54 protein-coding genes and 1 riboswitch (2 of these 55 cut by a window edge) are annotated in these 57671 nt (G+C 51.2%); of the genes, 37 read left to right on the top strand and 17 right to left on the bottom strand.

What is annotated here, in order from left to right; translation table 11 throughout:
- The 3 genes in view from GOM71_RS14900 to GOM71_RS14890 are tightly spaced (at most 17 nt apart) and all read right to left on the bottom strand, a layout consistent with a single transcriptional unit that may run on beyond the window.
- Positions 1-293, bottom strand: the beginning of a protein-coding gene (locus GOM71_RS14900; protein ID WP_156282434.1) for an AraC family transcriptional regulator. The gene continues 1102 nt to the left of window position 1, outside the view; the window shows 293 of its 1395 coding nt (coding positions 1-293); its start codon is at positions 291-293; the stop codon falls past the left edge of the window.
- A 17-nt stretch (positions 294-310) separates the two neighbouring features.
- Entirely contained in the window at positions 311-1801 is a 1491-nt protein-coding gene (locus GOM71_RS14895) for a sensor histidine kinase (protein WP_156282432.1), read from the bottom strand.
- Positions 1798-2811 (bottom strand): substrate-binding domain-containing protein, encoded by a 1014-nt coding sequence (locus tag GOM71_RS14890; protein ID WP_156282430.1) that lies wholly within the window; start codon positions 2809-2811, stop codon positions 1798-1800. The genes GOM71_RS14895 and GOM71_RS14890 overlap by 4 nt, the downstream gene beginning before the upstream one ends.
- Positions 2812-3040: 229 nt before the next feature.
- Between GOM71_RS14890 and GOM71_RS14885 the strand changes: the two genes are divergently transcribed.
- The 5 genes from GOM71_RS14885 (at position 3041) to GOM71_RS14865 (ending at position 8402) form a co-directional block, all read left to right on the top strand.
- Positions 3041-4045, top strand: a complete 1005-nt coding sequence (locus GOM71_RS14885) for an ABC transporter substrate-binding protein (protein WP_156282428.1) — start codon at positions 3041-3043, stop codon at positions 4043-4045.
- A 99-nt stretch (positions 4046-4144) separates the two neighbouring features.
- The gene (locus GOM71_RS14880) at positions 4145-5170 is read left to right on the top strand and encodes a FecCD family ABC transporter permease (protein ID WP_156282426.1); all 1026 of its coding nucleotides are present in this window, start codon (positions 4145-4147) and stop codon (positions 5168-5170) included.
- Positions 5154-6188: a FecCD family ABC transporter permease gene (locus GOM71_RS14875; RefSeq protein ID WP_367649617.1), complete on the top strand. Its 1035-nt coding sequence runs from the start codon at positions 5154-5156 to the stop codon at positions 6186-6188. Before GOM71_RS14880 ends, GOM71_RS14875 begins: the two co-directional genes overlap by 17 nt.
- Before the next feature lie 16 nt (positions 6189-6204).
- Positions 6205-6771 carry a nitroreductase family protein gene (locus GOM71_RS14870; RefSeq protein ID WP_156282424.1) on the top strand — a complete coding sequence of 189 codons (567 nt, stop codon included), beginning with the start codon at positions 6205-6207 and terminating at the stop codon, positions 6769-6771.
- Entirely contained in the window at positions 6771-8402 is a 1632-nt protein-coding gene (locus GOM71_RS14865; RefSeq protein ID WP_156282422.1) for a helix-turn-helix domain-containing protein, read from the top strand. The genes GOM71_RS14870 and GOM71_RS14865 overlap by 1 nt, the downstream gene beginning before the upstream one ends.
- 189 nt (positions 8403-8591) lie before the next feature.
- On the opposite strand, the gene GOM71_RS14860 is transcribed toward GOM71_RS14865, so the two are convergent.
- Entirely contained in the window at positions 8592-9602 is a 1011-nt protein-coding gene (locus tag GOM71_RS14860) for a LacI family DNA-binding transcriptional regulator (protein ID WP_156282420.1), read from the bottom strand.
- Positions 9603-9777: 175 nt separating this feature from the next.
- Here GOM71_RS14860 and GOM71_RS14855 point away from each other — a divergent pair, with 175 nt between their 5' ends.
- The 20 genes from GOM71_RS14855 (at position 9778) to GOM71_RS14760 (ending at position 29310) form a co-directional block, all read left to right on the top strand.
- Positions 9778-11568 carry an L-fucose isomerase gene (locus GOM71_RS14855; RefSeq protein ID WP_156282418.1) on the top strand — a complete coding sequence of 597 codons (1791 nt, stop codon included), beginning with the start codon at positions 9778-9780 and terminating at the stop codon, positions 11566-11568.
- 30 nt (positions 11569-11598) lie between these two features.
- Positions 11599-12258, top strand: coding sequence for a class II aldolase/adducin family protein (locus tag GOM71_RS14850; RefSeq protein ID WP_156282416.1), 660 nt, complete (start codon positions 11599-11601; stop codon positions 12256-12258).
- A 34-nt stretch (positions 12259-12292) separates the two neighbouring features.
- On the top strand, positions 12293-13825 hold the full coding sequence (locus tag GOM71_RS14845) for a rhamnulokinase (protein WP_156282414.1): 1533 nt from the start codon (positions 12293-12295) through the stop codon (positions 13823-13825).
- Positions 13826-13851: 26 nt separating this feature from the next.
- On the top strand, positions 13852-14280 hold the full coding sequence (gene fucU / locus GOM71_RS14840) for an L-fucose mutarotase (RefSeq protein ID WP_156282412.1): 429 nt from the start codon (positions 13852-13854) through the stop codon (positions 14278-14280).
- 570 nt (positions 14281-14850) lie between these two features.
- Complete coding sequence (locus tag GOM71_RS14835) at positions 14851-15741, top strand: LysR family transcriptional regulator (RefSeq protein ID WP_156282410.1); 891 nt, start codon at positions 14851-14853, stop codon at positions 15739-15741.
- Between the two features lie 166 nt (positions 15742-15907).
- Complete coding sequence (locus GOM71_RS14830) at positions 15908-16762, top strand: transporter substrate-binding domain-containing protein (RefSeq protein ID WP_156282408.1); 855 nt, start codon at positions 15908-15910, stop codon at positions 16760-16762.
- A 43-nt stretch (positions 16763-16805) separates the two neighbouring features.
- Positions 16806-17573 (top strand): amino acid ABC transporter permease, encoded by a 768-nt coding sequence (locus GOM71_RS14825; RefSeq protein WP_156282406.1) that lies wholly within the window; start codon positions 16806-16808, stop codon positions 17571-17573.
- Between the two features lie 3 nt (positions 17574-17576).
- The gene (locus GOM71_RS14820) at positions 17577-18287 is read left to right on the top strand and encodes an amino acid ABC transporter permease (RefSeq protein WP_156282404.1); all 711 of its coding nucleotides are present in this window, start codon (positions 17577-17579) and stop codon (positions 18285-18287) included.
- Positions 18284-19036: an amino acid ABC transporter ATP-binding protein gene (locus GOM71_RS14815; protein WP_156282402.1), complete on the top strand. Its 753-nt coding sequence runs from the start codon at positions 18284-18286 to the stop codon at positions 19034-19036. The genes GOM71_RS14820 and GOM71_RS14815 overlap by 4 nt, the downstream gene beginning before the upstream one ends.
- A gap of 17 nt (positions 19037-19053) precedes the next feature.
- A complete protein-coding gene (locus tag GOM71_RS14810) occupies positions 19054-20067 on the top strand; it encodes an LLM class flavin-dependent oxidoreductase (RefSeq protein ID WP_156282400.1) in 1014 nt (337 codons plus the stop codon).
- A gap of 71 nt (positions 20068-20138) precedes the next feature.
- Positions 20139-21299: a M20 peptidase aminoacylase family protein gene (locus GOM71_RS14805; protein WP_156282398.1), complete on the top strand. Its 1161-nt coding sequence runs from the start codon at positions 20139-20141 to the stop codon at positions 21297-21299.
- Positions 21300-21335: 36 nt separating this feature from the next.
- Positions 21336-22469 (top strand): N-methyl-L-tryptophan oxidase, encoded by a 1134-nt coding sequence (gene solA / locus GOM71_RS14800; protein WP_156282396.1) that lies wholly within the window; start codon positions 21336-21338, stop codon positions 22467-22469.
- A 37-nt stretch (positions 22470-22506) separates the two neighbouring features.
- Positions 22507-22980: a DinB family protein gene (locus tag GOM71_RS14795; RefSeq protein ID WP_156282394.1), complete on the top strand. Its 474-nt coding sequence runs from the start codon at positions 22507-22509 to the stop codon at positions 22978-22980.
- Between the two features lie 141 nt (positions 22981-23121).
- Positions 23122-23655 (top strand): GNAT family N-acetyltransferase, encoded by a 534-nt coding sequence (locus tag GOM71_RS14790; protein WP_156282392.1) that lies wholly within the window; start codon positions 23122-23124, stop codon positions 23653-23655.
- 41 nt (positions 23656-23696) lie between these two features.
- Positions 23697-25025, top strand: coding sequence for an LLM class flavin-dependent oxidoreductase (locus tag GOM71_RS14785; RefSeq protein ID WP_156282390.1), 1329 nt, complete (start codon positions 23697-23699; stop codon positions 25023-25025).
- Positions 25026-25028: 3 nt separating this feature from the next.
- Complete coding sequence (locus tag GOM71_RS14780; protein ID WP_156282388.1) at positions 25029-26261, top strand: M20 metallopeptidase family protein; 1233 nt, start codon at positions 25029-25031, stop codon at positions 26259-26261.
- A 196-nt stretch (positions 26262-26457) separates the two neighbouring features.
- Positions 26458-26539, top strand: a riboswitch (ZMP/ZTP riboswitch).
- Between the two features lie 69 nt (positions 26540-26608).
- Complete coding sequence (locus GOM71_RS14775; RefSeq protein WP_156282386.1) at positions 26609-27190, top strand: DJ-1/PfpI family protein; 582 nt, start codon at positions 26609-26611, stop codon at positions 27188-27190.
- A gap of 247 nt (positions 27191-27437) precedes the next feature.
- Positions 27438-27914, top strand: a complete 477-nt coding sequence (locus GOM71_RS14770) for an Rrf2 family transcriptional regulator (protein WP_156282384.1) — start codon at positions 27438-27440, stop codon at positions 27912-27914.
- Between the two features lie 171 nt (positions 27915-28085).
- Positions 28086-28628 carry an NADPH-dependent FMN reductase gene (locus tag GOM71_RS14765; protein ID WP_156282382.1) on the top strand — a complete coding sequence of 181 codons (543 nt, stop codon included), beginning with the start codon at positions 28086-28088 and terminating at the stop codon, positions 28626-28628.
- 136 nt (positions 28629-28764) lie between these two features.
- Positions 28765-29310, top strand: coding sequence for a GNAT family N-acetyltransferase (locus GOM71_RS14760; protein ID WP_367649616.1), 546 nt, complete (start codon positions 28765-28767; stop codon positions 29308-29310).
- A gap of 11 nt (positions 29311-29321) precedes the next feature.
- Here GOM71_RS14760 and GOM71_RS14755 read toward each other — a convergent pair whose 3' ends face one another.
- Both GOM71_RS14755 and GOM71_RS14750 read right to left on the bottom strand, forming a co-directional pair.
- A complete protein-coding gene (locus tag GOM71_RS14755) occupies positions 29322-29723 on the bottom strand; it encodes an acyl-CoA thioesterase (RefSeq protein ID WP_156282380.1) in 402 nt (133 codons plus the stop codon).
- Positions 29724-29762: 39 nt separating this feature from the next.
- Positions 29763-30617: an AraC family transcriptional regulator gene (locus GOM71_RS14750; protein WP_173275644.1), complete on the bottom strand. Its 855-nt coding sequence runs from the start codon at positions 30615-30617 to the stop codon at positions 29763-29765.
- A 140-nt stretch (positions 30618-30757) separates the two neighbouring features.
- On the opposite strand from GOM71_RS14750, the gene GOM71_RS14745 reads away from it, so the two are divergent.
- On the top strand, positions 30758-32056 hold the full coding sequence (locus GOM71_RS14745) for a Gfo/Idh/MocA family protein (protein ID WP_156282376.1): 1299 nt from the start codon (positions 30758-30760) through the stop codon (positions 32054-32056).
- A 2-nt stretch (positions 32057-32058) separates the two neighbouring features.
- Entirely contained in the window at positions 32059-33465 is a 1407-nt protein-coding gene (gene uxaC / locus GOM71_RS14740) for a glucuronate isomerase (protein WP_367649620.1), read from the top strand.
- 94 nt (positions 33466-33559) lie between these two features.
- Here the strand turns inward: uxaC and GOM71_RS14735 are convergent, their stop codons facing one another.
- The 4 genes from GOM71_RS14735 to GOM71_RS14720 form a co-directional block, all read right to left on the bottom strand.
- Positions 33560-35323 (bottom strand): ABC transporter ATP-binding protein, encoded by a 1764-nt coding sequence (locus GOM71_RS14735; protein WP_156282372.1) that lies wholly within the window; start codon positions 35321-35323, stop codon positions 33560-33562.
- A 182-nt stretch (positions 35324-35505) separates the two neighbouring features.
- Positions 35506-36555, bottom strand: coding sequence for a sugar ABC transporter substrate-binding protein (locus GOM71_RS14730; protein WP_156282370.1), 1050 nt, complete (start codon positions 36553-36555; stop codon positions 35506-35508).
- Positions 36524-38197 (bottom strand): response regulator transcription factor, encoded by a 1674-nt coding sequence (locus GOM71_RS14725; protein WP_156282368.1) that lies wholly within the window; start codon positions 38195-38197, stop codon positions 36524-36526. The genes GOM71_RS14730 and GOM71_RS14725 overlap by 32 nt, the downstream gene beginning before the upstream one ends.
- A complete protein-coding gene (locus GOM71_RS14720) occupies positions 38175-40007 on the bottom strand; it encodes a cache domain-containing sensor histidine kinase (RefSeq protein ID WP_156282366.1) in 1833 nt (610 codons plus the stop codon). Before GOM71_RS14720 ends, GOM71_RS14725 begins: the two co-directional genes overlap by 23 nt.
- A 249-nt stretch (positions 40008-40256) precedes the next feature.
- Between GOM71_RS14720 and GOM71_RS14715 the strand changes: the two genes are divergently transcribed.
- The 5 genes from GOM71_RS14715 to GOM71_RS14695 all read left to right on the top strand — a co-directional run bounded on the left by GOM71_RS14715 (position 40257) and on the right by GOM71_RS14695 (position 46109).
- The gene (locus GOM71_RS14715; protein ID WP_156282364.1) at positions 40257-41306 is read left to right on the top strand and encodes an ABC transporter substrate-binding protein; all 1050 of its coding nucleotides are present in this window, start codon (positions 40257-40259) and stop codon (positions 41304-41306) included.
- A 111-nt stretch (positions 41307-41417) separates the two neighbouring features.
- A complete protein-coding gene (locus GOM71_RS14710) occupies positions 41418-42962 on the top strand; it encodes a sugar ABC transporter ATP-binding protein (RefSeq protein WP_156282362.1) in 1545 nt (514 codons plus the stop codon).
- On the top strand, positions 42959-44032 hold the full coding sequence (locus GOM71_RS14705; RefSeq protein ID WP_156282360.1) for an ABC transporter permease: 1074 nt from the start codon (positions 42959-42961) through the stop codon (positions 44030-44032). Before GOM71_RS14710 ends, GOM71_RS14705 begins: the two co-directional genes overlap by 4 nt.
- On the top strand, positions 44025-44996 hold the full coding sequence (gene yjfF / locus GOM71_RS14700; RefSeq protein ID WP_156282358.1) for a galactofuranose ABC transporter, permease protein YjfF: 972 nt from the start codon (positions 44025-44027) through the stop codon (positions 44994-44996). Before GOM71_RS14705 ends, yjfF begins: the two co-directional genes overlap by 8 nt.
- A gap of 66 nt (positions 44997-45062) precedes the next feature.
- A complete protein-coding gene (locus GOM71_RS14695) occupies positions 45063-46109 on the top strand; it encodes an ABC transporter substrate-binding protein (protein WP_156282356.1) in 1047 nt (348 codons plus the stop codon).
- 76 nt (positions 46110-46185) lie between these two features.
- On the opposite strand, the gene GOM71_RS14690 is transcribed toward GOM71_RS14695, so the two are convergent.
- Complete coding sequence (locus GOM71_RS14690) at positions 46186-47439, bottom strand: aspartate aminotransferase family protein (protein WP_156282354.1); 1254 nt, start codon at positions 47437-47439, stop codon at positions 46186-46188.
- 132 nt (positions 47440-47571) lie between these two features.
- Between GOM71_RS14690 and GOM71_RS14685 the strand changes: the two genes are divergently transcribed.
- Positions 47572-47712 (top strand): hypothetical protein, encoded by a 141-nt coding sequence (locus GOM71_RS14685; RefSeq protein WP_156282352.1) that lies wholly within the window; start codon positions 47572-47574, stop codon positions 47710-47712.
- A gap of 357 nt (positions 47713-48069) precedes the next feature.
- Positions 48070-48456 carry an iron chaperone gene (locus GOM71_RS14680; protein WP_156282350.1) on the top strand — a complete coding sequence of 129 codons (387 nt, stop codon included), beginning with the start codon at positions 48070-48072 and terminating at the stop codon, positions 48454-48456.
- A 33-nt stretch (positions 48457-48489) separates the two neighbouring features.
- On the opposite strand, the gene GOM71_RS14675 is transcribed toward GOM71_RS14680, so the two are convergent.
- From GOM71_RS14675 to GOM71_RS14660, 5 genes are all read right to left on the bottom strand, one after another.
- The gene (locus tag GOM71_RS14675; protein WP_156282348.1) at positions 48490-49626 is read right to left on the bottom strand and encodes a stalk domain-containing protein; all 1137 of its coding nucleotides are present in this window, start codon (positions 49624-49626) and stop codon (positions 48490-48492) included.
- Positions 49627-50016: 390 nt separating this feature from the next.
- Positions 50017-51312: a glycoside hydrolase family 27 protein gene (locus GOM71_RS14670; protein ID WP_156282346.1), complete on the bottom strand. Its 1296-nt coding sequence runs from the start codon at positions 51310-51312 to the stop codon at positions 50017-50019.
- Positions 51312-51434 carry a hypothetical protein gene (locus tag GOM71_RS24730; RefSeq protein ID WP_301539635.1) on the bottom strand — a complete coding sequence of 41 codons (123 nt, stop codon included), beginning with the start codon at positions 51432-51434 and terminating at the stop codon, positions 51312-51314. The genes GOM71_RS14670 and GOM71_RS24730 overlap by 1 nt, the downstream gene beginning before the upstream one ends.
- The gene (locus tag GOM71_RS14665; RefSeq protein ID WP_156282344.1) at positions 51427-52314 is read right to left on the bottom strand and encodes a helix-turn-helix transcriptional regulator; all 888 of its coding nucleotides are present in this window, start codon (positions 52312-52314) and stop codon (positions 51427-51429) included. The genes GOM71_RS24730 and GOM71_RS14665 overlap by 8 nt, the downstream gene beginning before the upstream one ends.
- 16 nt (positions 52315-52330) lie before the next feature.
- Positions 52331-53206 (bottom strand): helix-turn-helix transcriptional regulator, encoded by an 876-nt coding sequence (locus GOM71_RS14660; protein WP_156282342.1) that lies wholly within the window; start codon positions 53204-53206, stop codon positions 52331-52333.
- Positions 53207-53339: 133 nt separating this feature from the next.
- Here GOM71_RS14660 and GOM71_RS14655 point away from each other — a divergent pair, with 133 nt between their 5' ends.
- Together GOM71_RS14655 and GOM71_RS14650 are read left to right on the top strand one after the other, a co-directional pair.
- Positions 53340-55319, top strand: coding sequence for a glycoside hydrolase family 127 protein (locus tag GOM71_RS14655; RefSeq protein ID WP_156282340.1), 1980 nt, complete (start codon positions 53340-53342; stop codon positions 55317-55319).
- A gap of 141 nt (positions 55320-55460) precedes the next feature.
- Positions 55461-56132 (top strand): DNA-binding response regulator, encoded by a 672-nt coding sequence (locus GOM71_RS14650; RefSeq protein ID WP_156282338.1) that lies wholly within the window; start codon positions 55461-55463, stop codon positions 56130-56132.
- A 442-nt stretch (positions 56133-56574) separates the two neighbouring features.
- On the opposite strand, the gene GOM71_RS14645 is transcribed toward GOM71_RS14650, so the two are convergent.
- Positions 56575-57066 (bottom strand): DUF2975 domain-containing protein, encoded by a 492-nt coding sequence (locus GOM71_RS14645; RefSeq protein WP_156282336.1) that lies wholly within the window; start codon positions 57064-57066, stop codon positions 56575-56577.
- A 279-nt stretch (positions 57067-57345) separates the two neighbouring features.
- Here GOM71_RS14645 and kduI point away from each other — a divergent pair, with 279 nt between their 5' ends.
- Positions 57346-57671: the beginning of a 5-dehydro-4-deoxy-D-glucuronate isomerase gene (gene kduI / locus GOM71_RS14640; protein ID WP_156282334.1), read on the top strand. The gene runs 508 nt beyond the window's last position; 326 of the gene's 834 nt are visible here — the first part of the coding sequence; its start codon is at positions 57346-57348; its stop codon lies beyond the right edge, outside the window.

The following is a 57671-nucleotide window of genomic DNA, read 5'->3' as shown; positions in this document are numbered from 1 at the left end:
CCAAGCGAGACCGCTTCTTTGGCGTAGGCGAAAAAATCATATGCGGTTACGAGGACGAATTTCGAATCCGGAAGGAGCGTCTTCATTTCCCGAATCGCTTGCAGTCCTTGGATACCGGGCATATTGATGTCCATCATGACGATATGAGGGCGGAATTCATCTGCCAGTTCGATGGCTCTCCGTCCGTTTTCCGCATGCGCGAATTGAAATACGCCGGGCAGCATGCGTTCAATGATTAGTTCAAGCCCTTCCCGTTCCAGCGCTTCGTCATCCGCGATTAACAGCCGATACATTGTGCGTCACACCTTATTCATAAGGATTTTTTGATCTCAAAGTTTAATTCAAGCCGATCTTGCCCGATGACTTTCCTCGGTACATGCAAGGTGATGACCGTACCTTGTCCGAGACTGCTCTCAATCTCTATTATATCGTCACGATTATAAAACAACCGCAGCCGTTTAAACACATTGCGAGTGCCGATGCCCGTTCCTGCTGAAGCGGATTTGGCCGGCATTGGAGCCTCCTCCACGCTGAGCAATGCTTCTCGCGTTTCTGCGCTCATGCCGCAGCCATTGTCTATAATCGTGATGGCTGCGCCGCCTTGCAGCGCTAGAATACTGATCTGAATTTCTCCTCCGCGCTCCATGCCTTCAACGCCGTGCATGTAGGCGTTCTCGACAAGCGGCTGCAGCGTCAGCGCCGGGATAAGCAGGTCCAATGCGCCTTCCTCCGCATTTAGCTCCACATGAACCCGATCGCGAAACCGCGCTTGTTGAATGGCAATATATTTGCGGACATGCTCGAGCTCCTCGCGAATCGTTACGGGCTGCTCAAGCCGCTGCAAATTGTACCGAATTAAGCCGGACAATGTGACGATCAAGTCGCTCGTCCGGTCAGCTCCTTCGATGACCGCAAGCCTGGAAAGCACGTTCAGCGTATTAAACAGAAAATGAGGATTGATCTGGCTTTGCAGCGCTTGAAGTTCAAGCTCCTTGATCAGCTTCTCGGATTCCATCCGCTGCTTGTCTTTCCCGATCAATTCATTCAAGTCAGCGAGCATATGCCGGAACGTTTCGGACAAAATGCCAAGCTCGTCGTTTGCTTTCCCGTCTGCTGCAGCGTTGGCGTGAGCGCCATTCCAATCTCCTTTGGCAATCCGCTTGGCCGTCTCGACCAGCTTTGCGACAGGCGCCGTAATACTTCTTGAAATCCATAGCGCAAGCGCGATACTCAGCATCGTATTGACGATAAAAGCGGTAGGGCCAAGCCAGTCCAGCTTTGCCAAGTGAAGCTGGATGCTCCGGTACAGCGGCTCGTAAGCGGTGAGCTCCGCGTCGAGCAGACGCCGTTCCTCATCGCGAATGAACGACGCCGTTTGCTCGGCTTTCTCGTAATGCCGCAGCGCCTCGCCCGGCTGCGGCGGCGTTGCCGCGGCAGCTTGCCGGGCGGCAAGCTGCTGCTCCGCAAGCGTGTCCAGCATATGAATATAGCCTTCCAATTCCGCGCCGCGAATCAGGGTCCCGCGCTGCTTCGACAGCTTCAAGCCAAGCTCGCGAAGCTTCTTATCCTGCTCAAGCAGCTGGCTTTCGCTGCTGCTGCCGGGATTGAGCAAATAGGTGTAGAGCACGCGAAGCAGAGCATCCGAGCTTTGCGCGGATTGCGTGTACAGCAGCATGCGGTCCATCGTTTGACCGTAGTTTTTTTGTACGGATTTGGAGCTTTCAAACAAAAAGAAGGTGACTCCGTTTGTCAGCAGCACGAGCAGCGGAATAAAGAGCAGCAGCTTGGTGCGAATCGTCATCGGCTGCCTCCGCTGCTCTGACCGGATACAGAGGAACTCGTTGTTTTCTTCTGATCTATCAATTGAATAGGCGTCAATATCTGCTCATGCACTTTACGGCCTTTGAAATGCCGATCGAGCTGGGCTATCGCCTCATAGCCCATGCGGAACGGCTGCTGAACCATCGTTGCATGTATGCTGCCTTGCTGTATGCCCGTTAAGGTTTCCTCCAGATCGTCAAATGCATATATCGTTACAGCGCCAGGTTTGAGGCGTTTGACGGCTTGCGCAATGCCAATGCCGTCGAGCGAGCTGAATCCGACCATATAATTCATCTCAGGGTGCATGCGAAGCATTTCTTCCGCTTGCTGCTCGGCTTGCAGCCTTGAAATGTCGGAAGCGCGCACCTCCGCGACAGTCAGCTGCGGGTGCTCCTTAATGACGGATCGCAACCCTTCCAGACGGAGCTGCTGGCTGGCCGCGAGGTCGCTGCCCAGCAGTACGCCTATGACGCCGGGTTCGCCGTCCGAATGCCGGATGATCAGCTTGCCGGTTTCTTGTCCTGCGGCGATGTTGTCCGTTCCGATAAAGGACAAGCGGCTGCTTGAAGGCTCGTCCGTGTCTACGGCGATGATCGGAATGCCCAGTAAATCAGCTTCAGCGATTGCTTGCTGCTGACCCGCATCGCCAATCCCTTGCACAATGATCGCGTCGGCTCTTGCCGCGATCGCTTTTTGCAGCAGTTTAACCTGCTCTTCGGGGTTGATGCGGTAAGGTCCGGTATATTGAAGCTCCATGCCGAACTGAGAAGCGGCTTCACGCGCGCCTTGCTCGACGGAGCGCCAGAATGGGTTGTCGATTTCCTGGGAAATCAGAACGATTTGCCGCTTCGTTTCCTCTTTTCCTGAACCGGTTTCCGAAGGTAAAACCAGCTTGCGGATGTTTTGCGAAGCGACAAAAAACTGAAGCAGCACGGCCAGAAAGATTGCGAGCAACAGCAAAATACCGATATTCCAGCGCCGATTAGCCATATTCATCCATCCTTCCGCCGTACGTTCGAATAATGACATCATTATACATGATTGAGTGCGCAGGCCCAAAAACGGATTTGTTGTTACGGTCATACTTAATCGGCAGGATGATAAATTAAGTGCTTAAAAAAGATAAAATCCATCATGTACAAATAATGGTCGACGTATTATGATTATCAATGATAATAATTATCAATATCACTAGTTGGACGGGGAGGAAGACAGAAAGATGAAAGGTTTAAAAGGGCTGGTTATTCTGCTGCTCGCAATTGTTGTTATTAGCGGGTGTGGAGCAAACGGAGCAAATAAGGAAGGCAGCAACAACGGAGGCAAAGAGCAGGCGGCAGCCGAAACGGCATCGCCGGAGACGAATGCGGCGACAGGCGGTGCGAAGACGATTACTCACTCCATGGGTACGGCAACGCTGGAAAAAACGCCGGAGCGGGTCGTCGTTCTTTTTAACGGTATGGTCGATATTTCGGTCGCGCTTGGCATTAAGCCGGTAGGCGCCGTGGAATCATGGGACGAAAAGCCTTTTTACGTCTACCTGCGCGATAAAATGGAAGGCGTAGAAACGCTCGGCGAAGAGAATCAGCCGAACGTAGAGGCGATTGTCGCTTTGAAACCGGATGTCATTATCGGCTCCAAGCTGCGCCATGAGAAAATTTATCCGCAATTGAACGCGATTGCGCCGACGATCATGATGGAGGATGTCTTCAGCTGGAAAGATAACTTGACGATGGCCGGCGAAATTTTGGATAAACAAGACGAAGCAGCCGCGATTTTGGCCGATTGGGATAAACGCGCGGAAGAGTTTAGGACGAAGATGGGCGATAAGCTCGGTTCGACGGAAGTGTCGATTATCCGATTTGAAGAGGATGGAACGTCGCGCTTCTATGTTACCGGATTTGCCGGAACGATCTTCAAGGAGCTCGGCTTGGGACGTCCGGAAGCGCAGCAGGTACCGGATAAGACGGTCGTGAACGTTACGACGAAAGAGCAAATTCCGCTGCTTGGCGGCGACTACATTTTCGACCTCACGATGGAGCGCGACGGAGAGGAAGGGAAGAAAACCCAGAAGGATTGGACTTCCAATCCGCTCTGGACCAATCTTGACGGGGTTAAGAACGGTCAATACCACCATGTCAACGCGATAACGTGGAATTTGGGCGGCGGTCCGCTTGCAGCGAAAATGATGATGGACGATTTGTTTACGTACATGAAGCTCAACTGATAGTGCGTGTTCAAAAAGTCTGGTTTTCAGCACATAAGCCATGCCAGAAGAATGAGCCCAGCTCATTCTTTTGGTCGTGCATGGAGAAAGGACAGGAGTATGAACGGCATATTCACAGCGCAGCGAATCAAGCTCGCAGGCGCGGCAGGCGGCTTCGTTCTGCTGCTCATTTGTTTCGCTTCCAGCGTGTTGCTTGGCAGCACGACGATCGATTGGAGGACCGCAAAGTCTGCAATCGTTCAATATGATAAAACCGACAGCAATCAAGTCATCGTCCGCACCGCCCGTCTGCCGAGAGCGGTTACTGCAGTCGGCGTCGGGGCGAGCCTGGCGATCGCCGGCGCGCTGATGCAGGCGTTGACCCGCAATCCGCTAGCCTCGCCGAGCGTGCTTGGCGTAAATGCGGGCGCCACTTTTTTTATCGTACTTTCGATCACTTTTTTTTCATTTAAAAATATGCAGAGCTTAATGTGGGTGGCATTCGTAGGCGCAGCGGTCGGCTCGGTCGTCGTCTATATGCTTGGCTCGCTCGGCAGAGGCGGATTGACGCCGCTCAAAATTATTTTGGCCGGATCGGCGATGACCGCTTTGTTCTCCTCGTTTACGCAGGGGATGCTCGTCCTGAACCAGACGGGCTTTCAGAGCGTTATTTTTTGGCTGACGGGGTCGATTTCGAGGCAGGAGATGAATGCTGTTGCGCTAGTTTTGCCTTACATGGCGGCGGGCTGGGTTGCCGCGCTGCTCGTAGCGAGACAAATCAACTTGTTCATGCTCGGTGAAGACAGTGCGGCAGGCCTCGGCCAGCGCACAGGGCTAATTAAAATTGCGGCCGGCGCCATCATCGTTGTGCTTGCAGGCGCGTCCGTGTCGATTGCGGGACCGATCGCGCTGATTGGTGTCATGATCCCTCATATCGGACGTTATCTGGTCGGCAACGATTACCGCTGGCTCGTGCCGTATTGCGGTCTGCTTGGCGCTGTCCTGCTGCTTATCGCAGATATTGCAGCCCGGTTTATCGTCATTCCGGAGGAAATGCCGGTTGGCGTCATGACGGCAGCGATAGGCGCTCCTTTCTTCATTTACTTAGCGAGAAGGGAGCTGTCGCAACGTGAAGCCGCACGCTGAAACGATTAACTCGCCAAGAACGACTCGCGGCAGAAGACCCGCTGTTGTTACTGCATGTTTAGCGATTGCCTGCCTAGTTGCCGTGATCGTCAGCATCGGGCTGGGCGATATCCGGATTTCGCCTATTGAAGTTGTAAAAAGCATCTTCGGACAGGGCTCTCCCGCGGATATGCTCGTTGTTCAGCAGCTGCGCTTGCCGCGTATAACGGTAGCGATGCTGGTCGGTGCGTCATTGGCCGCATCGGGAGCCATGCTGCAAGGGATGACGAGAAATCCGCTTGCTTCCCCAGAAATGATGGGCATTACTGGAGGCGCAACGGTTGCCGCTGTCGCTTTCTTGACTTTTAGCGCAGGTACGATCAGCATCCGCTACTTGCCGTTTGCCGCATTGGCCGGCGCGGCAGCTGTCTCGCTTCTAGTCTATTTATTGGCTTGGAAAAAAGGCATTTCGCCGATTCGCCTGATTACGGTCGGCGTCGGTATCGCCTCGCTGACGTCCGCGATGACGACGGCAATGATCGTGTTCAGTCCGATCAACGATCCGTCGCAAGCTTTTTTATGGATTACAGGTTCGGTTTACGGCTCTAATTGGGAAAATGTCGCGACGCTGCTGCCGTGGACCGCGATTTTGCTGCCTGCGTCGTACTTATTTCATCGGACGATCAACGTCCAGCAGCTAGGCGACGAAATATCGATTGCGCTGGGCAGCTCGCTTCAATGGAGCAGGCTTCTTATTTTGCTTAGCAGCGTCGCGCTGGCCGGTTCAGCTGTATCTGTAGCGGGCGGCATCGGCTTCGTCGGCTTAATCGCTCCGCATATGGCGCGCAAGCTGGTCGGTTCGCGATTCGAGCATATGTTTCCCGTCTCGGCGCTGCTCGGCGCGATTCTAGTTGTGCTGGCCGATCTAGTCGGCAGAACTGTGTTCTTGCCGCGAGACGTTCCGGCTGGTGTATTTACGGCAGCGATAGGCGCTCCGTTTTTTATTTATTTGCTGTACGCTTCGAGAAAAGTGAAATAAGGGGAGAAAAACGCAGATGGAAAAACAAAAGAACGGATCCATTGAACATATTATTCGCTCCAGAAGGAGCGTCCGGCTGTTCCGTAATGAGCCGATCGAAACTTCGGAAATATTGGAGCTGCTGAACATCGCGGTATGGGCGCCGAATCACGGCATGAGAGAGCCTTGGCGCTTTATTTTGTACCGGGACGGCGGCCGTCAGGCTTTCGCGGATGCGGTGCTTAAAACCTATACGAGCGAAGAGCATAAGAAGATGGGCGCTGGCAAGCTCGAGTATTACACGAACATACCGGCTCATTTGGTTATCATTTTGAAAGAGGACCCGCGGCAAAAGGAATGGGATGAAGATTACGCGGCTGTCTGCTGTCTCATCCAAAACTTCCAGCTGGCGGCATGGGAGCGCGGCATCGGCGTCGTTTGGAAAACGAACTGGTACAGCTATGATCCGAAGTTCCGGGAAGCGGCGGGACTTAAGCCGGGAGAAAAGATTGTCGGCGTGCTGCACATCGGCTATCCGGAGCAAGTGCCGCCTGAACGTCCTCGGACATCGGCAGAAGAGCTGCTTACGATTATTGACCGGTAATGCTGACCAATCGCCGCAAAGAACAGTCGATGCTTGTATTGTCCTCGATTCGAAGGCGAGTGCTAAAGGGAACAAACGGACGGCTGACGATCCCGTGCGATATGATCTGCTTCGTTGCGGAAGGAGCCGGGGATTGCCGTATCGGGGAGGTCCCTTTTGAACTGAGGCCCGGTTTCTCTTTTTATTTGAAGAAAGGAATGCCTGCACAATGGAAGCTCGATTCCGGCGGTGCAGATTGCTACCTCCTGCTGCTCGAGAGGGTAATGCTCACGAAACGAAGAGGATCTTGGAGCGTGACCACCGCACTGGCAGAGGCAGAGTCAGAGTCGGAGGAAGCGGCTTGGCTGCCTTTCGCGCCGGGACGCCTGTCGATCGGCAATGCCGATGCTGTGCTGGAATCAGTCGTGCAGCTATGTGAAAGCGGGGCTTCCAACGGATCGCTGCAAGAGCTGCTGCATCGCATCATCGGCAGCAAGCGGGAGGTTGCGGCGGAGGCGGCGTTTGGGGAGATGCCAGGGGAAAGCGGAATCGAAGCGAGCATTCGCTTCATGCAAAGCCATTTCCGGGATAAAATCAAGCTCGAGACGTTGGCCGATGTCGCAGGACTAACGCCCACTTCTTATTCCAGGAGTTTTAAGAAGCAGAAGGGCGTAACGCCGATCGAATATTTGACGCAGCTCCGAATAGACGCGTCAAAGCCGTTGTTGTCGAAAGATAATTGCTCGGTCAAAGAGATTTCCTCCATCGTCGGGTTCGGAAACGAGTTCCATTTCAGCCGCACGTTTAAACGATCCGTCGGTATAGCGCCAACGATGTTCGTGAAGCGAAAAACGTTGAAAGTAGCGATCGCTACCGGATTCGGGCATGATGATAACTTGCGTTCGCTCGGGATCGAACCGGTAGCCGTCATCAATATGTACATTGACGAAAAGGTCGAAAACGAGTGCAACAGAGGCTGGCTGCTTGAACATAAGCGGACGATCGAGGAGGCCAAGCCGGATCTGATTATTGCAGACTGCAGGCACAAGCCCTATTATGATCTTTTGAAAGATGCCGCTCAGACGGCTGTATTGGCGTGCAGCATGGATTGGCGCATGCTGCATTTGAGAATCGCCGAGCTGGTCGGAAGAGAGCGGGAGGCGCAGCATAATATCGGCGAGCTGGAACGGCTTGCCGCATTTGCCCGCGCCATTCTGGGCGACAGGTTAAGAAACGAGACGGTGTGTCTCATGCGCATGATCAATAAAGCAATCCGGCTGCAAGGGATGGCAAATCACCCGATAAACGAGCTGCTGTACAAGGAGCTCGGTTTAAAACCGGGCAGCTTTGTGCCATTGACGGAGATGAATCGCGAGTTTCCGGCTGCCGATCTGCCGCCGCTCGACACGGACCATTTATTTGTACTGCAAAATGCGCTATACCGGCATGATGAAGCTGATTTGCAGCATTTGCTTCATTCGCCTCGCTGGAGTGCGATGAAAGCCGTGCGAAACAATCAGACGCGCATGGTGTCCAATTGGGTTGCCCAAAGCTGGGCGCCGATCGGCCGAAAGCACATCATCGAAGAGCTGTTGCGATTTGCGATTCCGTCGGAGGCGACGCCAATCGAAATTATGGCGGGCATGCGATAGCTGAAAGGCGGAAAGGGCCGTCCATCGCCATTTTTAATGACTTTGGACGGCCCTTTTTGTTAGTTATGAAATAGCGATGTCCCACAGCGTTATTTGAGCTCAATTGCTTTATAGGGGGACGTTGCAACGTCGATTTACGAAAACTAGCGCTGCCCTCTTACGGGCCAGTCGGGGCGGCACAGGTGTCAATCACAGCTGTTTAACAGAGCTGCGTACGACGAGCTCTGCCGGCAACACAACCTTTTTCCATGGCCCTGCATCCTCGCGATTTTGAATCCGATCAATGAGCATTTGCATGCCTAAATAACCGAATTGATAGGCCTGCTGGGCAACGACTGTTACGAACGGTTCGACTTCCGAAAAAGGACCGAAGTCGTCGAAGCAGACGACCGACACGTCTTCCGGTATCCGAATGCCGCGCTGGCGGAGGAGGCGAATGACCCCGACGGCCAGCACGTTGTTGCCGGCAACGATTGCTGTCGGCAGCGGTTTCATCGACCCGAGCCAAGCTTCCATCTCGGACAAATCGCTGCGAGGGCCGAAGCTCGTTTCGAAAATATAGTTATCATGCAGCGTCAAGCCGTTCAGCTTGAGCGCTTCCTCGTAGCCTTGCCGCCTCGTTCTCGCGCTGGAGACGGAGCTTGAACCGTTGACGAGCGCGATCTGTTTATGCCCGCGCTGCGCTAAATGCTCCACGAGCTGGCGAGCGCCCTCTTTGCCGTCGCCGAGGACGATATCGCATTCAATGCCGGGCACTTCGCGGTCGAGCAGCACAAACGGCGTGTTGTGCTTTCGCAGCTGCTCAAGATGCGGAAGCGACAGATCGCCGGCAGGCGCGATCATAACGCCATCGACGCGCGTCGTCAGAATCGTATTCATGTACCCTTGCTCTTTCTCCAAATTTTCATCGCTATTGCCGAACAACAGGCGGTAGCCGTTCTTCATCGCCGCATCCTCGGCCCCTCGCGAAATCGTCGTATAGAATGGGTTCGTGATATCAGTAATAAGCAGAAAAAGCAGGTTCGTCTGCTGAAGGACGAGACTGCGAGCCATTTGATTCGGCACATAGTTCATTTCCTCCATCACTTTTTTCACTTTTGCCCGCGTTTTCTCACTGATTCTGCCGGTGTTATTGATAACTCTAGAAACCGTCATTGCCGACACTTGCGCACGTTCCGCAATATCATAAATGGTAACCATTGCGATCGTTCTCCTTGTTGAAAATCATGACTATATCGTACAAGAAAAAACATTTGACAGCAAGATAGCCTCCTTGCTAAATTAGAGTTATCGGTAACACAATAAGCGCTTACATTACGTTATAACTCGCGAAGTTGATCATTGCATTGCCAACAATTTTTAGGAGGGTTTCAACATGGCGGATACAGCTTATCGCTTTCAGAACGGATTTCCAAAGATCGGCATTCGTCCGACGATAGACGGGCGGCGCAAAGGGGTCCGCGAATCGCTGGAAGTGCAAACGATGAAAATGGCGCGTTCAGTCGCCGCTTTGCTGTCGGAGCATCTTCGTTATCCGAACGGCGAACGGGTGGAATGCATTATCGCGGACAGCACGATCGGCGGCGTAGCGGAGGCGGCTGCTTGCGCGGACAAATTTGCCCGCGAAAACGTTGGGGTATCGATAACGGTAACGCCTTGCTGGTGCTACGGCACGGAGACGATGGATATGAACGCATCGATTCCGAACGCGGTATGGGGCTTTAACGGTACGGAACGTCCTGGAGCCGTTTATCTGGCAGCCGTATTGTCCGGCTACGCGCAAAAGGGCATTCCCGCTTTCGGCATCTACGGTCATGAGGTGCAGGAGGCGTCCGACACGTCGATCCCTGATGATGTTAAAGGGAAGCTGCTTTCGTTTGCCAATGCCGGTCTTGCTGTAGCTTACATGCGCGGCAAATCGTACTTGTCGATGGGCTCCGTCTCGATGGGCATTGCCGGATCGATCGTGAATGACGCATTCTTCCAAGAGTATCTTGGCATGCGCACGGAGTATATGGATATGTCCGAATTCGTGCGCCGTTTTGAAGAACAAATTTATGACACTGCCGAATACGAGAAAGCGCTCGCTTGGACGAAGGAAAACTGCATCGAAGGACCTGACAACAATCCTGCAAGCATTCAGACGACGCGCGAACAGAAGGATAAAGACTGGGAAACTGTCGTGAAAATGACGATTATCGCACGCGACCTGATGATCGGCAATCCTCGTCTTGCCGAGCTTGGCTTCGGCGAAGAAGCGATGGGCCATAACGCGATCGTTTCCGGTTTCCAAGGCCAGCGCCAATGGACCGACCATTTTCCAAACGGCGACTTTATGGAAGCGATTTTGAACTCGTCATTCGACTGGAACGGCATTCGCCCTCCATTTATCGTATCGACGGAGAATGACAGCCTGAACGGCGTCGTCATGCTGTTTGGTTACCTGCTGACGAATACGGCGCAAATTTTCGCCGATGTGCGCACGTACTGGAGCCCGGAATCGGTCGAACGAGTAACCGGTCACAAGCTGAGCGGACATGCGGCGGGCGGCATTCTTCATTTGATCAATTCAGGCTCGGCGACGCTGGACGGCACGGGCGAGCAGCAGCGAGACGGCGCACCGGCAATGAAGCCTTACTGGGAAATATCTGAACAGGAAGCGTCCGATTGCTTGGCGGCAACGTCTTGGCGGCCTGCCGGCGTTGAATATTTCCGCGGGGGCGGCTTCTCCTCGGATTTCCTTACACGCGGCGGAATGCCAATGACGATGTCGCGCATCAATATGGTCAAAGGCGTTGGTCCTGTGCTGCAAATCGCCGAGGGCTATTCCGTTGATTTGCCTTCGGATGTGCATGACACGCTCGATAAACGGACCGACTCGACTTGGCCGACTACATGGTTCGCGCCGATTTTGACCGGCAAGGGCGCTTTTACAAGCGTTTATGACGTAATGGACAACTGGGGAGCGAATCACGGCTCGATCAGCTATGGACATATCGGAGCGGATTTGATTACGCTGGCGTCGATGCTGCGCATTCCGGTTAATATGCACAACGTGCCGGACGAGAGCATTTTCCGTCCACGCGTCTGGGGACTGCTGGGCACGGAGAACAAAGAGAGCGCCGATTTCCGCGCCTGCCAAAACTTCGGTCCTTTATACAAATAAGAAACGTCTAATCGAGCGGAGGTTATCTATATGAGCAGCGTGAACATTCGGCAAGAGCTGTGCAAATATGCGAAGAAAACCGTTGTAAACAAGCTGGTAGTCGGTCCCGGGGGCAACATCAGCGCCAAGCATGACGGCAAAATGTATTTGTCGCCAAGCGGCTTTGCGCTGGATGAAGTCGAACCGGAGCAATGGGTAGAGGTTGATATTGAGACAGGCGTGATTACGGATATCGGATTGCGTCCATCGTCTGAGGTGCTGATGCATTTATGGGCTTATCGCGCGAACCCGTCCATTGGGGCAATTGTCCATACACACCCTCCGTATTGCATCGCTTTTACGCTCGTCGAGACGGAGCTTCCAATTATGTTCCCGGACCAGGCGGCGTTGGTCGGCAAAACGGTATATGTCCCTTACGTGCTTCCAACGACCGACAAGCTCGCGGAAGCGCTCGTTGCGAAAGTCAATGATGCGAGCTCGATACTGCTCGGCAATCACGGGCTTGTTACAACGGGACGCAATTTGCGTGAAGCCTATTACCGAACTGAGGTTGTCGAGGAAAGCTCGAAAATTTATTTGATTGCGCAAGCGATCAAGCAGCCGAAGGTGCTGACGAAAGAGGAATTTGAGGAGATTGCGTCGCTGGAGAGCGAAGCGTACCGGATTCAGCTGCTGCAAAAAATGCAATGATCTCTTATTACCGATGGAAGGAGGCGGCGAACGAATGTTGCTTTCAACCGTACTTGCTTTTGATCTGGGGGCGAGCAGCGGACGGGCTTTGATCGGCAAGCTGCTGAAACGCGAAGACGGCCGCCGGGCGTTGCAGGTCGAAGAAATTCATCGCTTTTCGAATCATGCGATAGCGGCAGGCGGTCATTTGCACTGGGATATTTTGCGTCTGCTGTATGAGATGAAGAAGGCGATCCGTAAAGCATTCCAGGAGGGCTGCTCGCCGGAGACGTTTGGCGTCGATACTTGGGGCGTCGATTTTGGACTTCTTGATGCGAACGGCGAGCTGCTCGGCAATCCGTACCATTACCGCGATCCGCAGACGGAAGGGCTGATCGAGGAGGTTTGCGCCTTGATCGGCAAAGAGGCTTTGTTCCAGCAGGGCGGCCTGCAATTTATGCCGTTCAATACGGTATATCAGCTTTATGCAATGCGCAAAGCTTCTTCGCCGAAGCTGGATGCGGCGCGGACGCTGCTGCTTACGCCTGACCTGCTCGTATATTTTCTGACCGGACGCAAGGTGTGCGAATTTACGATGGCGACGACGACGCAGCTGTTCCATCCGGAGAAGCAGGCTTGGAATACGGAGCTGCTGGAGCGGCTTGGCATCCCTTCAACGATGCTGCTGGAGCCGATTCATCCCGGTACTCGCATCGGACCGCTTCTGCCGGAGGTGTGCGAGGAGCTGGACATTCCGCCAATCGAAGCGGTAGCCGTTGCTACGCATGATACGGAGTCGGCAATTGCGGCGGTTCCGGCGGCTGCGGATAAGGGCGCTTTTGCCTATCTCGTATGCGGCACTTGGTCGCTGCTCGGCACGGAGCTTGACCGCCCGCTGCTGTCGCCGGAGGCGATGGCGCTTGATTTTTCCAATGAGGGCGGCGCCTTCGGGAAATATCAGCTGTTGAAAAATATTATGGGCTTATGGATTCTCCAGGAATGCAAACGCGAATGGGATGAACAGGGGGAAGCGGAGGGAAGCTCCGTGTCGTTCGTCGAACTGGCCGCTATGGCGGAGGATGCTGCTCCTTTCCGAAGCTTCATCAACCCGGATGATTTGCGTTTCTACGGGCCCTCCGATATGGTGCAAAAAGTGCGTGCTTATTGTTTGGAAACCGGCCAGCCTGTGCCGGAGACAAAGGGCGAGATTGCAAGATGCATCTTGGAGAGTTTGGCGCTCACCTACCGGCGTGTGCTTGAGCAGATTGAATCGCTGACCGGCGCTGCCTTTGGCGGCTTGCATATGGTCGGCGGCGGCATCCAGAACCGGCTGCTTTGCCGATTGACTGCCGGCGCGCTTGGACGGCCGGTATGGGCAGGCCCCGTCGAGGCGAGCGCAATCGGCAACATGCTGATGCAGCTTGTGGCGCAAGGGCATTGCGCCGATCTTGCGGAAGCGCGGGAGCTGTCGGCCGCTGCTTTTCCGGTTGTTGCTTATGAGCCGGATTGTTCGGAAGCTGACGGCTGGAATGAAGCCTATGCAGCGTATAAACGGCTGATTGGAGGCCAGTCCGAGGTTAGCGCATAATGGATAAGAAAAAGGAGTGAGCAAGGTTGCTGATCGGTATTTCTAAGTTGATTTCACCTGAGCTGTTAAAAATAGTAATGGAGATGGGCCATAGCGACGAAATCGTAATCGCAGATGGCAACTTCCCCGCCGCCAGTCATGCGCAGCGGCTCGTCCGCGCAGACGGACACAACATACCGGAGCTGCTTGATGCGATTTTGCAGCTGTTTCCGCTCGACCAATATGTCGAAAGGCCGGCGGCGTTAATGGCCGTCGTGCCCGGCGATTCAGTGGAAACGCCGATTTGGGCCGAGTATAGCGCAATCGTTGAAGCGCGATGCGGCTTGAAGGAGCCATTTGAGGAAGTCGAGCGGTTCGCCTTCTACGAGCGCGCGAAAAAAGCGTACGCGATCATCGCCACTGGCGAAAGCGCGCTGTATGCGAACGTGATTTTGAAGAAGGGCGTAATTAAGTAATAGGAAGAAGGGAAGGGTGACTGCCTATAAGGGCAGTTGCCCTTTTTTGTTGGGCTGCTGTCGTCGGTATTGAATTCTACTGCTGCACAGCTTATTAAATAGTACATTCGGTAAATGGAGGGATCAACATTGGTGATTTAAACTATTAGATAATAGGAGATAGACTATTGGATTAGGGAAATCTTGCTTGGTTGAAAGATTTGAACAGGATTTAGGAATCTCTTGCGTTCACTGCTCGGAAGCTATACACACGCAGAACGCAGCAGTCAGACATGCTGTAAGTCCAAAACTGGCCAAACAGCGGCCTTTTATCTTAATTCGCCTCCCGAATCGCATCTGTTAGTTCAGAAATGGACTTACACGCGCAGAACGCAGCAGTCAGACATGCTGTAAGTCCAAAACTGGCCAAACAGCGCGCCACGCCTCCCGTCGGCAACTATCCGAAATTCCAGCCATTGACACTTTAGAGAAGCTGAACTAATATTAACCCTAACTTATAATTCCTAGTTATCTCATTGGAAAAGTAAAAAATCATTAGTGCTATACGCAATTGGGGGGGGAGCTGCGTCTATGAATATTGATAATATCGAAGCGTTTGTCTATGTCATCCATTACGGGAGCTTCAATAAGGCGGCGGAAATATTGTTTCTTTCACAGCCTTCGGTGACGGCGCGCATCCAGTCGCTCGAGCGGGAGCTGGACTGCAAGCTGTTCGATCGGCTGGGCAAGCAAATTCAATTGACGGAGGAGGGGAAACGGTTTCTGCCGTATGCGCAGTCGATTCTCCAAACCTTGCAAAAAGGCAAGCTGCATCTGCATCAGAAAAAAGCGCTGCCGAACGAGCTGCGCATCGGCTGCACCGTCTCGGTTGCCAACTACGTGCTGCCGCAGCTATTGCCGGCTTTCAAGCGCAGCTATCCAGACATTCATTTCAAATTAACGACGAGCACGACGGACGATATCATAAACAAGGTGCTGAATAAGGATGTCGATATTGGCTTTGTCCGCCATACGAACCATCCGAATTTGCAGTCAGTGAAGCTGTTTGACGACCCGATCCGCCTTCATGTCTATGAGGGTCATCCGTTTATCGGTAATCAAGACGTATCAATTGAACAAATAGGCGATTACCCGTTCGTCTTCTTCGAATGCGGAGCGCTCGACTGGGTTCGTGTACATCGTGTATTCGAGGGGCTAACTAAACCGCCGGCTATCGAATATCAGAGCGACAATCTGGAAATGGCGAAAAAGCTCGTTTTGCAGCGGGGGGGCATCTGCTTCCTGCCAAGCTTATGCGCTTTTGACGAGGTCAAGGAGGGGCGGCTTTACCCGATTGATTTTCCGGAAGTGGCGGGGATCTCGCTTCAAACGAACATTATTGCGCTAAACGGAGAGCATACTTTATTTTTTAACACGCTGCAAAAGCTTGCCAAAGAACACCCTTACAGCGTCGAAAGCTAGTCTATTATTTTCGTATTGAATTCTTATATGGACTTATAGAAAAACTCTATTATCCAGCTTATTGACGGCGAATAGGACGGATGATAAATTAATGTCATCCCAATCCTTACAAAAACAGTAGGAATTATTGGTTTAATAAAAATTTGATTTTTATGGGGGAATTAAAATGAAAAAGTTTACAATTGCAGCGGCATTACTCGCACTAACTCTGGTGGTTTCCGCTTGCGGCGCAAACAGCAGCAGCGGTTCAAATTCGCAAACGGCAAGCGGCAATAAAGAAGCAAGCCAGAAGGTAACTAAGATTATTGTAGGCACAGGCACGCAGTTCCCGAACGTGTGCTTCATCGACGAGAACGGCAAGCTGACCGGCTTTGACGTTGAGCTTGTGAAAGAATTGGATAATCGGCTTCCGGAATATGAGTTCGAATTCCAAACGCTCGATTTCTCCAACCTGCTGCTTAGCCTTGAAACGAAAAAAATCGATTTTGTCGCGCATCAAATGGAGAAAAATCCGGAGCGCGAAGAGAAGTTTTTGTTCAATAAAGAACCGTACAGCATTTTCTTGACGAAGGTGGCCGTGGACAAAAACGATACGGCGATCCATTCGATCGACGACCTGAAGGGCAAAAAAGTGTTCACTTCGCCAACGAGCAACCAGGCCTACTTCCTGGAGCAATACAACAAGCAAAATGACAATGCGCTCAACATCGTTTACTCGAGCGGAGCAGCAAATGACCTTGTCAATTTGATTCAAACGAAGCGCGTAGACGCGTCGCTTTCAACGGATTTCGCCCTCGCCTTCTATCCGGGAGCAGACGGCAAGCCGGCGCTGAAAACTGTTGGCGAGCCGCTTATCCAATCCGATGTTCTGTTCGTGCTTCGCAAAGACAGCCAAGAGCTCGCCGATAAGCTGGACGAAGCGATCAAATCGGTCAAAGAGGACGGAACGCTGGCGAAGCTGAGCGTACAGTGGCTGGGTGAAGACTTTACGAAGACGCTGGACGAAGCAAAAGCGAAATAACAAAGTTGTCGAACTCATTTGGGTATAAGGAAGAGGTGTGAAAATGGGCAAAAAATTCGATATCAGCTACGTGCTCGACTTTATACCCAAATTGCTGTCGTATCTGCACATTACGTTGTTTATCGTAGCGGCGTCGATCATCGTCGGCATTGCCATCGGCTTACTGGTGGCGCTGCCCCGCTTGTATAACATCCCCGTGCTGAAGCGGATCTCGCAAGTGTATGTCAGCTTCTTCCGCGGAACGCCGATTCTGATCCAGCTGTTCCTCGTCTATTACGGCGTGCCCGAGCTGTTCAAGCTGATTGGGGTTGATCTGTCGCGAACCGATGTGCTTGTGTTTGTCATACTGACGTATTCGCTCCATAGCGGCGCGTTCATCTCGGAAGGCATTCGGGCGGCGGTTAATGCCGTTGACCGGGGGCAGGTTGAGGCTGCATACGCCATAGGCATGAGCGGCTATCAAGCTTTTACCCGAATCGTACTGCCGCAGGCGCTGGCGATTTCCGTGCCGATATTTGCGAACCTGGTCATTGCCAATTTGAAGGACACCTCTCTTGCATTCTCGCTCGGAGCGATGGAGATGACTGGAAAGTCACAGACGCTTGGCGGCGTGACCCAGCATTTTATCGAGACTTATATTGCGCTTTCACTTATTTATTTCGTTATCAGCACAGCGCTTGAACGCACCTTCCTGTATGTGGAGCGGAGACTGCTAAGGCACGAGAAGCAGGTCGGTGCGCAGGAGCCGAGGCGCCGCGGATTCGGTGTGTGGAAAAAACAGCTCTTGCCGAGCATCAAGGAAGGGGGCTAGCCGATGCGGCTCGATTTCAGTTTTATCGGGACGGCGTTTCTCAGCTTGATTCAGGCGATCCCGAATACGCTGTACATTACGGTCGTTTCCGTAGCGGTCGGGTTTCTGATCGGAACGGCTGTTGCGCTTATTCGCACCTATCGCGTACCGGTTCTTCATCCGATCGCTGCCGGCTATGTGATGTTTATTCGCGGAACGCCGATGCTGATGCATTTGCTTCTTATCTATTTCGGATTGCCGCTGCTTATTGACGGTGCGGCAGACGCACTAGGTTTCGGATTCAGCTCCGCAAACATTCCATTAATCGGCTTCGCATATATTTCGTTTTCCATAACGGCAGGGGCCTATATGTCAGAGGTGGTGCGTGCAGGCATTACGGCCGTCAATCGCGGTCAGATCGAAGCGGCCTATTCGATCGGCATGACGACGGTGCAAGCGTTGCGGCGCATCGTAATGCCGCAAGCGTTAGCTGTCAGCCTGCCGAATTTGTCCAACAATTTGATCGGCATGCTGCATGGATCGACGCTCGCTTTTACCGTATCGGTCGTAGAGATCAATGCGCAGGCGCAAATCGTTGCAGCGACCAATTGGAAATTTCTCGAGGCTTACATTGCCGCTGCCATTTTGTTCTGGGGAATGACGGTATTGATTGAACGGGGAACCGGGCTGCTGGAGCGTCGAATCAACAATTACAATCGAGGTGGCGTAGCATGATTAAGCTGAAGCGGGTATCGAAGTCTTTCGGCAAAAACAATGTATTGCAAGACATTAGCCTGACAGTGGAAAAAGGCGAGGTCGTCGCGATTCTCGGGCCGAGCGGCTCGGGCAAAACGACGCTGCTGCGCTGCATTAACTATTTGGAGAAGCCGAACGACGGCAGCATCGTAATCGGCGATTTTTCAGTCGATTTTAAGCATCCCGTCAAAAAGGACATTCATAAGCTCCGGCAAAAATCGGCGATGGTGTTCCAGCATTACAATTTGTTCAAGCATAAAACGGCGCTTGAGAATGTGATGGAGGGACTCGTCATCGTTCAAAAGCTGTCTAAGGAAGAAGCGCGCAAACGCAGCGTCGAGGTGCTGGAGAAGGTCGGTCTTGCAAGCAAGCTCGATGCCTACCCGAGCCAGCTGTCGGGCGGACAGCAGCAGCGGGTCGGAATCGCCCGTGCGCTGGCGCTGAATCCCGAGGTCATTCTGTTCGACGAGCCGACATCCGCTCTTGATCCCGAGCTTGTAGGCGAGGTGCTCGACGTCATTCGAAAAATCGCCAATGAAGGCATTACGATGATCGTGGTCACGCATGAAATGAGCTTCGCCCGCGATGTAGCGGGGAGAGTGGTTTTTATGGACGGCGGCGTCATCGTCGAGGAGGGTAAGCCGAACGAGGTGTTCGGCGCGCCGAAAGAGGAAAGAACGAAGCAGTTTCTGAAGCGGATTACTTCGGAATGGGTATATAACATTTAAATTGCGAGGTGTAATTTATGACGATCAAGCTTAGCATTTTGGATCAAAGCCCTGTTTTCGAAGGGGAAACGCCGGCAGACGCATTCAATCATACGGTCGAGCTTGTACAGCAAGCTGAACGGCTCGGCTACCATCGTTTTTGGGTATCGGAGCATCATGACGGTTTTCTGGCAGGATCTTCGCCGGAGGTGCTGCTCGCTTATTTGGTAGGAAAGACGGAACGGATCCGGCTGGGATCCGGCGGCGTCATGCTGCAGCATTACAGTCCTTATAAAGTGGCGGAAAACTTTAATATTCTCGCAACGCTCGCCCCTGGAAGAATCGATCTTGGCATTGGCCGCGCGCCGGGCGGTCTGCCCCGCTCGACGCAGGCTCTTCAGAAAGGCATTACCGAGCCGCTGTCGCTGGGCGAAAAGCTGGAGGAGCTTGGCCATCACGTAAACAATACGCTTCCGGATACGCATCCGCTTGCCGGCATTCAAGCTTCCCCGATTCCAGAGCAGCCGGCGGGAATTTTCCTGCTCGGCACAAGCGTCAGCAGCGCGGAGCTGGCGGCGGAGCAAGGACTTTCCTATGTTTTCGCCCAGTTCATCAACAGCGATCCCGCTGTTGCCCATGAAGCGCTGACTGTATATCGCGAACGGTTCAATAGAAGCAATGGGGCGGCGTCTAAGGCAATTGTTGCATTGTCTGTAATTGTGTCGGATACTGATGAGGAAGCTTCTACGCTGGCATCGGGCATGAAAAACGTACGCATTACGCTGGCTGACGGAAAGACGCTGAATCTCGGAACGGTTGCGCAAGCCGAAGAATATGGAAAGCAGTCAGGGCAGTCGTATACGATTGTCGAAAGAGACGCTGAGGTGACGCACGGATCGAAGGAAACGGTGCGCCGAAGGCTGCAAGAAATTGGGCAGCAATATGAAGTGGATGAGTTTATCGTCACAACGCCGGTCAAAGATTTCAGTCAAAGGCTCCGTTCCTACGAGCTGTTGAGCGAAGCGTTCTCCGAGCTGTCCGTAGGCAGCTAGCTGCGCAAAACTTAGGCATATGCTTACGAAGTAAGTTTTGCATCCGCAAAACTTTTTAGGAGGATCTTCAAATGACTACTGAATGGAATTATAGTGAAACGCCGGAGTTTGATCAGCATTTGATCGAAATTCGGCGTCATTTACATCAATATCCGGAACTGTCGAACGAGGAGTTCGAGACGACGGCTTCGATCAAAAAATGGCTCGCGGAAGCGGACATACGCGTTATCGACTACGGGCTGAAGACCGGCGTCATTGCCGAAGTCGGCAAGCCGGCAGGAGAAGGGCCGATCATTGCGATCCGCGCCGACATTGACGCATTGCCGATCAAGGAGGAGACGGGACTGCCGTTTGCTTCTCTTATCGAAGGCAAAATGCATGCCTGCGGGCATGATTTCCATACATCCGCCATTATCGGTACAGCGCTGCTGCTGAAGCAGCGGGAGCATGAGATTAACGGAACGGTTCGTTTTCTGTTCCAGCCTGCGGAAGAGAAGGCGCTGGGCGCGCTCAAGGTGATCGAGAGCGGAGCGCTGGAAGGCGTGCAAGCGGTATTCGGCATGCACAACAAGCCGGATTTGCCTGTCGGCACGGTCGGCGTGAAGGAAGGACCGCTCATGGCAGCGGCGGACGGATTTGTCGTCGAAGTCGACGGCGTAGGAACGCATGCCGCGGTGCCGGAAGCAGGCGTCGATCCAATCGTAACGGCGGCGCATATCGTAACGGCGCTCCAATCGATTGTGAGCCGCAATGTCGGCACGCTGCAAAGCGCGGTTATTAGCGTAACGAAGCTGCACAGCGGAACGGCGTGGAACATCATTCCCGAGAAGGCGGTTTTGGACGGGACGATCCGTACATTTGAGGAGGAAGTGCGGCAAAAAGTGCTTGCACGTTTCGAACAGGTCGTAGCTGGCGTAGCCGAAGCTTTTGGAACGAAGGCGCGTGTCCGTTGGATTCAAGGACCTCCTCCGGTTTCGAACGATAAACGGCTTGCTGCCGTTGCCGAGGCTGCGGCGGAGCGGGCAGGGTTGAAAGCGATCGTTCCGGTGCCTTCGGCAGCGGGCGAAGATTTTTCCTTTTACCAGAAGCAAGTGCCTGGCGTATTCGTTTTTATGGGAACGGCGGGGCCGCAGGAGTGGCATCATCCGGCGTTCGATTTGAATGAGAAAGCATTACCGTTAAGCGCTCGCTATTTCGCGGAATTGGCGCTGCTGGCATTGGATGAATATTAAGGGAGGCAGCGCCTCTTAGAGAGTAGGATGGTCGCAATGTGTACTTCATATGACGTAATTGTAATTGGCGCAGGATCAATGGGAATGAGCGCTGGCTATTATTTGGCCAAGCGAGGCGCAAAGACGCTGCTCATTGACGCATTTGACCCGCCCCATAATAATGGCAGCCATAATGGAGACACACGGCTCATTCGGCATGCGTATCCGGGCGGAGCAATTTATACGGAGCTGGCGCTGCGATCCCACGAGCTATGGAATGAGCTGGAGGCGGAGTCAGGCGAAAAGCTTCTTGTCGCTTCCGGCGTACTCAATTTGGCTGCGCCTGACATCATTTCGTTTGCAGAGAAGCTCGGCAGCGCCGCCGCCTTTGGCGTCGAAACCGAGTATTTGAAAGCGGATGAGATCCGTAAACGATGGCCTGGCGTGCAATTGCCCGAATTTTATGAAGGATTGTACGAGCCGAATGCCGGTTATTTGCTGAGCGAACGTTGCGTAGCCGCTTACCGGAATCAGGCCATTGCTGCAGGCGCGGAGCTGCTCATAAATACAAGAACGACAAAGCTGGAAAAGGACGGTGAAGGCGTAGCCGTATACACGGATAAAGGCGACGTTTACCGCGCCGGTAAAGTCATCGTAAGCGCAGGGGCATGGTTCAAAACGGTTGAACCGTTCCTGACGCTGCCCATTCAACCGATTCGCAAGACGGTCGGCTGGTTCCAAGCAGAGGAGTCGTTATTCGATGAATCGGTGTTTCCAGGTTTTACGCTGAGCACATCCAACGGGGGCTATTACGGCTTTCCAAGCAGCGGCGGCAGCGGCTTAAAGATTGGCAGGCATGATACGGGAGTGTTGTGGCAGCCTGGGGAAGAGTTTCAACCCTTTGGCAGTTATACGGAGGATGAAGCGGATATTCGCCAAGCGTTGGAATCATTTATGCCGAAGGCGGCAGGAAAGCTGCTGCGCGGAGCAGTATGCAAATATGAATTTTCGCCGGATGAGGATTTCATTATTGATTTCCATCCCGAATTATCGAATGTAGTTATTGCTGGAGGCTTCTCCGGCCACGGCTTTAAGTTTGCAAGCTCGGTTGGCGAGCTATTGGCCGATTTGGCGCTTAAAGGCAGTACAACACGGGACATTGGCATTTTTTCGCTTTCACGTTTTAGATGATGGAAACCATGATAAAACCATATTGGAGGTAATGAGAATGAGCAACCAGCCGATTGATGTTCAGAGCTATCTGAACACTCGCAAATTATTGGATGATGCCATAGCCGGTTTGAGCGAGGAGCAGCTGAAGTGGAAGGAAACGCCGGAGAAATGGAGCGTGACAGAGGTGCTCACGCATCTTGCCGATCATAATATCGTCGTTTCATTCCGGATTCGGGATATATTGGCCGATACGAATGCGACGCTCCCGGCTTTCAATCAGGATCGCTGGGTTAGCGGACAGTATGGAAACGAAGGAGCAGCGGCGGAAATACTTGATGCTTTTCAGTCGTTTCTTCTTTATAACAGCCAGTTGTTCAGCCGATTAAACGAAGCGGACTGGGCCAAAACAGGCATTAATTTCAAAGGCGATACCGTCAGCATAGCGGCTGCAATCCAAGGCTTTATTAATCATGTTGAGCGGCATATCGGCCAAATTAACCGGATAAAAGACGCTTATTCAAAAAATTAATCGTTCGATTGAAAACGTTGATTGTACACGGCTCCTATTTTTATGCTATTTTATACTTATAATTCATACTTATTTCATTGGAATTATAAGAATTATCCGTTGGAGAAAAGATTTTACGAGTTTGGGAGAGGTGATCAACCGATGGCGGAGATTAGCCAAGTTCATATTCGGGATGCAACAGATACGGATCGTGAAGCCGTTCTTGCCCTTATGCTGGAAGCCTACGGCCAGTACGCGAAGGTGATGCCGGAGGAAGGCTGGAAGCAATATGCGGAAAATATTAAGGAGTCGGTTGACCGCGAGGGTCCGATCGCTCGCATATTAGCGGAGCTGGACGGGGAAATCGTCGGCAGCGTGCAGCTGTTCGCTTCCTCCGAGACAGCCTACGGCGCGCCGGAGCTGGGCATAACGTCGCCAATTATTCGGCTGCTTGCAACTTCTCCAAGAGCTAGAGGAAAAGGCGTCGCTACGGCCCTGATCAAAGAAAGCGCTCGGCGCTCCGTCGAGTTAGGCGCGGATACGCTTCATTTGCACACTTCCGACATGATGGCCTCTGCCGTAAAGCTGTATGAGCGGCTTGGCTTTGAACGGGCGCGCGATAAAGAAATGCAGAAGGGCGAAACGCTTGTGAAATGCTATCGGCTGCAGTTGAAAGAGACAGCGTTGCTGGGCTAATTGGTCTGAAATCATATCATTCAATTTATGGAGGGATTACGATGGCGAAACGTAAAAAATTGAAGCTTGGCGCGATCATTCACGGTGTCGGAGGCAACATAGGCGCATGGCGGCATCCGGATGCGCTGACCGACGCAAGCGTAAATATTGATTACTACAAGCAGCAGGCGCTGAAGGCGGAAGAAGGCAAGTTCGACCTTGTTTTCATCGCAGACGGCTTATATATTACGGAACAGTCAATCCCTCATTTTCTAAATCGGTTCGAACCGATCACGATTCTGTCAGCATTAGGAGCCGTTACGAAAAATATCGGCCTCGTCGGAACGCTGTCGACGTCATACAGCGATCCGTTTACAGTGGCGAGACAGTTCGCATCGATCGACCAAATCAGCGGAGGGCGCGCAGGCTGGAATGTCGTTACTTCACCGCTCGAAGGCTCCGCCAAAAACTTCAGCAAAAAAGACCATCCGACGCATCCGCAGCGGTATAAAATTGCCGAGGAGCATCTGGAGGTCGTTAGAGGGCTTTGGGACTCCTGGGAGGATGATGCGTTTGTCCGGAATAAAGAAACAGGCGTCTTCTTCGATCCTTCCAAGCTGCATCGATTGAACCATGTGGGCGAACATTTCCAAGTCGAGGGGCCGCTTAACATCCAGCGCTCCAAACAGGGCCAGCCGGTCGTGTTCCAAGCGGGCTCGTCGGAATCGGGCAAAAATCTTGCGGCGAAAAGCGCGGATGCGGTATTTACCGGACATGAAACGCTCGAGGAAGCGAAGCAGTTTTATGCCGATGTTAAATTCAGAGCTGCCGCTTACGGCCGTTCGGCGGATGAAATCGCGATTTTGCCGGGCATCGGCCCGATTGTCGGACGCACGCAGGAGGAAGCGGAGGCGAAATATGAGCAGATCGCGAGTCTCGTAACGATAGATAAAGCGCTCGATTATTTGGGACGCTTCTTCGAGCATCACGACTTCTCGCAATACCCGCTTGACGAGCCGTTCCCTGAATTGGGCGATCTCGGCAGCAACAGCTTCCGCAGCGGCACGGATAAAATAAAACGGGTTGCGAAGGAGCAAAACTTGACGCTTCGTCAGGTTGCGCTTCGTTCGGCAACGCCTCGCACTCCGTTTATCGGCACGCCGGAGCACATCGCCAATCTGATTCAGCAATGGTTCGAGGAGGAAGCGGCGGACGGATTTATTTTTGCTTCGTCGGCTCCGAACAGCCTTGATGAATTCGTAGAGTTAGTTGTGCCGATATTGCAAGAGCGCGGCATTTACCGCGAGGAGTATGAGTCTGACACGCTTCGCGGCAACCTGGAGCTGCCGGTTCCGGCTAACCGTTATACGAAAGTGGAAGTGAAGAGCTAATCGATGGAATTGAATAATTTATTTGAGCATATCGAAGGAAACGAGGCGGAGCTTATCGAGCTCCGCCGTTCTTTTCATCGCGATCCGGAATTGTTGTTTGACGTAGACCGCACTGCGGCAAAGGTGGCCGAGCTGCTTGAGGGCTGGGGACTTGAAGTGAAGCGAGGCGCAGGCAACCATTTCGGAAAAGGCGTAGTCGCAACATTGCAGGGAATCGGAGGAGGTATTGGCCGTACTGTGCTGCTGCGGGCGGACATGGATGCGTTGCCGATTGCCGAGCAGACGGAGGCGGAATATCGGTCCCGGCGTGAAGGCGTTATGCATGCTTGCGGACATGATGCGCATATGGCGATGCTTTTAGGCGCTGCAAAGGCGTTTGCCCGGCATCGCGACAAGCTGCGCGGCACGATTAAGTTTGTGTTCCAACCAGCGGAAGAAGGAGCGGTTCCGAGTCCGCTCGACGGGCGGCTTGTTAGCGGCGGCCGCGATCTAGTGGAAAGCGGAGTGCTGGACGGCGTTGACGCCTGCTTTGCGCTCCATGTATGGCCGGAACTGCCAGTCGGCACGATTGGGGTGCATCCTGCCTATGCGATGGCGGCATCGTCGCATTTTACGGTAACCTTTCAAGGTGTCGCCGGACATCACAGCTCGCCGCATTTGGCGGTCGACGCGATTATGATGGCTTCGCAGTTCATTCAAGAAATGAAGGCGGCTATGGCGACCGTTGTAAATCCGCTTGAGCCTGCCGTGCTTGCTTTCGGCACGCTTAAGGCGGGAGCCGTCATTAATGCGATCGCGGCAGATGCGGAAATAAGAGGCACCTACCGGGCTTACAATCCGGAAGTGGTCGAGCAAGTGCGAAGCTTAATCGTGAAACGTTCGCAAGCGATTGCCGAGTCCTTTGGCGGATCAAGCGAGACGCTCTTCAGAATCGGCACGGCGCTCCGAAATGACGAGCATTATGGCGCTCTCGCGCGCAGAGCGGGAGCTGTCGTTGCTGGGGAGGACAACGCGATCTCGCTGCAGTCGCCGAGCTTGGCAGGAGAAGATTTTGCGCTGTATACGGAACGCGTGCCGGGTGCTTTTGCGTTTCTTGGCGTGGGCAATACCGAGCGCGGCATCGTCCACTCCGTGCACCACCCGCAGTTCGAGCTCGATGAGCGAGCTCTTGTGATTGGCGCTAAGCTCCATGCTGCGTGGGCTGCGGGAGCGCTCGAAGGAACAGAGAAGAAATAACGCTGCTTTGCAACGCTGCTTTGCGGCGTTGTTTCTTTTTTTTTGGCTATGTTAGACCTCATCGAATAAGAAAAATATGTTGGTCAAATCATGCCTGTTCACTGTCACCGAAAATTCTTGTTAAGCTAAACGGACAATTTAACTTAATAAATATCTTGCCGAAGTTATAATATTCAGACTATAATTACAGTAAATATTTAGTGTATGTGACTGGCGTAAATGTGGAACAAACCACAAGGGAGCATACATTCATAACGCCGTACGCCTGGGCAGAGGTAAGAAGGAACATTCCTTCTTGCCTCTTTTTGTTTATCAGGATAAAGAAAAACTTATCAGGAGGATGGTATATGAAAATTGCATTTGTTTTGTTTAACGGTGTAACCTTTCTGGATTTCGTAGGATTTTACGATGTAATAACACGATTAAAATATTTTGAAAGCACAAAAGATGTTACGTGGGATATTTGCGGTATGCAGGAAGAAGTCACGGACGAATTAGGCATGACAATTAAAATGAACAAAATAAAGCCTGACTTATCACTATACGATATCGTATTTGTTCCTGGAGGTCTGGGTACAAGACAATTACGGTTCAATCAAGAATTTGTTATCTGGTTACATGGAGCTTCAAATGCTCGATACATCGTCTCCGTATGCACAGGATCTTTGTTACTCGGAGCGGCGGGTTTTTTGCAAAATGTGAAAGCGACAACGCATCCGTTCACATACGAACTATTAGAGCCATATACAAGAGAAGTTGTCCATTCAAGGATTGTCCATGATGGTAAAATCATCACAGCTGGAGGTGTAGCAACGTCAATAGATTTGGGTTTATACCTAATTGGCATATTCATAAATGAAAACGAAGTAGAAAACATTAAGAAGCAAATGGATTACCCATACCATCCTGCTGAAATATTAGTTGTATAAAGTATAAATATTAAGCTATCGGAGAACGATAGCTCAATTAACCGCCTTTTCACAAAGGCGGTTTTCTTATGGTCATAAATCAACATTAGAATTTAACTTAGCCCTTTTTTTTGAGCGGTGGAGTTTGGATTTAACTATTAATTGCTTTTATATGCCATTGCAGTCCAACCCCTTCGCGCTTGCGCATAACTTGTCTATTACGCTAAACTTAGATGGTAAAGGCATTTGGCAAGGAGAGGAATTAGCTATGAATTCGCGAAGCATACAAGTCGGTCCGGCGAAGTTCGGGATAGCTGTTCATGCCCTTATCTGGTTAGCGCAAAGCGGCGGCTTCCTTACAAGCGCGTCGATCGCCGGTCAGGTCAATTCTCATGCCACGTTTCTTCGCAGAGTGCTGGCGCTGCTTTCGCAATCCGGCATCGTTGAAGCGCGTGAGGGGCGCGATGGAGGCTATTGTTTGAAAAAGGCAGCAGACAAGCTTACGCTTGCTGATATATATGTCGCGGTCAAGTCGGATGAGTGCAGCGGAGAGTCAGCTGACGGAGGCAATTGCGGCGGCGAGGCGATTATGCTGCTGGATCAAGCGTTGAATGCGATTATGGCGATGGCCGAACAGCAAACGATTGATCTGCTGGCAACTTATACGTTATCTGATCTGATGAGTAAAGTGAGCCTATGTCCTTCTGGACAGATCGGCAATGGCGATATGAAATGTCCGTCTTAAGCGGGGGAAAGCAGAAAAAAAACGGCCCATTCGGCCGTTTTTTTATATAGTGCAACCTTCGACGCAGGCCATCCGATATTTTGACAAGGTCTGTTTGAAATGCTACCCTTTTACGTGTTCGCATTGGCAGTAAATAACAATACGCAGCACTAACCAAGGAGGTTTTTGAGCATGAAAGTAGCAGTCATCGTTGGCAGTATTCGCAAAGAGTCCTTCAACAAAAAACTAGCTCAGTTTTTACAACAGCGGTATGCGGACCGTTTGGCGCTGGAATTACTCGAGATTCGCAACCTCCCGCATTACGATCAAGATATCGAGAACGATGCGCCTCCTGCGGTAACGGAATTTAAAAAGCAGGTTGCCGAAGCGGATGCGGTGCTGTGGATTACGCCCGAGTACAATTATGCGATTCCAGGCGTGCTGAAAAACGCGCTTGATTGGCTTTCCCGCGTTGACAAGGTGATGATTGGCAAGCCGTCATGGATTATGGGCGCGTCGATGGGGCAGCTTGGGACGGTTCGCGCGCAAAACCATTTGCGCGACATTCTCTTCTCGCCTGGCATTACGTCGCCGCTGATCCCGAACAATGAAACGTATGTCGGCGCCGCTCATGAGAAGTTTGACGCTGAAGGCAAGCTCGTGCATGAGCCGACCATTGCGCATATGGACAAAGTCGTAGACAACTTCATCAACTGGATGAACAGCCGCAAATAGGCATTGAAGCGAAGCATACACAAAAATGGCAACCAAACGATTCGGATAAACGGTCGTTAGGTTGCCATTTTTGTTGTTGCATTTCCCATAATTTGTACTATAATTTTGAGAAATAAACGAAAAGGATGTGTATGCGGTGCAGCCTGTGCTTGAAACCGAACGTTTGCGGTTAAGACCGTTTGAGCAGTCCGATGCCAAAGAGGTTCAGCGATTGGCCGGGGATATTGAAATTGCCAGAACGACGTTGAGCATCCCTCACCCATACCCGGATGGCGGAGCTGAAATTTGGATACGCCAATGCCGGAAAATAGAAGGAGACGGCTATCCTTACGCTATCGTTACGAAAGATAATGACGATTTGATTGGCTGTGTGAGCCTTAATTTGGCCAAGCCCCATCAAAGAGCGGAGCTCGGCTATTGGCTGGGCAAAAGCTTCTGGGGGCAAGGCTATGCGACAGAAGCGGTGAAACGGATTATACAATTTGGGTTTCAAGAGCTCAAGCTTCACAAAATATATGCCATCGCGATGACGAAAAATCCGGCTTCTTCCAACGTGATGAAGAAGATCGGCATGCAGTTTGAAGGCGAGCTGAAGCAGCATATTATGAAGTGGGACAATTTCGAAGATATTGTGTATTACGGGTTGATGAGATCGGAATATGAGCAGAGGAATATCGGCTGAGACCGCTATTCTTAAGCTTCTGCATGAAACAGCCGACGGAGCTCTTCGGGCACCGGGCGGCTTTTTCTGGTTTCCGAATCCATGGCAACGCTCGTAACAAGCGCATCCGCGCAATGCAGCCCTTCGGCGTTATAAATATGCTGTTCCAAAACAAAGCTGCTGCGGCCGACCGACTTTGGTTCTGTCGTTACGGTCAGCCTGTCTCCCTGTACGCATTCGCGGCGATAATTGATATTAATGTTTACGGTAACCGTCTGAACACCTAACGATTTAAGCGTCTCATAATGCAGATCGTTTGCCTCGTACCATTCTTCGCGGCCCCATTCGAGATATTCCAAATATTTGGCATTGTTCACATGTCCGTTCACGTCGATTTCAGTTGGCCTGACGATTAGGCTCAGCTCGGTTTTCATGGCAGGTCATCCCTTCCTTGGACAAATCGTATTTTTCACCTAAATTTGCTTGCGGTATTCTCTTGGAGATACGCGGGCAAGTCGCTTGAATGTTTTGCCGAAATGCGAGAAATTGTCAAAGCCGGCGGCCGACGCGATGGCGGTGATCGCCAACTCGGTCTCGCGCAGCAGCCGCTGCGCTTCCTTGATGCGGGTAATCGTTAAATAATCGGAAAACGTGAAACCGGTAATTTCTTTAAAGGTGCGGCTCAGGTGGCACGGGCTAATGAAAAAGAGGTCCGCCAGCTGCTGCAGCCGGAGCGGCTCGGCGAAATGCTCGTTCATGTAGCGGACGATATCCGATATTTTGGCATGAATCGGCGTTGCATGATGAAGCGGAGGCGGGTCATGCTGTTCCAGATAGCGGGATGACTGCAGCAGCAGCTCAATGACGCCGGCCCTCGGCACGAGTTGATAGCCGGAGGGCTTGCGCTGAAGCTCATTTAGCATCCGCCGCACGGTTTGATCGACCGCCAGCTGCTCTTGGCGGGGAAGCCGCAATACATGAATGCCTCGTGTAAACGGCAGCAGCAGCAGATCCGCGCAGTCCGAAGCATTTGCGGCAATAAACGAATCGTTGAAATGGACGATAACGCGCTCGTGGGAGGACGTTGACCCGGCGTGCATCGTTTTATGGACGTTCTGCTTTGCGATAAAGACGAGATCGCCTTGCTCGACGGAATAGGAACGATCCTGAATAAAATAAATCCGCTTGCCGGACAGCATGTAGTAAATTTCGTAATAATCGTGAAAGTGATCGTCCGTCATCGTAAACGGCTCCTGCCGTTTGACATATTCAATGTACAGCTCGTTGACCGAGCCGAATTTTAAAAGCGATTCAATGTTAGGCTCCACGCATGCATTCTCCAATTTGATCAGATTATCGCAAGAAAAGCGGGGTTTGTTCAAAAATAAGCACGATTTGCAGAGAATTATATCATCATATGCGATAAGATGAAACCAAACCATAATCCAATATAAAAGGGTGTGCCGAAATGAGCGAGAAGAAAAAGTATGTATTGGTTGGCAGCGGCGGCAGAGCCGAGTTTTTCTATTCCGCAATTGCAACCGATTTCAGAGAAACGTCGGAGCTGCTCGCATTTTGCGATATAAATCAGACCCGAATGAATTATGCGAACAAACGGCTGACAGACAAATATAACTATCACGCGGTCAACACTTATAAATCGGAGCAATTCGACCAAATGATTGAGATTGAGAAACCGGATACCGTCATTGTAACGAGCGTCGACCGGACGCATCATACATATATTATCCGGGCGATGGAGCTTGGCTGCGATGTTATTACGGAGAAGCCGATGACCGTGGACGAGAAAAAATGCCAGGAAATCATTGATGCGGTAGAACGGACCCGGCGCAGCGTGCGCGTTACGTTTAACTATCGTTATGCTCCGCATCATACAAAAGCAAGAGAGTTGATCGAAAGCGGCGTTATCGGCAAAGTGACGTCGGTACATTTCGAATGGCTGCTCAATACGCAGCATGGAGCGGATTATTTCCGCCGTTGGCATCGCAACAAAAACAACAGCGGCGGCTTGCTGGTCCACAAATCGACGCATCATTTTGACCTCGTTAATTTCTGGATCGGCTCGCAGCCGGAGACGGTATTCGCATTTGGCGACTTGTTGTTCTATGGCCGAGAAAATGCCGAGCAGCGCGGCGTAACGCAATTTTATGAGCGCGCGACAGGCAATCCGAACGCGAAGGACGATCCGTTCGCGCTTCACCTGGATACGAACGAACAGTTGAAAGGGCTGTATCTGGATGCTGAGCACGAGGACGGGTATCGCCGCGACCAAAGCGTTTTTGGCGACGGAATTAATATTGAAGATACGATGGGTGTCATGGTACGGTATAAGAATAATGCGATTTTAACGTATTCCTTGAACGCTTATTTGCCTTGGGAAGGCTATCGCATCGCATTCAACGGCACGAAGGGCCGTCTTGAAATGTCGATCGTCGAGCAATCCTATGTGAACTCCGGCGGCGAAAAATCGCAGGAGGGCGCGCTGAAGGGTAAAACGATGACTGTATATCCGATGTTCGGAGCTCCTTACGATGTTCAGGTTGAAGAAGGCGTTGGCGGCCATGGCGGCGGCGATCCTGTATTGCTTAACGATTTGTTCGGCAAGCCTGTGAAGGACAAGTTCAATCGCGCAGCGAACCATGTGGACGGCGCCAGGTCCATTCTGACCGGCATTGCGGCCAACCGTTCCATTCAGACTGGGCTGGCGGTCAAGGTAGACGAATTGGTTAAATTCGGGAGGAAATAATGGTGAAGCCATTTCTGGACGAAAACTTTTTATTGTCAAATGAAACAGCAGTAAGATTGTACCATGATTATGCGAAGCAATTGCCGATTATCGATTATCATTGCCACTTAAGCCCGCAGCAAATTTACGAGAACATCAGCTTCTCGAATCTGACAGAGGCGTGGTTGTACGGCGACCATTATAAATGGAGAGGGATGCGAGCGAACGGCGTGGAGGAGCAGTATGTGACAGGCGGAGAAGGCGTTTCCGATTACGACCGCTTCCTTGCCTATGCAAAAACGGTTCCGCAAACGATCGGCAATCCGCTTTATCATTGGTCGCATCTGGAGCTTCAGCGTTTCTTCGGCGTTCATGAAGTGATCAACGAGAAAAATGCGCCGGTCATTTGGGAAAAAGTAAACGCCAAGCTTGCCGGAGGCGGATTCAGCGCACGCGATTTGATCGTCAATTCAAAAGTTGAAGTCATTTGTACAACAGATGATCCGGTGGACTCGTTGGAATACCATTTGAAAATTAAAGATATTGCGGAATTTAATACGAAGGTATTGCCTTCCTTCCGTCCCGACAAAGCGTTGGAAATTAACCGAGCGGGCTTCCAAGAGTGGGTAGGCAAGCTTTCGCAAGCGGCAGGCCAGGAAATAGGCAATTATGACGACCTGTTGGCCGCTTTGGCCTCGCGGGTGCAGTTCTTCCATGAAGCGGGCTGTCTCGTATCCGACCATGCGCTTGATTATGTTCCTTACGCGAACACAACGAAAGAGCAGTCGGCGGCGATTTTCGCCAAAGCGCTTGCAGGCCATCAGGTAACGCTTGAGGAAGAAAAACAATACAAAACGTACACGCTCGTATTCCTTGGCAAGCTGTATGCCGAATATGGCTGGGCGATGCAGCTGCATATCAACGCTGCCCGCAACAACAACTCGCGGATGTTCCGCACGCTTGGGCCGGATACGGGCTATGATTCCATCGGTGACAGCCCGGTAGCCTATCCGCTGGTGAAGCTGCTGGACGCGTTGGCTACGGACGATAAGCTGCCAAGGACCATTTTGTACTCCTTGAACGCAATGGATAACGAGGTGCTGGCCTCGATTATCGGCAGCTTCCAGGGAGACGGCATTCCTGGCAAAATCCAGCTTGGCTCCGGCTGGTGGTTCAACGACACGCGGGACGGCATGGTTACACAAATGAAGGCGCTGGCGAATTTCGGTCTGCTGAGCCGTTTTGTCGGCATGCTGACCGACTCGCGCAGCTTCCTGTCCTATACGCGCCATGAGTATTTCCGCCGCATCCTGTGCAACTTGCTCGGCGAGTGGGTAGAGAACGGTGAAGCGCCTGCCGACTTCGAGCTGCTGGGCGACATCGTGAGCAATATTTCGTACTATAACGCGAAACGTTATTTTAATTTCTAATTATTATTTATTGGTCTGTCCATACGCGCACTAAAAACAGGCTGCCATGGCAGCCTGTTAGTTTTTATTGAACTCCGTCTTAAGGGAGTTGGGTTCAGTCTTCAGAACCATGCTTACCAAATGTTTCTTCTTCAGCTAGATATTTAGTCCAAAGACGAGTAAACTCCCCGTTTGCATTACAGAGATTATCGAAAGTACCTTCCTCAACGATTTTCCCATGCTTTAATACATATACATAATCAAAATATCGGAGCAAGTGCAATCTGTGCAGAACGCTTACCGTACATTTTCCAGACAACCGCTCGAACAATCTCTTAAAAATAAGCATTTCGGTGGCCGGGTCTACATTTGAGGTGGGCTCGTCTAGCAGTACAATACTGCTATCTCTGATGAAGAAAATCCCCCTCGCCAGTGCAAGTCTTTGCTTCTGACCGCCTGAGAGATTCACACCTTTTTCTCGAATATCACTATCAAGACCGTTAGGCAATTTCTCTACAACATCGCTGAAACCAGCAGCCCAAATCGCAGAATCAATTTCTTCATCACTCGCTGGCATTCCCATTGTAATGTTATATCGTACCGTGTTTTCAAAAATCTCAGGTTCTTGCGGAAGAAGGGTTGTTGTACTTGCAAGGCAATCGAATGATAAATTCTTGCCATCATCCTTCGACAAAATCCCCTGTCGGATCGGAACTAACCCACGCAGCAATTGGAGCAGGGTGCTCTTGCCAGCGCCACTTTCACCGACAAATGCAATCTTTTTATCATGTTTCAAACACAGCGAAATATCTGTAAGCTGGTGTTTTCCATCCCCATACGAGAAGTTTAGAGATTCAACATTAAGTTTGTTCCATTTCTCGAGGCAAGCCTCTTTCTGTTCATGTGTTCTTTCTTTATTGTCGAGGATTAGTTTTACTGCTTCAAAATCAGTTTTCCAGTGAATGACCGACTCATATCCGCCTGTATAAAATTGAAAGGATGACATGGATTGATGGAGATACTGGAAAATCAAAGTAACGGAGCCAATCATGATGACTGCACCGGCTTGTTTCTGGTCATAGATGTAGTAGAAAATCAAGCCAACATCAAGCAATACCATGATCAGCCCTGAAATAAAGCACTTGATATGAGTGATTACATTCTCTTTTGCCAAATGCGGAAATACACGATTGATGCGTTCTTCAATATCGTTTCTTGCTAGGTGACCAAGTCGCAGCATAATAATCGTTCTTATATTGCTAATGTAATCAAATAGTGCTGCCGCTAAATGGTGCAGCCTTTCATTTTGTACTCGATATTGCGGTACTGACAAGTCATATAGCTTTTTCGTAATAAATACTAAGAGAATACCGCTTGCAACAGTGATGAGGGAGATATTCGGGGATATCGTCCATAAAATGATCAATGGTCCCCAAAACTTCATAAAGAAATCTACAAACACATACTGTGCCTCACTAAATTGATGGATGGCATTACCAGCTCTATTCACTCTGTCAATTACGGATCCTGAGTGATTGTCCGAATGCCAACCTAGCGGTAAAGAGTGGAGATGATCATACATAGCCGTAATAAACCGTTTCCGGTTGCGGAAAGCAACATATCTTTCAATGAAACGTGCACTGCGATGGAAAATCTCAAAAATAAAGAAACACAGAACATAAAACATAAGCCATCTTACTACCTCATCGACAACAGATGGGTCATTCTTTTGCAGGGCGTTGATCACCATAGCAAAAGCATATGGTTTACCTAGCTCGCCAAGCATAGAAACAGCATGTAAAATGAGGTGTATTACAACTTTCCATCGCTCTCTATCAGCGTAAAACCAAAGTTGTTTGAACATATAGATATATTCCATCTTCTATCTTCTTCCCTTCCAATAAATGTTTATCAAAATATTAATTTTGAGATATAACATTTATCAGGAGGGCCTCGAGCGCAGTATCAAAATTGTCAAATCAAAGCGTTGTCCTCCGATCATATTATGGTAATTTTTTATAAAATTTAACATGTAAATGGTACTAAGTCAATTTTATAGCTTCATTCCGCCATAGTCCGGATGCTTATACCGGTATCGTTATACGCTGGAAGCGTGACGCCGGCATTGGCTTGCAGCAGCCCTTCGACAATGCGCGAACCCCATTCATGCTCGTTTTGCGATACGGCGGACGTAATTTGGCCGTTCTTAATCGCTTTCTCGATTTCGGGCATCATGCCGAACGTAAAGGAAGGCCTTTTTAACCCTTTGGCTTTCCATACGAGCACGGAGCTGGAGCCGGAAATAAAGTCGAGCGCAATAAAGGCGTCGAAGTGAGGATGGGCGTCGATCATTTCCTCCAGACCGGAGACAGCCGCCGATTCGCTGCCTTCGTTGTAACGGACTTCCAGCACTTGAATGCTGGTCATTTCGTTCAAATAGGCAAGCATGCCTTCAAGCCGTTCGCTTAAACTAAGCATATTGGACATGCCGGTCTCGACGAGCACCATGCCGATACCGTTTAGCTGATCGTTAATCGTTTTGCCCATTTGAATGCCGGCTTCGTAATTGTTCGTACCGATATAGGAAAGCCGCTTGCTTTCAGGCGAATCCGATTCAAAGCACACGACCGGAATGCCCGCCGCCGCCGCTTTGTCGATAATCGGCCGCAGCGCATCCGAATCGATCGGATCAAGCGCGATGCCGTCGACCTTCTGGCGAATCATATTGTCCATCATGCGAATTTGCTGTTCGATGTTCGCTTCGTCCGGCGCTTTGACGATCAGCTGAACGTTGTGCGGTTTAGCGGCTTCTTGCGCCAGCACTGTAATCGTCTCGTAAAACGGATGGGCGAACGGATAAATGATGCCGAACGTTTTTGGCGGCTCCGCCGATTTCTCCGAATCCGCTTCTAAAGCCGGGGGCGAAGTGACGAGGCTGCTGGTCGTTCCGCTGACAAGCCCCTCTTTATGAGAGCTTTCTTCCTCATTGGCAGGATCTCCATTCGAGCAACCGGCCAAATAAAGGAGCAGTAATGCCAGGCACAGCGCAAAGAACGGCTTTATGCCAGCCACTCTTCGCCTAACCCTGCCCGGCGCGCTGCGTTTGGTCATGCGATGCTCCCCCTAGCCCTAGTCCTTGGCCCTGCCCCTGTTTGCGGAAGTCCCTCGTCGTCATGCCGGTTACGCGGCGAAATAAATTGGAGAAATAGTGAGCGTCATTATATCCGACCTGAAAAGCGACCTCGTATGTTCTTGCGCTCGTTCCTTGCAGCAGCTCCATCGCTTTGCGAATGCGGGTCAAAGTCAGATATTCAATAAACGTTTGACCGGTCTCTTGGCTGAACACCTTGCTGAGATGGCTTGGACTGATGTTCGCGAAGGAGGCGGCGTCCTGCAGCGAAAGTCCGTCCTTACTGAAGTTCGACTGGATGAAGCCCTTCACTGATGCGATCAGATCGGCATAACGGTCCGATGCGTTTGACCGCCAAGACCTGAATTGCTCGCATAGCGCAGACAAATAGCATTTTGCTTCCTCATACGTGCGGACGGCAGCGATTTGCCCTTGCAATCGGATAAGCGCATCACCGGCAGGTTCAATATGGCGAAACATGCCTTTGGCAGCATGGAAAACTTCGAGCGTCAAATCGTTCAAGATGTAATAGCCGTAGGAAGAGGACGGCCATTGCAGCGGCTTCAGCTTCTCGGTGAATTGTACAATAAAGGAATCAGTCTGCGAGGGATCGCCGATTTTTAAAAACTCGACAAATGCGTTCCGGTCGAGAAATACGCCGGCTTGGTCAGACAACGCGCGGTCGCCGGCGCCGTTACCGACGGAAGCGGTGTGAAGCGCGTGCCGATTTTGCAAAGCAAGCTTGCTCCAATGCTTATCTTCCTCGGCCTCCAAATAAGAAGCATGCACCTCCTGCAGACGGCCGACGACAGTTCCCGCGCCAATATAGAGCGTGCAGGGGGCCGTATCTCTTGCTTCAGCCGGAAGCTGCTCGGCTTCTTTGCGGAAAGCGCGCAAAGCATCCTCAAGCTTCTGGCGGGACTCGCCTTTCACGAGCCAGACAAACTCGGTGACGCTCCGTTTGTAGGAAAGAACGTCAGCAGACAGACTTGCTGCTAGCCGTTCCAGCCAGATGGCTTCCTGATTGGCATCCGCTTGACCGATGCCGGAGGCGCACCTTATATCAGCGATTGCGACCGCATAATGTCCGGCGCTAAGCGGAAGCTCCATCGTTGAAGCAATTTGAAGCGCTTCAGCAGTGGAAATAAAGCCATTGCAAATATCGCTCAGCAGCTTCTCCTTGGATTGCGCCGCTTGCTCGTGCTCCCTCATGCGCAGACGTTCCAGCTGCTCGCGTTCCTCGCGCGCTTTATCGATTTTGCCGCCGATGTCCCGCAGCATCCGGATGATGTCGGCGGAGCTGATCGGCTTGAGGCAATATTCCTCTACGCCAAGGCGCAGCGCCGCCCTTGCATATTCGAATTCATCATGGCCGCTCATAATGACCACCTTGATTTGCGGATATTTTTGCCGGACAAAAGCGCTGAGCTCAAGACCGTCCATAAACGGCATTTTAATATCGGTCAGCAAAATGTCGGGCTGCTCCCGCTCGATTATCGGCAGCGCAAGCTCGCCGTCGGAAGCATCGCCGCAATAGATAAACCCTTCGCGTTCCCAATCGATACAGTTGCGTACGCTTTCACGAAACAATATTTCATCGTCAACCAGCATTATTTTTTTCATCTGTCTGTACCCCCCATTGATTAGGTATCCGAATGCTAATTGTCGTTCCTGCTTGATATTCGCTTTCGATGCCGACGCCAAAGTAATCGCCGAAGTACAAACGGATGCGCTGATGCACGTTATAAAGCCCAAACCCTCCGGAGGGTTCGGTTGTTCCGGCCAGCTCCGGGGCAGGCGGCTTGATCAGCTTGTCGCGCAGCTTCTGCAGCGTATCCTCGGTCATGCCGATGCCGTTATCCGTAACGGACAGCCATATTTCGCCGCCTGGACGCGATTGTCCCGTAATGCGAATGAGCCCTTTGCCGCGTTTGTTCTTAATGCCGTGATAAAGCGCGTTTTCAACAATCGGCTGCAGCGTCATTTTTAAAATCGGCACATTCATCAGCTCTTGAGGAACGTCGATTTCATAGTCAAGAATGTCCTGGTAGCGCATTTGCTGAATGACGAGATAACTTCGCACATGCTCAAGCTCTTCTTGCATATGAACCCAGTCCATCCCTTTGTTCAGGCTAATCCGGAAAAAGCGTGACAGCGCCTGCACCAGATGGATCACTTGCTCATGCTTCCGCGCTTCCGCCATCCAGACGATCGAATCGAGCGTGTTGTATAAGAAATGCGGATTGATCTGCGCCTGCAGCGTCCGGAGCTCGGCTTTCTGCACCTGCTCCTTCTCGCGGATGCTTTGCTCCAGCAGCGCTTTGATCTTCTCGATCATCCGGTTGAAGCTGTTGCCGAGATCAGCAATTTCGTCTTGACCGTGCGCTTTAACCTTGGCTTCGAGATAGCCGGAGGAGGCTTGGCGCATTTTGTGCATGAGCAGCTGGACAGGACGGGTAATGCGGGAAGTAATAAAGAAATAAGACGCAATCGTAAACAAAATGCTGAGCGATACGCTAATAATGATGAGCTGGCGGATTTCGTTGGCGTCCTGTACGATTTCCTGCAGCGGAACGCGTCCGATAATTTTCCAGCCGGTCATGGCGGATGTCGTAAACATGATGAAGGCGGGCTTGCCGGTGGAATGATCGACATAGCTGTCGCGTGAGGCTGCCAGCTTCTCAGCTAATAAAACCGGTTCTCCCAGCTCCTCGCTGTTCATTTGGGAAGGCGTGAAAATTGGCGAGCCGTTCGCATCCGCCACATAGAAGAAGCCGGTCTTGCCGATCGTAATCGAATCGCAAAACTGCTTGACGATTTTGTCATCCAGATCGATGACGATGAAGCCGATAACCTCGCGCGTAATTTGCTGCTTGACGGCGGCAACGATCGATATGACATTTTGATTTTCATATTGAAACCCGTCGAGGCGGTCTAAGGTTAACGATTCGATCGGAGGCACGTTAAGCACCTCGTCCGGATGATTGACAAGATAGACGAAATGCGGATTGCGCAGCGGGTTTTTATCCAATTGGAAAACGCCCCTGCGTTCGCTGATGCCGCGTCCGTACAAATTAACCATTGAAATATTTAAAACGCTTTCATATTTGTACGTCTCACGGTACAAATCGAAAGTTTCTAGAATAGACTTAGCGTCATCGTAAGTATCCGTTTGCGAGAAAAGGTAACGCAGCACCTGCGGATTTTTGCTTAATTCCAGCAGCTTGCCCGTATCCTGAAACAGCACGTCGATATCGCGCCCGAGACCGTCCGCAGCAAGCATTGTGGATGCTTTATTGTTGCCAGACAAGGCGTCGAATGATTTCTGGTACGAAATAAGGCCGACGACGATCAGCGGCACGCAAGTGAGGATGACGAACATAGCCAGCAGCTTGGAGCGCAAGCTGGAGAAACTAAAGCGGAATCGCTTCATGAGTCTTCCTCTTTCGTTTAGATGTAAGCCTACTATAACAAAATGGCGGCGCTGCGGCTATGGAATCAAAAGCTTAAATAAAATTATCCAACTTTCGCACAAAAAATTGCAAAAACCGTATTTCAGATCCAGCGAATTCGCCAAAATTGTACACGGAAATCGTTTGAATCTCCGTATCAGGATGCTTTGAAAGCGTTTTATAATGGCGCTACACCGGTTGATGGTGAGTATAAGGGAGGTTGAAATCGAATGAAAAAGTCAGTTAGAAAAGGCGCGTTTCTGCTCGTAGCAGCAATGATGCTTGTCCTCGCGGCATGCGGAGGCAATGGCGGCAACAACGGAAACGGGGGAAATGCAAGCGCGGGCGGCAACGAGCCGACTGCGAAAACAGAGGAAGCAAGCGGCGGCGAAGCGGCATCCGGAAAAGTGAAGCTTGGATTCTCGCAGGTAGGCGCGGAGAGCGGCTGGCGTTCAGCAAATACCGATTCGATCAAAAGCTCGGCTGAAGAGGCAGGCTTCGATTTGAAGTTCTCCGACGCGCAGCAAAAGCAAGAAAATCAAATTAAAGCGATCCGTTCCTTCATTCAGCAAAAAGTTGATGTTATCGCCTTCTCGCCAGTCGTTGAGTCCGGTTGGGATACGGTGCTGAAAGAAGCGAAGGACGCTGGCATTCCGGTTATTTTGACGGACCGTGCGGTTGATTCTCAAGATACATCGCTATACAAAACGTTTATCGGTTCTGACTTTGTTGAAGAAGGACGCCGCGCAGGCAACTGGCTGGTTGAGCAGTTCAAAGGTAAAGACGGCGACGTTAATATCGTTGAGCTTCAAGGCACAACTGGCTCTGCTCCGGCCATCGACCGTAAAGCAGGCTTCGAGGAAGCAATTAAGGGACAAGCGAATTTGAAAATCATCGCTTCGCAAACGGGTGACTTCACTCGTGCGAAAGGCAAAGAGGTTATGCAAGCGTTCTTGAAAGCAAACAAAGATATCGACGTATTGTACGCTCACAACGACGACATGGCGCTTGGCGCAATTCAAGCAATTGAAGCGGCAGGTTTGAAGCCGGGCCAAGACATTATCATCATTTCGATCGATGGCGTTAAAGACGGTTTCGTAGCTGCAAGCGAAGGCAAAATCAACTTTATCGTCGAGTGTAATCCGCTTCTTGGACCACAGCTTATGCAAGCGGTTAACGATGTTCTTGCCGGCAAAGAAATTCCGCAGCGCATCGTGACGGAAGAGGGCGTATTTACTTCCGAGGACGCTAAGAAGGAACTGCCTAACCGGAAGTATTAATTTCTAATCTTCGATTACCAAGGATAGAAGAAAGCCGCTCTGGCGCTTCGAAGGTCGAAGCCGGAGCGGCTTTAAAGGATAGAGCGCGAAATGCGAAGGGTTTGAAAGGAGATGAAGAGCAACGTGAATGAAAAAGAGAAAGAACGGGCGCCGTTGTTAAAACTTACGGGCATTCATAAGCAGTTCCCCGGCGTTAAAGCGTTGTCGGGTGTTGATTTTCGGCTTTTCCCCGGCGAGATTCACGCTTTAATGGGCGAGAACGGAGCGGGCAAATCGACGCTGATTAAAGTATTGACCGGCGTTTATGCCATTGATGAGGGTTCAGTGGTGCTGGACGGCAAGCCGCTTGTTATTCATAGTCCGCAAGGCGCGCAGGATGCCGGGATTAGTACCGTTTATCAGGAAGTTAATCTTTGTCCCAACTTGACGGTAGCGGAAAATATATATATCGGCCGCGAGCCGCGCCGTTTCGGCGCGATCCGGTGGAAGGAAATGAACCGCGGAGCCGAGCGGCTTCTGGCGGAACGGCTGCAGCTTAAGATCGACGTAACGCTGCCATTGAGCGCTTATTCCGTCGCCATTCAGCAGCTGATCGCGATTGCGCGTGCATTAAATGTATCGGCGAAAGTGCTTATTCTCGACGAGCCGACGTCGAGCCTCGACCGGAACGAAGTGAAGCAGCTTTTTGCAGTCATGAACAAGCTGAGGCAAGAAGGGCTGGCTATATTGTTTGTCACTCATTTTCTGGACCAGGTGTACGAGGTGTCAGACCGGATAACGATACTGCGTAACGGGAATTTAATCGGCGAGTATGACGCTGAGAAGCTGTCCCGCATTGAGCTGGTATCGAAAATGATTGGCAAGGAGCTTAGTTTGCTGGAAGAGCTGCCGGTACACGACAAACCGGAAAAAAGCAATGAGAAAACGGTTATACACGCGACAGGCTTAGGACGCTCCGGAGCAATCGAGCCGTTTGATTTGAAAATTCACGAGGGCGAAATTGTCGGCCTGGCAGGCTTGCTTGGCTCCGGCCGGACGGAGCTTGCGCGGCTGCTGTTTGGCGCGGATCGTGCCGATCAAGGCAATTTCACAGTTAGCGGCGCCGTTGCCAGTTCGAAGCATACGCCGCGGCGGGCAATCGACGCCGGCATCGCCTTTTGCCCGGAAAATCGGAAAACGGAAGGGATTATCGACGATCTGACCGTGCGGGAAAACATCATAATCGCTATGCAGGCAACGCGCGGCTGGTTCAAGCTGCTGCCGAGAAAACGGCAAAACGAGCTGGCGGACGAGTACATCTCCGCGCTTAATATCAATCCGAAGAATCCTGAGCATTTGGTGAAAAATTTAAGCGGCGGCAACCAGCAGAAGGTGATTTTGGGCAGATGGCTGCTGACGAATCCGAAGCTGCTTATTCTCGATGAACCAACGCGCGGCATTGATGTTGGTGCAAAGGCGGAAATACAGAAGCTTGTCCTTTCCCTTTCACAGAAAGGGATGTCCGTCCTGTTTATTTCGTCGGAGCTGGAAGAGGTGCAGCGGGTTAGCGACCGGATCGCTGTGCTGCGCGATCATAAGAAAGTGAAGGAAATCGAAAAAGAACATATTAGCCAGCAGCATATTATGCAGGCGATTGCCGGAGGGGGAGCAGGATGAGCAACCGGACTTCTACAGAAAAAGCAAGCAAGCTGCAGCGGCTGGTGAAGCATCACCTTTTTTGGCCGGCAGCGGTATGGCTTGCTTTGCTGCTCTTCAACTTGATCTATTCGCCTTCTTTTTTTGAGATTCAAGTGCGGGATGGCCATTTATACGGCAGCTTAATCGATATTTTAAACTTTGGCGCTCCGCTTATTTTGGTCGCGATCGGTATGACGCTGGTCATTGCAACGAAGGGCATCGATCTGTCCGTAGGCTCGGTCGTGGCGATCTCCGGCGCTATCGCATGCTTGACGATCAGCAAAGGCGCGGATCAAAATTCGCTTAGCTTGCTTTTTACAGCGCTCGCTTTGTCGCTTGGATTATCCGTCGTGCTCGGATTGTGGAACGGCATGCTGGTTGCCGTAACCGGCATTCAGCCGATCGTCGCAACGCTTATTCTAATGGTAGCGGGCAGAGGAATCGCCCAGCTCGTCACAAACGGGCAGATTATTACGGTAAACAGCTCGCCTTATAAATTTATCGGGGCCGGCTCGCTCGCGGCGCTTCCGTTTTCCGTATTCGTCGTTGCCGCCGTATTCATAGCCGCTGTGCTGCTGACGAGGAAAACGGCGCTTGGTTTATTCATCGAATCGGTCGGCTGCAATCCGGGTTCGAGTCGACTGGCGGGCATTAAAGCGCGTACGGTGCTCTTTGCGGTCTATATGTTTTGCGGACTATGCGCAGCCATCGCGGGCTTGCTGCTCAGCTCCAACGTCTCCAGCGCGGACGGCAATAATGCCGGTTTATGGTATGAGCTGGATGCGATTTTGGCTGTCGTTATTGGCGGCACCTCGCTTAACGGGGGCCGGTTTTATTTGACGGGCACGCTGCTCGGCGCACTCATAATTCAGACGTTAACGACAACGATCTATATGATCGGCGTTTCGCCTGAAGTCATTTTGGTCGTTAAAGCGTTCGTCGTGCTTGCGGTATGCTTGATTCAATCCGATACGTTCCGGAAGACGCTTGTGCAAAGATGGAAGCATCGCGCGTATCCGGCAGAAATCGAGGTGACGCGTCATGGTTAAATCGAAATATGCCTCGATCCATATTATTGCGGGGTTGTTTGCGCTTATTTTTCTAGCGGGTTCTTTCCGCTATACCGGATTTTTCTCGGTGCAAGTTTTATGCAATCTGCTCATCGATAACGCCTTTTTGCTCATAGTCGCTATTGGAATGACCTTCGTGATCGTATCGGGCGGCATCGATCTGTCGGTCGGCTCGGTCGTCGCGCTGACTACGATGATATCAGCGAGTCTCGTTCAGCAGCAAGGCTGGCCTCCGTCCGTTGTCATTCCGTTAGTGCTGGTGATCGGTACGCTGCTCGGCGCTTTTATGGGAGCCATTATTCATTACTTTAAAATCCAGCCGTTTATCGTCACCCTTGCTGGCATGTTTCTGGCTCGCGGACTCTGTTATGTTATTAGCTTAAATACGATTACGATCGATCATCCTTTCTATACGGCGGCTGCGCAAACAAAAATAAAGCTGCCGGGAGGAAGCTTTATTTCCATAAGCGTTATCGTTGCTCTAGTCATGCTTGCTATTGCGATTTTTATCGCCCATTATACGAAATTCGGGCGTAACGTCTATGCTGTTGGCGGCAACGAGCAGTCGGCGCTGCTCATGGGCTTGCCTGTCGGGCGTACGAAAATTATGGTTTATATGTTCAGCGGCTTTTGCTCTGCGTTAGCCGGCGTCGTATTTACTTTTTACATGCTTTCCGGGTACGGGCTGCATGCGGTCGGGTTGGAGCTTGATGCGATTGCGGCTTCCGTTATCGGCGGCACTTTGCTGACAGGCGGCGTCGGTTATCTCGTCGGCACGCTGTTCGGCGTATTTATTCAAGGCGTAATCCAAACGATTATTAGCTTTGAGGGCAATTTGAGCTCCTGGTGGACGAAAATCGTCATCGGCGTTTTATTGTTCTTCTTCATTTTGCTGCAAAGGCTGCTCAGCATGAAGCGTTCTTCAGCAAGACGCGCGGCTTGAGCAGGAATCCGCGGAATAAACAGCGAAACCTAAGGCGTTGAACTAACGCAGAGGGGTAGGATTCAAATGAGAGGCCGGAGCGTCCGAATCATTTATATTTGTCTTGCTTGTGTTTTTGCTTTGACGGCTTGCCGCGCAGGCGGCTCGGAGCAGACTGCAAATTCGAATTCGCCGACGATTACGCCAATCGCCAACCGGTTTAGCGAAGGGGAAACGGAGCTGCCGGATTCGCGAAAAATCAGGCTCGGTTTCTCGCAGCTGGGCTCGGAAAGCGACTGGCGGCTCGCGAATACGGAGTCGATCCGCGAAGCGGCGGAGGAAGCGGGCATCGAGCTGCTTTTTGACAACGCCGAGCAGTCGCAGCAGAAGCAGGTGGAGGCGGTCCGCTCGTTTATTGCGCAGAAGGTGGATGTCATTGCGATTGCCCCTGTCATTGAGACGGGCTGGGAGCCGGTGCTCCAGGAAGCAAAGCAGGCCGGCATTCCGGTTATCGTTTCGGACCGGTTTGTTGAGCTGCAGGATCCGTCGCTCGTAGTAACGTTCGTCGGCTCCGATTTTTACGATGAAGGGCAAAAAGCAGCGAAATATATGATCGATAAAATGCGGGATCAGGGCGACCGGATCGGTATTGTCGAATTGCGGGGAACAGAAGGCTCAACGCCTTCAATCGAGCGAGGAAGCGGGTTCCATGATTTAATTAAGGACCGGGAAAACTTCAAATTGCTAGAAAGCGAGTCGGCCGACTTCACGTTTGCGAAGGGCAAGGAAGTGATGCGCAAGTTTTTGGAACGGAGAGGCAGCGACATCAAAGTGCTGTTCTCCCATAACGATGATATGGCCCTTGGCGCGGTAGAGGCGATTGAGGAATTCGGCATGAGGCCGGGCAAAGATATTATTATTATTTCCGTTGACGGAACGAGGAAAGCGTTCGAGAAAATGGCGGAAGGAAAAATCAACTGCATCGTCGAATGCAATCCGCTTCTCGGACCGATTCTCATGCAGCTTGTCATGGAAATATCCGAAGGGCGTTCTTTGCCGAACCGGATCGTAACGCCGGAAAGCGTATTTACAGAAAGCATGGCGGCGGCCGAAGTGAATAACCGCAAATATTGAGGAAAAAGCCGATTCGGAAGCTCCTTCTTAGGAGGTGACTTCCGATCGGCTTTTTGTTTTTTTTTAGGACGGCGAATTAAGCCGGTTTATCTTCTTTAATCGCTGTTGCAGATACGGCTTGAGAAGGAGTTGCGGATTTTAACGCTTGCTGCAGCAAGCCGAGCATTTCGTCGACATCCGTTTTGGCAGCAATCAGTGGCGGCATCAAGCGAATAATGGAAGGTTTAGGCGCGTTAATCAATAAGCCGAGCTCCAGACATTTCGCGGCAAGTGCAGACGCTGTGCCTTCCGGCACGTCGAACGCAAGCAGCAGGCCTTTTCCTCTCACATTGGTTATCGGATAGCGTTGAGAAAGCTCGTTCAGCTTGCCGATGGCATATTGCCCGACGGAAGCGGCATTTTCCGTTAGCTGGAGGCGCAAAATTTCCTCAACGACAGCGAGGCCCGCAGCCATTGCGAGCGGCGAACCCGTATAGGTTCCGCCTTGGTCTCCAGGAGCGAAAAGGTCAAATTTGCTCATCGTCAGCATTGCAGACAGCGGGAAGCCGCCGCCAATTCCTTTGCCGAGCGTCATAACGTCCGGCTTGATGCCGTAGTGCTCGCTGGCGAACAGCTTTCCGGTTCTGCCAAGACCCGTCTGCACTTCATCGAAAATGAGCATAATGCCGTAGATGTCGCAAGCTTTACGAATGGCCTGCAAGTAAGGAGCATCGACCTCATGGACGCCGCCTTCGCCTTGAATAAGCTCCAGCATGATAGCGCATGTTTTGTCGCTGATCGCAGCGAAGCAGGCGTCGAGATCATTAATCGGCACATGGCGGAAGCCGGGAACCTTCGGTTCAAAAAGGGTTTTCCACTGTTCCTTACCGGTCGCGGACATCGTTGCCAATGTTCTGCCATGAAAGCCGTTTGTGATCGTAATGATTTCGTATGCGCCGTTAAGATTGACAGCGCCATGCTTGCGAGCGAGTTTAATGGCGCTTTCGTTCGCTTCCGCACCGCTGCTGGCAAAAAACACTTTATCGAAACCGGAAATTTCCGTCATCAGCTTGGAAAATTGAATCATCGGTTTGTTGTAGAATCCAGGGCTTGCATGAACGAGCTCGCCCGATTGTTTAAATAGAGCTTCGCGCAAAACGCCGGGAGAATGGCCCAAGGACGCCACGGCCCAGCCGCCGATAAAATCCAAATATCGTTTGCCGTCGCAGTCCCACAGCTGCATCCCTTCGCCGCGCTCCATCACAACGTCCGGCCGGTTTGCCGTGAACAATACCGATTGCTCCGCGGCCGCCATTAAGACGGCGGTCTGCGACTGTACTTCTTTTAACATGATCTTCAAACCCCCATTGCAATTTTACTATTGTATAAATATACAACTGAACTAATAAAAATGCAATAAAAAGCAAAAACATTGTTGGAGCGCCTATTACTATACAGTTTGTTGGACGGATAGGAAGCTGATATGCGGAGCATAAGGGTAGAGCTGTCCGCTGTCCCGGGGCTTAGCTTTGCAGCTTATGTCTTGCAAATCGACGTATTCCCCGGCAAGCATGAAATTAGCGGCCGGATCGCGTATGATTGGCTCAGGGATCAGCTGAGATAAGCGGACATGCGGATCTGCTGACTGCCGAATGCTATCTATAACCGTGTCGATTCGTCGTATCTTTGTGATAGCGAAGCGGACTCGCAAATTAGCGAAGCAATTTTCGCTAATACTTGCATGGAGTCGAGCGATGCTGCTGACAGCGAACCTCGGTACGCTAATAAGGAAACGCTTTTCGCGAGCAGCGAAATTCGTTTCGCTATTAATAAGCAAAGCAGTTCCAAGCCGCGAATTTGCGAAAAACGATTCGTTAAACAGCGAACCTGGTTCGCTATTTTGTCCGGAATCGGTTGAATCAATAGAGCCGCCCCGAGTAATGTTGTCGCCAACATTACTCGATCAAGAGAGGAGTCCCCAATGGAAAACAATTCGGAGTTTCAATCCGTCGATGAATACATTGCGTGCTTCCCGCCGGAGGTGCAGGAAGTGCTGCGACAGCTGCGAACCGTCATTAAAGAGGCAGCGCCAGGGGCAACAGAAAAGATCAGCTACCAGATGCCGGCGTTCGTGTTCCACGGAAACCTCGTTTATTTTGCGGCTTATAGAAAGCATATCGGGTTTTATCCGACGTCTTGCGGGGTGCATCCGTTTATGGATGAGCTGACGGACTATAAAGTATCTAAAGGGACGATCCAATTTCCGCTCGGCAAGCCGATTCCCTTTGATTTGATCAGCCGTATCGTCCGGTACAGGGTAGAGGAAAATATCGAGATAGCCAAAGGAAGAAGCAGAAAAAATAGTTGAAGCCCCGGTCGCCCGGGGCTTCATTTCTAATGCCTATTTGCGAGGGTAATATCCGAGGAACGCTTTCGAGTCAAAGTCGAATACGACAGTAAGCGGACCGATAAGGGCATCTTGATCGGTATTGTAAGTTACGGTAACGAGATTACCGCCTGCTGCTTGAATGTTGGCAAGCAGTCGTTTCTGTTCGTCGGTTGAGCCCATAACGAAAGCATCTTTGGCCGCGACAATCTCTACGGCAGCCTCGTCTTTATTCGTCGTGATGTGCGAGACTTGATCGGCGGCAGTTACTTGCTGCCAAGCGAGTTCGCGATATTGCTGCGCAGCTTCTGCGCTCATTTTGCCTTCGGCTGTTTGAAGATCAGAGAGGACGACCAGATAGAACAGCGGGCTTTGCGGCGGCAAGCTTTTCGTCATAAACGGGCCGTAGTAAGCGCGAACTTTCGTTCCGTCTTTCAGATCTTCCCATTTAACCGATTCGCCTTGCGAAGTAAGAACAGCCGTTTCTTTACCTGCGTTCAGCGTGAGCGTAGGAGTGGCAATTCCATCCTTCGTCTCGCCGAACTGGACTTGCCAGCCGTCTTCCGTATGCTGTACCGATTGAATGACATCTTCCTTGATCAAACGTTCAGCGCCAACCGTGATCGATGCCGCATGAGACTGGCCAGGGAAGCTCATCGTCATAATCGGGCCGTATTCGACCGTAATTTGCGTTCCGGCTTTCAAATCTTTGGCTGCGAAATTTTTGCCGTCTTGATCTTTAATGACAGTCTTATCATCGGCAAACAGAATGACCCATGCGTTGGAGCCTAGACCGAGATATTCGATACGATACTGGCCGTTGTCGGTTTTGACTACGTCGACGATAACGCCGGTTCCGCGCATATAATCAGCTTCCTCTTCGTTATCGGAGATGGCGTTCAATTCAATTTCTTTGTTCTTAGCGTCGTATTGGACATTGTATCCGAGCCCCGCTGCCGCGTCGCGCACCGGAATGTACGCTTTGCCGTCAATATAAACCGGAGTCAAGGATGTGCTCTCTCCGTTAATTAACACTTTCACTTCTTTGTGCCAGAAGCCGCTTACTTTCTCCACAATGCCGTTTGCTCCGGCAGCAGCCGTCGTTCCGAGCAGACCTGCAGCCGTTAAAAGGACAATCATTTTCTTCTTCATTAAGATATTGCTCCTCCCATGTTGTATTGTTAAGTTATGACAGTACCATTGACGAGCGTGTTTTTGAAAAGGTTGCGATTAATTTGAAAAAGTTATCGGCGATTTATTTAATGCAAACTTTTACAGCATTTATTTAATGATAATTATTGATAATTATCGCTAAAATTCGCAATGTATATACTGTAATTAAAAATGGCGTTACAGGCTCGAAATTCACCTGTAACGCCATTTTATTATTAGTTGAGCCGTGAACGGAGCAGGTCGAATGATTCTGGAGAAGCGCTAGCGTTCGCCTTTGTGAGCGGATTCCTGCATCGGTTAATTTAATGATAGGAATCCGCGAACAACAGCGATCGGAAGAACATTCGACTGCACCGTGAACCCGGCGATTTATACCGATAGCTTCAACAGAACCGAAGCATGCGGCGCAAGCTCGAAGCTAAGCGCGCTTCCAGCGGCGCCAAGAGACTCGCGTTTCCAAAGATCGCGAAGCTGATACTGACCAGAAGCAGACAGTCCGAGCTGCTCCAGCGTCACGCTGAGAGTATCGGACTGATCGCCGATGTTAAACAGCGCGACATAGGCGCTTCCGTCTTTCCCTTCGGCCGTCCATACGACTCGGTTGTCGTCGCGGCTCACTTGGCGCGCGCCGCTGCTGTCGCGATGAACCTCGAGCACTTCCTCGTTCGTCAGCAGCGACAGCGTCCAGTCGTCATTGTCGTTAAGCTCTCCGCCGAACATAAGCGGCGAGCGGAATATCGTCCAAAGCGACATCATCGTCACTTGCTCGTCACGGGTAAAGCGCGTCCACCGATCGGCTCCTCCGCCGTCTACGGAACGGATGCCGAGATGGCCTAGCGGCAGCATGTCGCAATCCGGCCAATGGCCTTCTCCGACATGAGGCTCCCACTTCTCGCAACGATCGAACATGTCATGCAGCAGCGGCCACAAATCCCAGTAATCGTCCGTTATACGCCACATGTTTGCAAGGGATGTCAGCTCCTTTGCATGCTCGACAGGAGCGGGGCCAGGCGACAGACTGAGCACGATCGGTCTTCCGCAGTTGTCGATGGCATTGCGGATCAACTCGATCTCGTCCAGGCGAATGCCATAAAGCCTCGAAGCGGCAATATCGTCCACTTTGACAAAATCAATTTCCCAAGAAGCGTACAGTTCAAAGAGAGAATTATAGTATTGCTGGGCGCCTTCCTTCGTTGCGTCTACGCCATACATATCGGTGTTCCACGGGCAAATGGAGCCTGTCCATGTTTGCGCAATGGAACGGGCCGTTGCAGCCGTGCCGAGAATCGGCGTATCGGCGTGAACGGCTTGCCGCGGAATGCCGCGCATAATATGAATGCCGAATTTGAGGCCGAGGCCATGGACATAATCGGCAAGCGGCTTAAAGCCTTGTCCGTTGGCTGCGGAAGGGAAGCGGTTGACTGCCGGAATAAGTCTCGAGTATTCGTCCGTTTCCAGCGGCACATAAGGACGGTATGCGGAGGAGTAAGCGCCCGGCTCGTACCATTGAATGTCGACAACGACATATTCCCAGCCGAACGGCTTCAAATGCTCTGCCATATAGCGCGCATTCGCTTTCACTTCTTCTTCGCGAACGCTGGCGCCGTAGCAATCCCAGCTGTTCCAGCCCATAGGCGGCGTTAAAGCAAGTTGATGATGGTTCATTATTGCTTCATCCCTTCGGAGTTTGATTGTTGGTTTTCAATAATCGTATCGCGAAGTCGGATGCGCTTCCAGCCTAATGTATTGCTCAAATGTGTAAAATATTGCTCTTTGACTCTAATCAAACATAAACCGGTCAATCGACGGCATTTCCTCGGCCTTGCGAAACTCGCCGGGCGTAAATCCGGTCCAACGGCGGAAAACTTTGCTGAAATAGCTGCCGTTCGCAAAACCGGCTGAACGCGCCACATCGTCAACTGTCATTCCTGAGCGCCGGAGAAGATCGACCGCATGTTCGATCCGGCAGCGTGTCAAATAGGCCAAGGGCGTTGAACCGGTAGCTGCGGCAAACGATCTTGCGAGATGATATTTGGAGCTGCCGGCAGACGACGCTATTTCATCCAGCCCTAAATCGGAACGGCTATAATTTCGTTCGATATGAACCGCGGCCTTACTGACGATATCGGGCCAGCTGCCGCGGTCTTTGCGATGCGCCGTTTGGGAGCGGCAAAGCTCCATGACGAACCGATAGACAAGCGCCGAAGCTTGATAGACGTCGTTGATCCGTCCAAGCCGAGCTTCGCTGTACAGCTGCTCCAGAATGCGGATGACCGGACTTCCCGCATCGAAATGCGGCAACGGCCCGAGCTCGCCGATGATGCGCTGCCATGTTTCCGCCAAATACTTTTGCCGGAACAAAATGAAATAGAACTCCCAGTGGCTGCTTGTGCCGGGCAAATAATACCGATGCTCCCCTGGAATATCTGCCATCAACGCGGTGCCGGCAGGGATATTGAAGACGTCTCCGCCGAGCTCAATCGCTCCGCAGCCGGAAACGGTATATTGGAACAAATAAAGCGGCCCGTCAATTCGCTTAATGCCATCCCAGCTATAGCTGTAATCGGTAACCTTGTCGCAGCCTACGGCGAACAATTGATAGAGCGGTACCTCGCTGCTGTCTTGAAAACGATAGCCGAACGTGCCGTATTTGTTAATGGAGTCCATTAGAGTTGTCGTCCTTTCAATCCGGCAAATACTGTTTGCGGTATTTTGTCGGAGGAACCCCTATTCGATTCGTAAAACAATTAGAGAAGTAAGGCGTGTTGTCAAAGCCGACGTACAGCGCGATTTTGCCGATGGGCCAGTCCGTCGTCAGAAGCAGCAGCTTGGCCTGATCCAGCCGGTAGTTCATCAGATACTCGATTGGCGTGACGCCGTACACCTGTTTCATGCAGCGGGTAATGTAATTGTAGTGAAAATGGAGCTCTTCTGACAGCGCGCTGCTGGTTACGTTGTGCCGATAGTTGTTTTTGATGAACGTTTCGGTCCGCTCAGCCACTGCAACCGCAGGGTGCTCATATTGCTCGAATTGGCGCGTATCCAGCAATTGAAGCATCGATTCAAAGCTTTGCTGACGGCTCCAATAGGCGCTCGACCGACGTTCGCCGGATGATTCCAGCAGCTTATCGGCTAGGCTTCGGATCAAATCGGGATGCGGCAGCGTCCAACGCTTCGGCAGGCGGAGCGAATACGGCACAGTCAAATAACGGCGAAAGTGCTCCTCAGCATCCGTCATTGCATTATCGTCGGCGCTTTCCGTCCAATCGCAAACCGTTTGAAAATGCACCCAAAAAAAGACCGTTTCTTCCTCGCAAGGCATAACGGAATAGTGATAACGGTTAGGAAGCAGTATAACCGCTTGCTCTGCCCCTAATTCCCACTGCCGGTCCTCTTCGCCAATATAGAGGCAGCCGGATTCGACGATGATAAGATCGAATACGCCGAGATTGAGCCTGCTCGGGTGCATGTCTCCTGGGGCGTATCGGACGCGGCCGCATTCGAGGAAATAGGGCGCGGGAGGAGCCTGCAAATACAGATGTTCAGCGGAGTGCAGCATTACAATGCTCGACCTCCAGTGTGATATTTTATAATTATTAGGTTGAATTAGCTTGTTTATCACTTCAATTATAAAGAATACAATAAGTACTGTCAGTATGAAATATTACAACAATATTGCGGAGGCGGTACTTATGTCGAAAACGGCGGCAATCGGTCGGGCGAAGCAAATTCCGTTGAAAAATGTAGCGATTAACGATCATTTTTGGAATTATTATATTAATCTCGTACGGAATGTCGTCGTTCCATATCAATGGGAAGCGCTTAACGACCGTGTGGAAGGCGCGGAGCCAAGCCGAGCGGTGCGTAATTTTAAAATCGCGGCGGGCATGGAGCAGGGCGAATTTTACGGCTTTGTTTTTCAAGACAGCGACGTGGCGAAATGGCTGGAGGCTGTCGCCTATTTGCTGGATGTGAAAAGAGATCCCGAGCTGGAGCGGATAGCCGATGAAATGATTGATATTATCGGCAAAGCGCAGCACGAAAACGGTTATTTGAATACCTATTTCACGATTAAGGAACCGGGCGGCAAATGGACGAACCTGATGGACTGCCACGAACTGTATTGCGCCGGACATATGATCGAAGCGGCGGTAGCTTATTACAAGTCGACGGGCAAAAGAAGGTTGCTCGAAATTGTAAGCAAATTCGCCGATTATATCGACGAAGTGTTCGGCAACGAACCGGGCAAGCTGAACGGCTATGACGGCCATCAGGAAATCGAGCTTGCGCTGGTGAAGCTGTATGAAGCGACTGGGAACGAGAAGTATCTCAAGCTAGGCAAATATTTTATCGATCAGCGCGGACAACAACCGAGTTTTTTTGCTAAAGAGCTGGAGCAACGGAAGGGCAAGTCTCATTGGGGACATACGGTAAAAGATATCGATAACGGCTACTTCCAAACCCATTTGCCGGTTAGAGAGCAGGAAAAGGCGACCGGACATGCGGTTCGCGTCGTTTATATGCTGACTGGCATGGCAGACATTGCGGCAGAAACCGGCGATCATGAGCTGCTCGCAGCATGCCGAAAGCTTTGGGACAATATCGCGAATCGTCAAATGTACATTACGGGCGGCATCGGCTCGATGCATCAAGGCGAGGCTTTCTCGTATGATTATGATTTGCCGAACGATACGGTTTACGCCGAAACTTGCGCTTCAATCGGCTTGATCTTTTTTGCGAACCGGATGCTTCGCATTGAACAGCGCGGCCGCTATGCCGACGTGCTGGAGCGAGCGCTCTACAATACAGTCGTTGGCGGGATGTCGCGAGACGGCAAACATTTCTTCTATGTGAATCCGCTTGAGGTGGATCCAAAAGCGTGCAGCGGGGGCAACCATAAAGTAGACCATGTGAAGCCGGTGCGGCAGGAGTGGTTCGGCTGCGCATGCTGCCCGCCGAATGTCGCCAGGCTGCTTGCCTCGCTTGGCGAATACATTTACACCGTAACGAACAATACGATTTACACGCATTTGTACATTGGCGGCGAAGCGCGCCTTCAAGTTGACGAAGGGGCGGAAGTGCTGCTGAAGCAGCAGTCGAACTATCCGTATGAAGGCGATATTGCGTTCGAGATCGAGCTGCCCGGCGAGCGAGCTGGCGCGCAATTTAGCCTTGCGCTGCGGATTCCGGGCTGGTGCAAGCAATCGTCGTTGACTGTAAACGGAACAAAGGTTGCCGTGGAGCCCGTAGATGGCTACGCCATTCTCGAGCGTGTCTGGCAAACGGGCGACCGGGTCGAGCTTACGCTCGATATGCCGGTGACGCGCATGCACAGCAATTCGCTCGTGCGGGGCAATGCCGGCAAAGTCGCTTTGCAGCGCGGCCCGCTCGTCTATTGCTTGGAGCAAGCGGACAACGGCTCGGGCTTGCATGAGCTTGTTCTGCCGTCAGGCGGCAAGCTGGTACCGGTTCGTATGCAAGGATTGTTCGAAGGCGAAAGCGTTGTCGCTATTGAGGCATTGGCGAAGCGCGTCCGGTATTCGGATGAATCGCTGTACAGCGCAAATGGCGCTGCGGTCATCGAGGACGCCCCGATCACGTTCATTCCTTATTATGCGTGGGCTAACCGCGGCGAAGGCGAAATGGCCGTTTGGGTAAGGGAAGGTCTGTAAGATACACTCAAAATTAGTTGGTTACATTTTCCTGCGAAATCAGATATACTTGCGATATAGCGAGTGAAGAACACCGCTCTTTTCCGTCCAGATACGGAGAGGAGCGGTGTTTTCTTTTTATGATTAAGGAGGCGAATGAGAATGGAGGAAGCTAAAGTTGCGGGCAGTTACGGAGGATGGATTGCCGGACAAGCAGCAGCTAGCAAAGGAGAACGAAGAAGACGACTGGATCATCATGGACATGCGGAAAAAATGTTCATCGAGCTGGTATGGAAACATGCGGTGAAAGGTTTTGACAATCTGCACGCGGAATGGGAGGTGAGCGATTTCAGGGATGGCGTCCGTTATGTGGATTATGCGTACATTCGCGGGTTCTATAAGATTGCGTTCGAAATAGACGGTTACGGTCCGCATTTGCGTGATACCGACCGGAGGCAGTTCGCCGATTCTTTATTGCGTCAAAATCATCTAGTGCTGGATGACTGGATTGTCATTCGTTTTTCGTTTGATGATATTAAGGAACGTCCGCGGCAATGCATTCAGCTTATTCAGCAGTTGCTTGGTAAATTATACAGCATAGACATTGAGGACGACTGCTGGTTAACGGTGGAGCAAAAGGAAGTGATTCGAATGACAATGCAGAAAAATGCGCCGATCACACCGTCAGAAGTTTGCCGGTTATTGGGCAGAGGCAATGAGTATACGCGGAAGCTGTTGCGCGAGCTGGTTAAACGGCAATATTTATCCCCAGCTTCTGGGAGCAAACGTGTACGCACGTACAAGCTAGGTGACAAGCGGAGCAATGTAAAATAGTGTTCTCGGTGAAGCGCCCAGAGCTTGAGAAATAACGCTGTGTGACAGCGTTAAAACGTCACCCGCCGAGGCGCTCGAGCGCTGAAATAACGCTGCGCGGCAGCGTTATTGGCTGTAAAAGGGCGAAGAGCGCCCGAAACTGGGGTAATAACGCTGTGTGACAGCGTTATTGCGTTGCCGAGGCGCTCAAGCGCTGAAATAACGCTGCGCGGCAGCGTTATTTGCTGTAAAAGGGCGAAGAGCGCCCGAAACTGGGGTAATAACGCTGTGTGACAGCGTTATTGCGTCGCCGAGGCGCTCAAGCGCTGAAATAACGCTGCGCGGCAGCGTTATTGGCTGTAAAAGGGCGAAGAGCGCCCGAAACTGGGTAATAACGCTGTGTGACAGCGTTAAAACGTCTCCGAGGGCGCTCAAGTGCTGAAATAACGCTGCGGTAAGCTACTCATACCGTCAGTTCATTTTCCGAATGCAGCTTTAAAGCATCCTGCAATAATCGTTTAAGCAAAGCTCCAAATGAGGCGAGAACGAACGAGGCAAAGGCTGCAACCAGTCCAAGCAGTATAATACCCGACGCATCTTCTTGCTTTGCCACATTAAACAAAAAGGGTTCCATCGCCAAATAAATAATGCTCTCACTGAATCCACAGTATTTGATTACATGTAATGCCCGAACCGACAGCTCTGAAAAAGCGATATTGTTATCAATATAAAGGAGCAATTTATAGGTCTGATACAGCGCGATGTAAAAAGGAATAATGGGTATAAAAAAAACGATATCCGAAAGATAAACTTTTCCTGGAAATTGGTCGCTCGTTCCTCGAAACAAGACAAGCAGCGCAAATATACATACGACAAGCGGCAGGATCCCCATAACCAAGATCCCCATAACCAAGACGGCAATCTTTAAAAATAAAGTCGATATACGTTTCTTCATCGAGCACCTCATCGGAACAAATTCAATGTTATTATAATACCGAATTTATTGTTTTACAATATATATAGATTGAATTTTAATATATTCATGTTGTTTCGAGCAATAAAAATCTGTAGGTTCCATCCGCAACACAAGTGAGCCGGAACTGCCTTCCTTAAAACGAACTACTTTTTAAGTTCGCAAATGTGTGATATTATAAAAACAAACATTTTCAAACTTGCAAGACGTTGTATTGTGTTGCCAAACTAACTCATTGAGCCCATCGAGGAGGAATTAATTATGGAAGTGCGTCACGCGACTAACCCGAACGACTTTAAACAATATACAACGGATCGTTTAAGAAAGGATTTTTTGGTTCAGGACATGTTTGTGCCTGACAAAGTACAGATGACATACAGCCACTATGATCGGATGATCGTAGGCGGCGCAAATCCGGTGCATGAGCAGCTTGAGCTGTCTGATCCGGATACGCTTAAAACAGACTATTTTCTGGAGCGCCGGGAGATCGGCTTCCTTAACATTAGCCATAACACGGCTGTCATCAAAGTAGACGGCGAAACGTATGAGCTGAATCGTCTGGAAGTTCTCTATGTCGGCAAAGGCAA

It is taken from the genome of Paenibacillus sp. NEAU-GSW1 (genome assembly GCF_009737085.1).
Taxonomy (GTDB): domain Bacteria; phylum Bacillota; class Bacilli; order Paenibacillales; family Paenibacillaceae; genus Pristimantibacillus.
The sequence above is the reverse complement of the archived record's forward strand: the minus strand, read 5'-3'. Positions and strand labels throughout refer to the sequence as shown.

Coding starts and splice junctions, on each gene's coding strand:
- GOM71_RS14895 (WP_156282432.1), bottom strand. CDS start 1,801: ATGACGATTCGCACCAAGCTGCTGCTCTTTATTCCGCTGCTCGTGCTG.
- GOM71_RS14890 (WP_156282430.1), bottom strand. CDS start 2,811: ATGGCTAATCGGCGCTGGAATATCGGTATTTTGCTGTTGCTCGCAATC.
- GOM71_RS14885 (WP_156282428.1), top strand. CDS start 3,041: ATGAAAGGTTTAAAAGGGCTGGTTATTCTGCTGCTCGCAATTGTTGTT.
- GOM71_RS14880 (WP_156282426.1), top strand. CDS start 4,145: ATGAACGGCATATTCACAGCGCAGCGAATCAAGCTCGCAGGCGCGGCA.
- GOM71_RS14870 (WP_156282424.1), top strand. CDS start 6,205: ATGGAAAAACAAAAGAACGGATCCATTGAACATATTATTCGCTCCAGA.
- GOM71_RS14865 (WP_156282422.1), top strand. CDS start 6,771: ATGCTGACCAATCGCCGCAAAGAACAGTCGATGCTTGTATTGTCCTCG.
- GOM71_RS14860 (WP_156282420.1), bottom strand. CDS start 9,602: ATGGTTACCATTTATGATATTGCGGAACGTGCGCAAGTGTCGGCAATG.
- GOM71_RS14855 (WP_156282418.1), top strand. CDS start 9,778: ATGGCGGATACAGCTTATCGCTTTCAGAACGGATTTCCAAAGATCGGC.
- GOM71_RS14850 (WP_156282416.1), top strand. CDS start 11,599: ATGAGCAGCGTGAACATTCGGCAAGAGCTGTGCAAATATGCGAAGAAA.
- GOM71_RS14845 (WP_156282414.1), top strand. CDS start 12,293: ATGTTGCTTTCAACCGTACTTGCTTTTGATCTGGGGGCGAGCAGCGGA.
- GOM71_RS14835 (WP_156282410.1), top strand. CDS start 14,851: ATGAATATTGATAATATCGAAGCGTTTGTCTATGTCATCCATTACGGG.
- GOM71_RS14830 (WP_156282408.1), top strand. CDS start 15,908: ATGAAAAAGTTTACAATTGCAGCGGCATTACTCGCACTAACTCTGGTG.
- GOM71_RS14825 (WP_156282406.1), top strand. CDS start 16,806: ATGGGCAAAAAATTCGATATCAGCTACGTGCTCGACTTTATACCCAAA.
- GOM71_RS14820 (WP_156282404.1), top strand. CDS start 17,577: ATGCGGCTCGATTTCAGTTTTATCGGGACGGCGTTTCTCAGCTTGATT.
- GOM71_RS14815 (WP_156282402.1), top strand. CDS start 18,284: ATGATTAAGCTGAAGCGGGTATCGAAGTCTTTCGGCAAAAACAATGTA.
- GOM71_RS14810 (WP_156282400.1), top strand. CDS start 19,054: ATGACGATCAAGCTTAGCATTTTGGATCAAAGCCCTGTTTTCGAAGGG.
- GOM71_RS14805 (WP_156282398.1), top strand. CDS start 20,139: ATGACTACTGAATGGAATTATAGTGAAACGCCGGAGTTTGATCAGCAT.
- solA (WP_156282396.1), top strand. CDS start 21,336: ATGTGTACTTCATATGACGTAATTGTAATTGGCGCAGGATCAATGGGA.
- GOM71_RS14795 (WP_156282394.1), top strand. CDS start 22,507: ATGAGCAACCAGCCGATTGATGTTCAGAGCTATCTGAACACTCGCAAA.
- GOM71_RS14790 (WP_156282392.1), top strand. CDS start 23,122: ATGGCGGAGATTAGCCAAGTTCATATTCGGGATGCAACAGATACGGAT.
- GOM71_RS14785 (WP_156282390.1), top strand. CDS start 23,697: ATGGCGAAACGTAAAAAATTGAAGCTTGGCGCGATCATTCACGGTGTC.
- GOM71_RS14780 (WP_156282388.1), top strand. CDS start 25,029: ATGGAATTGAATAATTTATTTGAGCATATCGAAGGAAACGAGGCGGAG.
- GOM71_RS14775 (WP_156282386.1), top strand. CDS start 26,609: ATGAAAATTGCATTTGTTTTGTTTAACGGTGTAACCTTTCTGGATTTC.
- GOM71_RS14770 (WP_156282384.1), top strand. CDS start 27,438: ATGAATTCGCGAAGCATACAAGTCGGTCCGGCGAAGTTCGGGATAGCT.
- GOM71_RS14765 (WP_156282382.1), top strand. CDS start 28,086: ATGAAAGTAGCAGTCATCGTTGGCAGTATTCGCAAAGAGTCCTTCAAC.
- GOM71_RS14755 (WP_156282380.1), bottom strand. CDS start 29,723: ATGAAAACCGAGCTGAGCCTAATCGTCAGGCCAACTGAAATCGACGTG.
- GOM71_RS14745 (WP_156282376.1), top strand. CDS start 30,758: ATGAGCGAGAAGAAAAAGTATGTATTGGTTGGCAGCGGCGGCAGAGCC.
- GOM71_RS14735 (WP_156282372.1), bottom strand. CDS start 35,323: ATGGAATATATCTATATGTTCAAACAACTTTGGTTTTACGCTGATAGA.
- GOM71_RS14730 (WP_156282370.1), bottom strand. CDS start 36,555: ATGACCAAACGCAGCGCGCCGGGCAGGGTTAGGCGAAGAGTGGCTGGC.
- GOM71_RS14725 (WP_156282368.1), bottom strand. CDS start 38,197: ATGAAAAAAATAATGCTGGTTGACGATGAAATATTGTTTCGTGAAAGC.
- GOM71_RS14720 (WP_156282366.1), bottom strand. CDS start 40,007: ATGAAGCGATTCCGCTTTAGTTTCTCCAGCTTGCGCTCCAAGCTGCTG.
- GOM71_RS14715 (WP_156282364.1), top strand. CDS start 40,257: ATGAAAAAGTCAGTTAGAAAAGGCGCGTTTCTGCTCGTAGCAGCAATG.
- GOM71_RS14710 (WP_156282362.1), top strand. CDS start 41,418: ATGAAGAGCAACGTGAATGAAAAAGAGAAAGAACGGGCGCCGTTGTTA.
- GOM71_RS14705 (WP_156282360.1), top strand. CDS start 42,959: ATGAGCAACCGGACTTCTACAGAAAAAGCAAGCAAGCTGCAGCGGCTG.
- yjfF (WP_156282358.1), top strand. CDS start 44,025: ATGGTTAAATCGAAATATGCCTCGATCCATATTATTGCGGGGTTGTTT.
- GOM71_RS14695 (WP_156282356.1), top strand. CDS start 45,063: ATGAGAGGCCGGAGCGTCCGAATCATTTATATTTGTCTTGCTTGTGTT.
- GOM71_RS14690 (WP_156282354.1), bottom strand. CDS start 47,439: ATGTTAAAAGAAGTACAGTCGCAGACCGCCGTCTTAATGGCGGCCGCG.
- GOM71_RS14685 (WP_156282352.1), top strand. CDS start 47,572: ATGCGGAGCATAAGGGTAGAGCTGTCCGCTGTCCCGGGGCTTAGCTTT.
- GOM71_RS14680 (WP_156282350.1), top strand. CDS start 48,070: ATGGAAAACAATTCGGAGTTTCAATCCGTCGATGAATACATTGCGTGC.
- GOM71_RS14675 (WP_156282348.1), bottom strand. CDS start 49,626: ATGAAGAAGAAAATGATTGTCCTTTTAACGGCTGCAGGTCTGCTCGGA.
- GOM71_RS14670 (WP_156282346.1), bottom strand. CDS start 51,312: ATGAACCATCATCAACTTGCTTTAACGCCGCCTATGGGCTGGAACAGC.
- GOM71_RS14665 (WP_156282344.1), bottom strand. CDS start 52,314: ATGGACTCCATTAACAAATACGGCACGTTCGGCTATCGTTTTCAAGAC.
- GOM71_RS14660 (WP_156282342.1), bottom strand. CDS start 53,206: ATGCTGCACTCCGCTGAACATCTGTATTTGCAGGCTCCTCCCGCGCCC.
- GOM71_RS14655 (WP_156282340.1), top strand. CDS start 53,340: ATGTCGAAAACGGCGGCAATCGGTCGGGCGAAGCAAATTCCGTTGAAA.
- GOM71_RS14650 (WP_156282338.1), top strand. CDS start 55,461: ATGGAGGAAGCTAAAGTTGCGGGCAGTTACGGAGGATGGATTGCCGGA.
- GOM71_RS14645 (WP_156282336.1), bottom strand. CDS start 57,066: ATGAAGAAACGTATATCGACTTTATTTTTAAAGATTGCCGTCTTGGTT.